This window comes from Pseudomonas sp. PB120 (genome assembly GCF_009761815.1).
In the GTDB taxonomy this organism is placed as follows: domain Bacteria; phylum Pseudomonadota; class Gammaproteobacteria; order Pseudomonadales; family Pseudomonadaceae; genus Aquipseudomonas.
In genome coordinates, this window is the sequence record NZ_RWIN01000029.1 from 1 (window position 1) to 44,426 (window position 44,426).

A 44,426-nucleotide genomic window follows, 5' to 3' on the forward strand; every position below is an offset into this window, starting at 1 on the left:
TGCTCCCGCTGGACTGCGCAGCAGACCTGTTTTGGGGCCGCTACGCGACCCAGCGGGAGCAAGCTCCCTCGCCACAATCTTATGCCTGGTGACTGATCCGCCCATCCACCAGGGTGTAACGCACCACACCCGGCAAACTATGCCCAATGAACGGGCAGTTCTCACCCTTGGACAGCCAGGTCTCACCGGCCACGGTCGAGGCCGCCGGATCAAACAACACGATGTCCGCCGGCCCGCCAACGGCCAGCTTGCCAGCCGGCAGGCGCAATGCCTCGGCAGGCCCGGTGCTCAAGCGAGCCAGCAACGTCGGCAAATCCAGCAAGCCATCCTCCACCAACGTCATCGCCAGCGGCAGCAGCAACTCAACGCTGCTGATACCCGGTTCAGTCGCGCCAAACGGCGCCAGTTTGGCGTCGCGCTCGTGTGGCTGGTGATGGCTGGAGATCGCTGAAATCACCCCCGACTTCACCGCTGCGCGCAGGCCATCGCGGTCGGCGCGGGTGCGCAGCGGCGGCTGGACGTGGTACAGGCTGCTGAAGTCGATCAGCGCTTCATCGGTCAGGATCAGCTGATACAGCGCCACATCGGCGGTCACCGGCAATCCACGGGCCTGGGCCTGAGCGATCAGGGCCACGCCGCGAGCACTGGTGAGCTGGCTGAAATGCGCACGCACGCCGCTTTGCTCGACCAGCAGCAGGTCTCGGGCCAGGGCCACGGTTTCAGCGGTTTCCGGAATGCCTGGCAAACCGAGGAAACTGGCGGTCGGGCCTTCATGAGCCAGGCCGCCCTCGGCCAGGTCGTGGTCCTGAGAGTTGAACACCACCGTCAGATCGAACGTGGCCGCGTATTCCAGCGCCCGGCACAGGGTGCGCGTGTTGCGGAAACTGTCGAGCCCGTTGCCGAACGCCACGCAACCGGCGTCGCGCAAGGCGACCAGTTCCGCCAGCTGTTCGCCGTCCAGGCCTTTGCTCAGGGCGCCAATCGGGAAGACTTTGGTATTGCCGGCCTCGCGGGCGCGGTCAAGGATCAGTTCGGCCACGGCCGAGGTGTCCAGCACCGGTTTGGTTTTTGGCGGGCAGCACAGGCTGGTCACGCCACCGGCCGCCGCAGCGCGGGTTTCACTGACGATCGAGCCTTTGCGGCTGTAGCCCGGCTCGCGCAGGGCGACGTTCAGGTCAACCAGGCCAGGGGCGGCGACAAGGCCGTTGGCATCGATCGTGTCGACGGGTACGAAACCGGCTGGCGCGGCGCCGAGGGCGACGATCTTGCAGGCTTCAACGTGGATATCAGTCACTTGATCCAGGCCGCTGGCCGGATCGATAACGCGGGCACCGAGAATGCTGAGCTTCACTGGGCGTTCTCCTGCTCGAATTGGCGTTGCGCCGTTTGACCGCTCATGGCCATGGACAGCACGGCCATACGAATGGCGATGCCGTAGGTCACCTGGTTGAGAATCACCGAATGCGGACCGTCGGCCACCGCCGACTCGATTTCCACCCCACGGTTGATCGGCCCCGGGTGCATGACGATGCAGTCCGGCTTGGCCCCGGCCAAACGTGCGGTGGTCAGGCCGAACAGGCGGTAGAACTCGCCTTCGCTCGGCAGCAGGCCGCCGGTCATGCGCTCGCGCTGCAGGCGCAGCATGATCACCACGTCGACGTCTTTCAGGCCTTCGGCCATGTCGGTGTAGACCTTCACGCCGTATTGCTCGATGCCGATCGGTAGCAGGGTTTTCGGTGCGATGACCCGGATGTCCGGGCAGCCGAGGGTTTTCAGCGCCAGCATGTTCGAACGTGCCACCCGCGAGTGCAGGATGTCGCCGACGATGGCTACAGAGAGATTTTCGAAGCCGCCCTTGTGCCGACGGATCGTCAGCATGTCGAGCATGCCCTGGGTCGGGTGCGCGTGACGGCCGTCGCCGCCGTTGATGATCGCCACTTGCGGGCACACATGTTCGGCGATGAAGTGCGCGGCGCCGGAATCACCGTGGCGCACGACGAACATGTCGGCGGCCATGGCTTCCAGGTTGCGCAGGGTGTCGAGCAGGGTTTCGCCCTTGCTCGCCGACGACGTGGACACGTTGAGGGTGATCACGTCCGCCGACAGCCGCTGGGCCGCCAATTCGAAGGTGGTGCGGGTGCGGGTCGAGTTTTCGAAGAACACGTTGCACACGGTCTTGCCGCGCAGCAACGGGACTTTCTTCACCGCCCGGGCGCCGACTTCGAGGAACGAGTCGGCGGTGTCGAGGATTTCCGTCAGCAACTCGCGGCGCAAACCGTCGAGCGAGAGGAAGTGGCGCAGCTGGCCCTGATCATTGAGCTGCAGCGGGCGCTTGGTTTCTAGAGGCGTCATCGCGAGGGGGACTCTCAATAGGGCGAATTAAAGGGCGAGGTCTTGCAGTTCGAGCTTGAGTTCCGGGCCGGACAGCTTCACGCGCTCGTTCGCGGCGAGGGTGAGCGTTGCGCCGACCACGTTCGGGCGGATCGGCAGCTCGCCGGCGTCCAGGTCCAGCAGGCAGACCAGCGTCACACTGGCCGGGCGGCCGTAGTCGAACAGCTCATTCATCGCGGCACGGATGGTGCGGCCGCTCATCAGCACGTCGTCGATCAGGATCAGGTGCTGGCCTTCGATCTCGAACGGCAGCGCTGACGGACGCACTTGCGGGTGCAGGCCGTTCTGGCTGAAGTCGTCGCGGTAGAAGGAGACGTCCAGGGTGCCGAGCGACGAGTCGCTGCCCAGTTCATCGAGCAACGCCTGGGCCACCCAGACGCCACCGGTACGAATGCCGATGTAGCGCGGTTCGCTGATGCCACGGTGTTCCAGGTATGCCTTGAGACGAATCGCCATCTGGCTAATCAGTTCGGCGGGATTGGGCAGGCTCATGGTTGCTCCTTCTTGGGCCCGAGCCGGGGTGGTGCTGGAGGTGGCTCGGGTTGTAGCTAAGTGAGGCGTAATGACGACTCTTCAGGATTCGAACAATGCAGTGTTTTCGTCGAGCCAGCCTTGCAGCAGCAGGGCGGCGGCGATGGCGTCGACCGGATTGTCGCGGTAACTGCCCTTTTGCCCGCCGCGATCACGTCGTTCGCCCTTGGCTTCAAACGTGGTCAGGCGTTCATCGTGGGTATAGAAGGGCAGGTTGTAGCGGCCATTGAGGCGGCGGGCGAATTTTTCGGCGCGCAGGCACATGTCACTAGGCGTGCCGTCCATGTTCAAGGGCAGGCCGACCACCACGGCGTCGGGTTTCCACTCCTTGATCAGGGCTTCGACCTGATTCCAGTCGGGAACACCGTTTTGCGCTTTCAAGGTGCAGAGCTCGCGGGCCTGGCCAGTAATCACCTGGCCGACCGCCACGCCGATCTGTTTAGTGCCGTAGTCGAACCCGAGGATCAGGCGCAGGGCCATCAGGCGTGCCCCGCCTGGCTGGTCAGCAGGCTGAGGTTGATGCCCAGGTGTTTGGCCGCCGCTTCAAGGCGCAGTTCGCTGCTGGTGTTGAAGAGGATGTCGGCGTCGAACGGGCAGGTCAGCCAGGCGTTCTGCGCCAGTTCGGCTTCCAGCTGACCCGCTTCCCAGCCGGCGTAACCGAGGGCGATCACGCTTTTTGCCGGGCCAACGCCGTCAGCGATGGCGAACAGCACGTCCTGGGAGGTGGACAAGGACAGGTCGCCCTCCAGATCAACGGTCGCCTGAAATGTCTTGCCCGACGGGTGCAGGACGAACCCGCGATCAGTCTGCACGGGCCCGCCGATGAAAATCGGCACATGCCGGCACAGCGCTGACGACTCTACGTCCGGGCGCAATTGCTCGAGAATATCGGCCAGATTGAGGTCTTGCGGGCGGTTGACCACCAGCCCCATCGCACCATTGGCCGTGTGCTCGACGATGTAGGTCAAGGTGTGGGCAAAGTTCGGGTCGGCCATGTGTGGCATGGCGATCAGGAAGTGATGCTTGAGGTAGCTGGGGCTAACGTTTTTCATGAGCGCTAGTGTGGCGTTGGAGGGGCAAACTGACAAGCCGGGGATGCACAGGAAATACCGCAAATCTCCAGCGTGGGCTCTTGTGGCGAGGGAGCTTGCTCCCGCTGGGCTGCGAAGCAGCCCCAAAAAACAGGACTGCTGCGCCGTCCAGCGGGAGCAAGCTCCCTCGCCACAGGGGATTCATTGGTGCTGGAAATCTGTGGGGATCAATTACTGGAAAGCTTGTCACCGCGCGCAAACTTCCAGGTCCGGATGATTTCCAGGCGGTCGACGTCCGACAGGTCCCCGGTAAACGGGGCAAACGGCGCGGCCAGGCGCACGATGCGCTGGGCGGCCTGATCGAGCAGCGGCTGGCCGGAAGATTCCAGCACCAGCACTTCATACAGCGAGCCATCGCTGTTGATAGAGACCATCAGGCGCAAATTGCCGTAAATCTGCTGGCGCCGCGCTTCGTCGGGGTAATTGAGGTTGCCGATGCGCTCGACCTTCTTGCGCCATTCGTCCTTATACCAGGCGCCCTTGTCGCGCATGGTCGATGCGGCGCTCAAGCGATGGATACGCGGGCGTTTGGCGTACAGCTGTTGTTCGTTGGCCAGTTCCGCTTCGAGGCTGGCGATGTCGCTGGACAGCTGCGAGCTGTCGAACGTCGGCGCGGCCACGGCGGGCCTGGTTTCGGTCTTGGGTTCTTCGTTTTTGGCCGGGGCTTTCTTTGGCTTTGGCGCGACGGTCGTCACGGCAGCCTTGGGTGGCGCTTCCTGCACTTCAGGCTTGGCGGCCGGCGGTGGGGTGACTTTCTGCACCTTGTTGTCCTGGAACGGCGCGACCTCGGTGGTCTTGGGAATTGCCTTTTTATCCAGGGTGCCGCTGCCTTCCTGGTTTTCCTGCGCCAGAAAGTCAGCCTTGGCGGGCTTCTTTTCGCTTTTGAAGGTGGCGAGGGTGATTTCCAGGGTTCGGCTGATCTGCTTGGGTTCGACCATCGTAAAGCCGACGCCCAGCAGCAACGCCAGATGAACCAGCGCCGCGAGAAACAGGGTAAATCCGAGGCGATCGGCCGGGCGCACACCACGGTGGGCGAGTTCAGCGGGCAGATCGGACGGGAGTGTCATGACAAGAAAACCAACATCGCGTTTTTCACAGGCCGCGCATGATAACGCAATGTTGGTCGCACCTTGGCTGTTCTATATCAACGAGCCTTGAGCTTCTGATCGATGGCATCCATCAGCAGGCCGCCGATGTCGGTGCCGAACGCATTATCAATCTCGCGAATGCAGGTCGGGCTGGTGACGTTGATTTCCGTCAGGTGCTCGCCGATCACGTCCAGGCCCACGAACAGCAAGCCTTTCTCGCGCAGGGTCGGGCCGACTTGTGCAGCAATCCAGCGGTCTTTGTCGGTCAACGGACGCGCTTCACCACGGCCGCCGGCCGCCAGGTTGCCGCGGGTTTCACCGGCCGCCGGGATGCGCGCCAGGCAGTAATCCACCGGTTCGCCGTCGATCATCAGGATGCGTTTGTCGCCGTCCTTGATCGCCGGCAGGTACGCCTGGCCCATGATCTGCTGGGCACCCAGCGCAGTCAGGGTTTCGAGGATCACCGACAGGTTCGGGTCGCCCGCGCGGTGACGGAAGATCGAGGTGCCGCCCATGCCGTCCAGCGGCTTGAGGATCACGTCGCCGTGTTTGGCCGCGAATTCGCGCAGCACGTCGGCGCGGCGGCTGACCACGGTCGGCGGCGTGCACTGCGGGAAAAGCGTGGCGAACAGCTTTTCGTTGCAGTCACGCAGGCTCTGCGGCTTGTTGACCACCAGCACGCCAGCGCGCTCGGCTTGTTCGAGCAGGTAAGTGGAGTAGACGAACTCCATGTCGAACGGCGGGTCCTTGCGCATCAGGATCACGTCCAGATCGCTCAGCAGCGCGTCGGTCTCGGCTTCCAGTTCGAACCATTTTTCCGGGTTGGCGAAGACCTTCAACGGCCGCATCCGCGCCCGGGCTTCACCTTCGCCCTGGTACAAATCGCGCTGTTCCATATAGAACAGTTCCCAACCGCGCTTCTGCGCGGCCAGCAGCATGGCCAGCGAGCTATCCTTTTTATAGGAAATGCTGGCGATAGGGTCCATGACAATCCCGACGCGAACGCTCATGGGTTTTTCCTCTGAAGTGGGTGAGGCCTATGTAAGTCCCCTGTAGGAGCGAGCCTGCTCGCGATGGACTTCAGGACACCGCGCTTATCCTGCTGGCACGCGTCATCGTTGACGACCATCGCGAGCAGGCTCGCTCCCACAAAAGATCAATCCAAAGGACCGTATAAAAGTGGCGTCAGAGTGGCGCCGAGTGTGTTCCCGGTCAAGGAAAAACCACCGCGCCAGTCCCCCGATAGATTGGAGTTGGAGACTGTGCTAAAAAGACTGCCATGTCGTGCTGGCCCTTGAACGACAAGGGTTTCGAGCCTCCGAAGATCCATAAACGGACAAATTGATTCGCAAAGGCGACGGTAGAGCATTTATGGACCAGCATTCCAGCGCCTTGAAGGTCATGGTGATCGATGATTCGAAAACGATTCGTCGCACCGCCGAAACGCTGTTGAAGAACGTGGGTTGTGAAGTTATTACGGCCATCGATGGTTTCGATGCGCTGGCCAAGATTGCCGATCATCATCCCGGCATCATCTTTGTCGACATCATGATGCCGCGCCTGGATGGCTATCAGACCTGCGCCTTGATCAAGAACAACAGTGCGTTCAAGTCCACGCCAGTGATTATGCTGTCGTCCAAGGACGGGCTGTTCGACAAGGCCAAGGGGCGCATCGTCGGCTCCGACCAGTTTTTGACCAAGCCTTTCAGCAAGGAAGAACTGCTGAACGCGATCCAGGCCCATGTACCGGGCTTCGCCGCCGTTCTACCGCAGTAGGACACGCACAGTGACGCTCGGCCAGTGGGCCCGGTGTCGACAAGAATGGGGAAGACCATGGCACGTATTCTGATCGTCGATGACTCGCCGACCGAAATGTACAAACTGACCGGCATGCTGGAAAAGCACGGTCATGAAGTGTTGAAAGCCGAAAACGGCGCCGACGGCGTGGCCCTGGCCCGTCAGGAAAAACCTGACGCCGTGCTGATGGACATCGTGATGCCTGGCCTCAACGGTTTCCAGGCGACCCGTCAGCTGACCAAAGACCCGGACACCGGGCACATCCCGGTGATCATCATCACCACCAAGGATCAGGAAACCGACAAGGTCTGGGGGACGCGCCAGGGCGCCAGGGATTACCTGACCAAACCGGTCGATGAAGAGACCCTGATCAAAACCCTGAACAACGTGCTGGCCGGTTGATCGTCCAGCCATGACCGAGTCGCTGACGGCTTTCGAACTGCTGCTGCAGATCGACCAGCGCTGTCGCCTGCTGGCGGCGGATTTGCCGTCGCAGCCGACACGGCAGGACAGCTGGAGCGGCATCGGTTTCCGTCTGGGCGAACATTGGTACGTCGCGCCGATGGGCGAAGTCAGCGAAGTCCTGCATGAACCGCGTTTTACCCAGCTGCCGGGCGTCAAACCCTGGGTCAAGGGGGTGGCCAACCTGCGTGGGCGGTTGTTGCCGATCATGGATCTGTGCGGCTTCTTTGGCCATGAGCTGTCGGTCGCGCGCAAGCAGCGCCGGGTGTTGGTGGTGGAGCATCACGACGTGTTTGCCGGGTTGATGGTCGACGAAGTCTTCGGCCTCCAGCACTTTGCCCAGGACAGCCTTGAGCCCGTCGATACCTTGATCGACCCGATCGCACCTTTCATCAAAGGCCGGTTCGAGCGCGAGCAAAACTGGCAGGTGTTCAGCCCGTTTGCGCTGGTGCGGTCACAAGGATTCATGAGCGTGGCGGTGTAGCCCAGCGGGATCGAGATTTTGTGGCGAGGGAGCTTGCTCCCGCTGGACTGCGCAGCAGTCCTGTTTTTAGGGCCGCTTCGCAGCCCAGCGGGAGCAAGCTCCCTCGCCACAGGTTCTTCGGTGGGTTCTAAAGGTTGGTTAACAGGCGAGGATCGATGATAAAAGCAAAAACAGGCAAGCCAGAAGGATCGCGCAGCCGCTCGCAGATCATCGTGCTGTTCATCGCGCTGATCGTCTTCATCATGCTGCTGTTCGCCAACTTCGCTTACCTCAACACCCAGGCCACGTACGATAAACAGTACATCGGTCACGCCGGTGAGCTGCGCGTGCTGTCTCAGCGCATTGCCAAAAACGCCACCGAAGCGGCCGCCGGCAAGTCGGCGGCGTTCAAGCTGCTGAGCGATGCGCGCAACGACTTTGCCCAGCGTTGGGGTTACCTGAAAAAGGGCGACCCGGCCACCGGCCTGCCGCCAGCACCGTCCACCGTGCGCCCGGAAATGCGGGCCGTGCAGCTGGACTGGGAACGCCTGCTGAAAAACACCGATGCCATTCTCTCCAGCGAGCAGACCGTTCTGTCGCTGCATCAAGTCGCCGCGACGCTGGCCGAAACCGTGCCGCAATTGCAGGTCGAATACGAAAAAGTCGTCGAAATCCTTCTTCAGCGCGGCGCCCCTGCGGCTCAGGTCGCGATGGCCCAGCGTCAGTCGCTGTTGGCCGAGCGCATTCTGGGGGCGGTGAATACCGTGTTGTCGGGCGATGAAAGTTCGCAACAGGCGGCCGACGCGTTCGGTCGCGACGCCGCGCGCTTTGGCCAGGTGCTCACGGGCATGCTTCAGGGCAATCCAGCGCTGAAAGTCAGCCAGGTCGAAGACCGCGATGCGCGGGCCCGTCTGACCGAGATTTCCGAACTGTTCGAATTCGTTTCGGGCTCGGTGGATGAAATCCTCGAAACGTCGCCTGAATTGTTCAAAGTCCGCGAGTCGGCTGGCAACATCTTCACGTTGTCGCAAACCCTGCTCGACGAAGCCTCGCACCTGGCCACCGGTTTCGAAAACCTCGCCGGCGGGCGTGACACCGACACCATCGGTGGCTATGTGCTGGGCTTGCTGGCGCTGACGTCGATCATCCTGATCGGTCTGGTCATGGTGCGCGAAACCAATCGCCAGTTGCGCGAAACGGCCGAGAAGAACGAGCGTAACCAGAACGCGATCATGCGCCTGCTCGACGAGATCGAAGACCTGGCGGACGGCGACCTGACGGTAACGGCCTCGGTAACCGAAGACTTCACCGGCACCATCGCCGATTCGATCAACTATTCCGTGGACCAGTTGCGCGACCTGGTGGCGACCATCAACCTCACGGCCGGCCAGGTGGCCGCTGCCGTCCAGGAAACCCAGGCCACCGCCATGCACCTGGCGCAGGCCTCGGAACATCAGGCGCAACAGATCAGCGAAGCGTCCACTGCGATCAACGACATGGCCCAGTCCATCGACCAGGTTTCGGCCAACGCCGCCGAATCCTCCGCCGTGGCCGAGCGCTCGGTGGAAATTGCCAACAAGGGCAACGAGGTGGTGCACAACACCATCCACGGCATGGACAACATCCGCGAACAGATCCAGGACACCGCCAAGCGCATCAAGCGCCTGGGCGAGTCTTCCCAGGAAATCGGCGACATTGTCAGCCTGATCGATGACATTGCCGATCAGACCAACATCCTCGCGCTCAACGCGGCCATCCAGGCGTCCATGGCCGGTGATGCCGGGCGCGGTTTTGCCGTCGTGGCCGACGAAGTCCAGCGCCTGGCCGAGCGCTCATCCGCCGCCACCCGGCAGATTGAAACCCTGGTCAGGGCGATCCAGACTGATACCAATGAAGCGGTGATCTCCATGGAGCAGACCACCACCGAAGTGGTGCGCGGTGCACGTCTGGCGCAAGATGCCGGGGTGGCCCTGGAAGAAATCGAAGGCGTATCGAAAACCCTGGCGGCATTGATCCAGAGCATTTCCAACGCCGCCCAGCAGCAGACGTCTTCGGCCGGTCAGATTTCCCTGACGATGAACGTGATCCAGCAGATCACGTCGCAGACCTCATCCGGCTCCACCGCCACGGCCGAGAGCATCGGCAACCTGGCGAAAATGGCCAGTCAGCTGCGGCGCTCGGTGTCCGGCTTCACCTTGCCGCCGGCCAAGTCGCAGGCTGTGGATAACGCGTGAACCGCCTGCGGGCGCAAGGTTCTTGATTGCTGTGGGGATTTGGAGTGGTTATGGGTGATCGGCACGACTATGTGGCCCTCGAATGGGTCAAGGGCGAGATTGCCGAAACGCTGAAGCAGGCTCATCACGCCATCGAAGGTCTGCTGGATGACCCGCAGGCGACGCACGCGTTGAGCGATTGCCTGGCGTGCATCCATCAGGTTCATGGCAGTTTGCAGATGGTCGAGTTCTACGGCGCGGCCCTGCTCGCCGAAGAGATGGAACAGCTGGTCGCCGCCTTGCAACAGAACCGCGTGAGTCATCGCGACGAGGCGCTTCATCTATTGTTGCAAGCCCTTGGGCAACTGCCGATCTACCTGGACCGGGTGCAAGGCGCACGCCGGGATTTACCGCTGGTGGTGCTGCCGCTGATCAACGATTTGCGCAGCGCCCGTGGTGAAACCCTGTTATCGGAAACCAGCCTGTTCAGCCCGCAACTGCCGGAACTTCCACCGTTGGACGATGAGGCGCTGGCGCTGCTGGAGCCGGCGGATTTACCCGGTGTACTGCGCAAGTTGCGGCAGATGTTGCAAATGGCCCTGGTCGGTTTTCTGCGCGAACAGGCCAACGTCACCAATCTCGATTACCTGGCCAAGGTTTTCTCGCGCCTTGAAGGGCTTTGCGGTGCCGCGCCCCTGAGCCTGCTGTGGCAAGTCGCTTCGGCGCTGGTCGAAGGCATGCGCAATGGCTCAATTGCCAACAGTCCGGCACTACGCAGCCTGTTCAAGGACGCGGACAAAGAACTCAAACGCCTGCTCGAGCAAGGTATCGCCGGCATCAATCAGTCGGCGCCGCCCGAACTACTGAAAAGTTTGCTGTTTTACATTGCCAAGGCCGAACATCCCACCGGGCAGATGCTGACCATGAAAGATCGCTACGGACTGGACGACGCGTTGCCTGACAGCGCAATGGTCGACGAAGAACGCGCACGGCTGGCAGGCCCGGACCGTGATGCCATGCGCTCGGTACTGGCCGCGCTGTGCGAAGAACTGGTGCGGGTCAAAGAGCGCCTGGACCTGTTCGTGCGCAGCGACCGCCAGCACACCTCGGACCTCGACAGCCTGCTGGCGCCCTTGCGGCAAATCGCCGACACCCTGGCGGTGCTGGGTTTCGGCCAGCCGCGCAAAGTCATCATCGATCAATTGGCGGTGGTCCTGAGCCTTGCCCAAGGCCAACGCGAGCCCAACGATGCGATCCTGATGGACGTCGCCGGTGCCTTGCTCTATGTCGAGGCGACGCTGGCCGGCATGGTTGGCACGGTGGAGCCGGAGAGCCAGGAAGACAGCCGCCTGCCCACCACCGACCTGACCCAGATTCATCAAATCGTGATTCGCGAGGCGCGGATCTGCCTGCAACAGGCCAAGGACATGATCGTCGACTACATCGACGCCGATTGGGACCGCCAGCATTTGCTGCCATTGCCGGCACTGCTGACCCAGGTCCGTGGCGCGCTGGCGATGATTCCGCTGAGCCGTGCGGCGAGCCTGATCGAGACCTGCAACCACTTCATTCGCGAGCATCTGCTGCTGGACACTGACCAGCCCGGCTGGCAGGAACTGGACAGTCTGGCCGACGTGATTACCAGCATCGAGTATTACCTGGAGCGCCTTAGCGACGACCCCGAAGCGCCTGGCGAAACGCTGCTTGATGTGGCCGAGAAGAGCCTGGCCTCGCTCGGGTTTTTCCCGAACGAAAAGCATGTGCCGATGCTTGAAGATGTACTCAGCCCGAGCGAAGCGCAGGTCATGCACGACCTTCAGGAACTGGACGATCCGGAAATCGTCCAGACCCTGGCTGATGTGTTGGCCAGCCCCGTGTCCGCACTCAACCCGCCGGCATTGAACACGCCGGGCAGCCTGTTGCCGCCGCCGTTGGGCGAGGAGCCGGTGGACGATGAGCTGCGGGAAGTCTTCCTCGAAGAAACCGACGAAGTCCTGGATATCCTGCGCGAATACCTGCCGCGCTGGTCGTCGAATCCCTCTGACAAATCCGCCCTGAGTGAATTGCGCCGGGCCTTCCATACGCTCAAGGGCAGCGGCCGCATGGTGCGTGCGCTGGTGCTCGGAGAGTTGGCCTGGGCCGTGGAAAACCTGCTCAATCGGGTCCTTGAACACAGCATTGCCCCCGGGCCTGCGGTGCAGCAACTGTTGGCTGATACGCTTGATCTGTTGCCGGTGCTGGTGGCCGAATTCGCCGGCAATGCCCAGCGCCAGAGCAACGAAGTCGATCACTTGGCGGCCCGTGCGCATGCCCTCGCCAAGGGCGACACGCCGGCCAGCGATGAAGATACCCAGGACGTGGCGGCGCTCGACCCGCTACTGCTGGAGATCTTCCGCAAGGAAGCCGAGACCCATCTCGCCAGCCTCAACCGCTTCCTCGACCAGGCCGCCGAGCACGTTCCGCTGCAGGCCAGCGACGAGTTGCAGCGGGCATTGCACACGCTCAAGGGCAGCGCCTCGATGGCCGGCGTGTTGCCGATCGCCGAAATGGCGACGCCGCTGGATCAGCTCGCCCGTGAGTACAAGGCGCACCTGCTGGCGCTGGACCTCGACGAAGTGGAGTTGCTGCTCGAAGCCGAAGGCTTGTTTCGCCTCGGCCTGCGACAGCTCAAGACTGATCCGTTGGCGGAGATTCCCGGTGCCCGTGCGTTGATCGAGCGCACCAAGGCGTTGCTGGCCGAGCGACTGGAAACGCTCTTGAGCGCGCCGAACACCGGGCTGCGCATCAAGCGTGACCCGCAATTGATCAATAACTTCCTCGCCCAGGGTATGGACATTCTGCTGGACGCGGAAAGCCTGCTGCAGCGTTGGCAACAGCATCCCGGCGAGCGTCAGGAACTCAGCGCGCTGCTCGACGAATTGACCACCTTGGGCGAAGGCGCGCACCTGGCCGATTTGCACCCGGTGGACGAACTCTGCGAAGCCTTGCTCGACCTGTATGGCGCTGTGGAAGAAAGCAGCCTGGCGGTCAGCGAGGGCTTCTTTCATGAAGCGCAAAGTGCCCACGAAGCGCTGATCAACATGCTCGACGAACTGGCCGCCGGCCAGGAAGTCAGCCCGCAACCGGAACGAGTCCGGGCCTTGCGCAGCTTGCTCGACGCCAGCCTCGACCCGTCCGCGATGGGCCTGATTCGCAGCGACGGCAGCCGCACGCTGAGCATCCGCGATCTGGCCGATGCCACCGCCGAACTTGAACGCACGCTCCCCCCTGTAGGAGCGAGCTTGCTCGCGATGGACGTCAACGATGACGCGCGCCCATTGGATAAACGCGGTGCCGGTGAGTCCATCGCCGGCAGGCCAGCTCCCACAAAAGAGCATGCCGTCGGGCTGGACGACGAAATCGTTTCAATCTTCCTCGAAGAAGCCGTGGATATCCTCGAAAGCGCCGGCCAGGCCTTGCACCGCTGGCTAACCGACCCGGAAAACGCCGCGCCATTGTCATCCCTGCAACGAGACCTGCACACCCTCAAGGGCGGCGCGCGGATGGCCGAGGTCGAACCGGTCGGTGATCTGGCCCATGAGCTGGAAAGCCTTTATGAAGGACTGGTCGACCGCCGTTACTGCCACAGCGTAGCGCTCGCGCAACTGCTGCAACGCAGCCATGACCAGCTGGCGCTGTTCCTTGAACAGTTGCAAAACCACCAGCCTCTGGGGGATCCAGCCGAATTGATCGAGGCCATTCGCGCGTTTCGCCAAGGTAACGTCTGCTGTGTAGAAGTGGCCGAACCGGCGACCACCAACGACTCGCCAGGCCATGATCCAGAGTTGCTGGAGATCTTCCTCGAAGAAGGTTTCGACATCATCGAAAACTCGGGCGCGGCGTTGGTGCGCTGGCAGGACGAGCCTTCGAATCGTCAGGAAATGGAAACCCTGCTGCGCGACCTGCACACCCTCAAGGGCGGCGCGCGGATGGTCGAAATTGCGCCCATCGGCGACCTCGCCCATGAGCTGGAATTTCTCTACGAAGGCCTGTCGGCCGGGGTGTTGCAACCGACCCCCGCACTGTTCGCCTTGCTGCAAAGCAGCCACGACCGACTGGCACAGATGCTGGACGCGACCCGTGCCGGTCAGCCATTGCCACCGGCCGACCGCTTGATCGACACGATAAGGGATTTCAGCCATCCGGCAGCGCTTCAAGCACCTGCACCCGCAGTTCTGCCGACGACTCCGAAGGCCGAAATCGCCGCGCCGCTGATCGACACCAGCGCCGACATGGTCAAGGTCTCGGCCGAACTGCTCGATGAACTGGTCAACCTGGCGGGCGAAACCTCGATCTTCCGTGGCCGGATCGAACAGCAAGTCAACGATGCGCACGTAGCGCTGAGCGAGATGGAGACCACCATCGAGCGGATGCGCGACCAGTTGCGACGCCTCGATACCGAAACCCAGGGGCGCATTCTCAGCCGTCAGCAGGTCGACGCCGAACGCTCGGGCTACGAAGAATTCGATCCGCTGGAAATGGACCGTCACTCGCAGTTGCAGCAACTGTCGCGGGCATTGTTCGAGTCCGCCTCTGACTTGCTCGACCTCAAGGAAACCCTCGACCGCCGCAATCAGGACGCCGAAAACCTGCTGCAACAGCAGGGCCGCATCAACACCGAATTGCAGGAAGGCCTGATGCGCACGCGCATGGTGCCGTTCGAGCGCATGCTGCCGCGCTTGAAGCGCATCGTGCGCCAGGTCTCCAGTGAGCTGGGCAAAGACGTCGAGTTTGTCGTCGACAACGCCGAAGGCGAGATGGACCGCAACGTCCTCGAACGCATGGCCGCGCCGCTGGAGCACATGCTGCGCAACGCCGTCGACCATGGCCTGGAATCGGCCGCCGTGCGAATCGCGGCCGGCAAACCGGCTCAAGGCCGGATCTCGCTCGACCTGTCCCGTGAGGGCGGCGACATCATCTTCGACATCCGCGACGACGGTGCCGGCGTGCCGTTGGAGGCCGTGCGGCGCAAGGCGATCAAGCGGGGCTTGCTCGACCCGCACAGCGATATCAGCGACCACGACGTGCTGCAATTCATCCTGCGTCCGGGCTTCTCCACGGCCGAAAAAATCACCCAGATTTCCGGGCGTGGCGTGGGCATGGACGTGGTGCATGAAGAGGTTCGGCAACTGGGCGGCACGATGAGCATCGACTCGGTGCCAGGGCAGGGCGTGCACTTCCGGATTCGCCTGCCATTCACCGTGTCGGTCAACCGGGCGCTGATGGTGCAGTGCGGCGAGGATCAGTATGCGATTCCGCTGAACACCATCGACGGCATCGTTCGCGTATTGCCGAACGAGCTCGAAGGGCATTACCGGCTCGATCCGCCAACTTACAAATACGCCGGGCAACATTACGAACTGTGCTACCTCGGCGAACTGCTGAAAACCGGCCCTCGCCCGAAACTGCTGGGCCAGAGCCTGCCGCTGCCGGTTTTGTTGGTGCAATGCAACGAGCGGCACATCGCGGTGCAGGTCGACTCCATGGCCGGCACGCGGGAGATCGTGGTCAAAAGCCTCGGGCCGCAATTCGCTTCGGTGCAGGGCTTGTCCGGGGCGACGATCCTGGGGGACGGGCGAGTGGTGCTGATTCTCGATCTGCTCGCGCCGATTCGCGCGATGCAGGCCCGCTTGCCGCAGCGCAGTGCGACGCCGGAGGTGGACGTTGAACCGCACAAGCCGTTGCTGGTGATGGTGGTCGACGACTCGGTGACGGTACGCAAGGTCACCAGCCGGTTGCTCGAACGCCACGGCATGAGCGTGCTGACCGCGAAGGATGGCGTCGACGCCATGTTGCTGCTCGAAGAACATAGGCCGGACGTGATGCTGCTGGACATCGAAATGCCGCGCATGGACGGCTTCGAAGTCGCCACCCAAGTGCGCAACGACGAACGTTTGCAGCACCTGCCGATCATCATGATCACCTCGCGCACCGGCCAGAAACACCGCGACCGCGCCATGGCCATCGGCGTCAACGACTACCTCGGCAAGCCGTACCAGGAATCGGTGCTGCTCGAAAGCATCGCCTTGTGGAGCAAAACCCATGCTTGAACACCGCACCAGCAACCTCACCGGCCTGCTGCTGCCCTTGGCTGACCGCCATTTGATCCTGCCCAACGTCGCGGTCGCGGAGCTGATCGACTACCAGCCTGCGGCATTCGATCTTGATACGCCGCCGTGGTACCTGGGCCGGGTGAGCTGGCGGGAGCGGCAGATTCCGTTGCTCAGTTTCGAGTCGGCGTGTGGCGACAAAATCGTCATCGGCGAGCGGGCACGGATTGTGATTCTCAACGCCCTGGGCGGGCGGCCTGAGCTGAAGTTTATTGCGTTGCTGGTGCAGGGGATTCCGAGGTCTTACAAGCTCGACAGCCAGTTGAGCTATGTGGACGTGCCGTTGTGTGCGCTGGAACAGGCGGCGGTGCAGGTGGGGGATCAGGTGGCCAAGGTGCCGGACTTGTTGGCGCTGGAAGAACTGCTTGTGGATGCTGGGTTGTTCTGACTGCTTACATTGCATCGAGGTGCACACAACCCCCTGTGGGAGCGAGCCTGCTCCGGGCGGCGTTCCGACGATGGCGTCGGCACTGTTGCCGGGGTTTTCCAGCCATCTGGCACTGCTACTGTGTCCACCTATCAGTTCTGATAGTAGACAACCATCGCAAAAACTCCGAATGTGAATCCCCTTGAACATAGGGCTCTCAGGAGTTAAAACAATGTCTTCTATACCTGCAACGGCATTCTGCAAATATCACTATGATCCCCTGGATCGTCTGATCGGCTTGAAAACGCCCGAGCAGGTTCAATCCCAGCGTTTTTACTGCAAAAATCGGTTAGCCACGGAAACTCAGGGGCTATTGCAGTGCTCGATCATGCAGAACGGCGATCAGTTGTTGGCGCAACAAAAACAACAGTTGGGCACTGCTGTGGAAACCGAGTTGTTGGCTACTGATGTGCAGCGGTCGGTGTTGCAAAGCGTAGGCCAGCGACCTGAAGCTCCGATGGGTTATTCACCTTATGGCCATCGTCCCGCAGAAAGCGGACTCACAAGTTTGCTGGGTTTTAACGGCGAACGGCGGGATGCAGTGACAGGGCATTATTTGTTGGGAAATGGGTATCGGGCGTTTAATCCGATGTTAATGCGTTTTAATAGTCCAGACAGTTTGAGTCCATTTGGCAAAGGTGGGATCAATACTTATGTGTATTGCTTGGGAGACCCGGTTAACAGGCTTGATAAAACGGGAGGTTTCTCGAGTCCATGGATTAAAATGGCAACGCCGGCATATATACGTATGAGATATTCACGCCTTGAACATACTCCTTGGTACGAATGGAATACCAGAGATATTGAGCTGACCAAACACTTTGGCAAAGTCCCGTTTGGTGAGTTACTACTTCGAAGGAAGACTGATACTCTTCGTTCGATCAGGTTTCCAAGGGGGTTGTCGTCGAATGTGCAGTTAGGGAAAGCCATTCCAAAAGCCGGTGAATCCTTACAAGCAATGGCTTGGAATAAATTTGAAGTGGGTTCTTTGGCGGATGTAGACCTTAACGTAAATGTGCATCCGGATTATAGCCATTTAAAAGTTAAGAGCCTTGCTCCGATTTACAAGGAAGGAAGTATGTTGGTTGGCGATACAATCAAACATCGTAATGTTATGGAGGATTTAAGGCAATCTTTCGCAGTTGCGTCAAGGAATGGGAGTTTTCGCCCGAGACCTTCGACTGTCGGAGTGTTTTCAAGTTCGCGCATTCGAAATCCTGAAGTTTTTCAATCCTGGGCTGAGCAGGACTGAGAGTGTCGTGGCGAGGGAGCGTGCTCCCGCTGGGTCGCGAAGCGGCCCCAAAACCTGCAACCGCCGAATATCAGTTACACCGGGTGCGATGGTTTTACGGCTGCTGCGCAGCCGAGCGGGAGCAAGCTCCCTCGCCACAAAGGGTTCTGCGTTAGGCCTTGGCCTGAGCCAGCGCCTCATGGTTATCCAGTGCCCGCTCCACCAATAACTGCACACCATCGGCCATTCGGCTAAGCGCCAGGGCTACCGAGCGGCGTGAGCCTTCCACGCCATCTGCCAGATCCGCCGCAATCGCGCTGATGGACAGCAAGTCTTCAGACGCATTGGCCAGCAGCGCTTCGGTGTCGATATTGGGGGAGACGATGAATATCTGGAATTTGCGGGGGGTGGCTGGTTTTTCGTCAGCCGGGGGGAAGTAGTGCGCGAAGACGCGGTCAGCGGCTTCCTTGAGTTTTTTGGTTTCGAGGGCTTCTAGGGAGTCAGTGTCAGTGTTATCTGCTGGGTTTGGCGTTTCCTTGGACATATGAGTTTCCGCTTACAGATTGGAGTTGGCCCATTCGTTATGAATGGCGCATTTGCTCCCGTTTTTTTCGGGGTTCCAGGCCCGGTCGCTGAATTGGCAGCGACACCCAAACGATAATGATCAGAACAAAACCGCACCAGTCAGCGGCTTCCGGCATTGCCGTAGGCAGCGACGCCAGACTTTGTAGCCTCCCACCGCTCCTGCGGACAAATGTTTAAACACAAAAGAGCCAATCGGCTGGGAAAGGGAGTCAAGGATTGAAGAGTCCCAAACTGGGACCGATCGGTCCTTTTTTGGGACTTGTCGATCGACATTGAACATTGCAGCGAATGTTCCGGCCCCATCGCGAGCAGGCTCGCTCCCACAGGGGTTTTGTGTACGCCTCGGTCCAATGTGGGAGCGAGCCTGCTCGCGATGGCGTCGGCACAAGCAACCATTACCCTAACCGTAACAATCCGCCACTCTGCTTGATTGATGCCCCCACCCAACCCTCCTAAGGTGACCCCCACGACAGCGAACCCGTGGAGTGGTCATGACAACAACAATATCCCCCGACTCGCGATGGACGCGGCGGCGCAGCGAGAAGCAGCGGCGTCTGGCGTTGGTCAAGGGCCTGGCTGACGGTGTGGTGTTGCCCACCGACAACATCGTGGCGGCGCTGGAGGCGTTGATCCTGCCGGGCGACCGCGTGGTGCTGGAGGGCAACAACCAGAAGCAGGCGGACTTTCTTTCCCGTTCGCTGGCCAAGGCTGATCCCGCCAAGCTCCACGACCTGCACATGATCATGCCCAGCGTCGGTCGCGCCGAGCACCTGGACTTGTTCGAACGCGGCATCGCCCGCAAGCTCGACTTCTCGTTTGCCGGTACGCAAAGCCTGCGCATCAGCCAGTTGCTCGAAGACGGCCTGCTGGAAATCGGTGCGATCCACACCTACATCGAGCTCTACGCGCGGCTGGTGGTCGACCTGATCCCCAATGTCGTGCTCTCGGCCGGTTTCATGGCCGACCGCGCCGGCAACATCTACACCGGCCCCAGCACCGAAGACACGCCGGCATTGATTGAACCGGCTGCTTTCAGCGACGGCATCGTCATCGTTCAGGTCAACCAGTTGGTGGACGACGTCAGCGATCTGCCCCGCGTCGACATCCCGGCATCCTGGGTCGATTTCGTGGTGGTGGCCGACAAGCCGTTCTACATCGAGCCGCTGTTCACTCGCGACCCACGGCACATCAAGCCCGTGCACGTGCTGATGGCGATGATGGCGATTCGCGGGATCTACGAAAAACACAACGTGCAGTCCCTGAACCACGGCATCGGTTTCAACACCGCCGCCATCGAATTGATCCTGCCGACCTACGGCGAATCCCTCGGCCTCAAAGGTAAAATCTGCCGCAACTGGACGCTCAACCCACACCCGACCCTGATTCCGGCCATCGAAAGCGGTTGGGTCGAAAGCGTGCATTGCTTCGGCACCGAACTGGGCATGGAACACTACATCGCGGCGCGGCCTGACGTGTTCTTCACCGGGCGCGACGGGTCGCTGCGCTCCAACCGCATGTACAGCCAACTCGCCGGGCAATACGCGGTGGACCTGTTCATCGGCGCCACCCTGCAAGTCGATGGCGACGGCCATTCTTCCACCGTGACTCGCGGTCGCCTGGCCGGTTTTGGCGGGGCGCCGAACATGGGCCATGACCCGCGCGGCCGCCGTCACGGCACGCCGGCCTGGCTCGACATGCGCCACACCGACGCGGCCGAGCCGATGCTCGAACGCGGCAAAAAACTCGTGGTGCAAATGGTCGAGACCTTTCAGGAGGGCGGCAAACCAACCTTCGTCGACACCCTCGACGCGATTGAAGTGGCGAAGAAAAGCGGTATGCCGCTGGCACCAATCATGGTCTATGGCGACGACGTCACGCACCTGTTGACCGAAGAAGGCATCGCGTATTTGTACAAGGCGCGTTCGCTGGAAGAACGTCAGGCGATGATCGCCGCCGTCGCCGGCGTGACCGTCATCGGCCTGCGCCACAACCCGAAAGACACCGCGCGCATGCGCCGCGAAGGCCTGATCGCCTTGCCCGAAGACCTCGGTATTCGTCGCACCGATGCGACCCGCGAACTGCTCGCCGCCAAAAGCGTGGCCGATCTGGTCGAGTGGTCCGGTGGCCTCTACAACCCGCCCGCCAAGTTCAGGAGCTGGTAATGCACGCATTCAACCTGCAACCCAAACCGCTGTCGCTGGCCGAACGGCTGGCGGACCTGGCCGTGGACGCGCTGATCGACGAGGCGGACCTGTCACCGAAACCGGCGCTGGTCGACCGACGCGGCAACGGCGCTCACACCGATTTGCACCTCGGGCTGATGCAGGCATCGGCGTTGTCGCTGTGGCCGGCGTTCAAGGAAATGGCAGAAGCGGCCATCGAGTTCGGCGACGTCGGTTTGCCGCTGCGTGAAGCGGTCGGGCGGATCGGGCGGGAAGGGGAGCGCGACATGCTCGCCACCACTGGCGGCGTGAACACGCACCGTGGCGCCATCTGGGCCTTGGGCCTGTTGGTGGCCGCTGTTGCGCTGGAACCTGAAGCCACGGCCGCCAGCGCTGTCACGTTGCGCGCCGCACGCCTGGCCCTGCTCGATGATCGTTATGCGCCACGTCCGCTCAGCCACGGCGCCCAAGTGGCCCAACGCTACGGCGCTCGCGGTGCCCGTGAGGAAGCACAGCTCGGTTTCCCGGCCGTGACTCAACGGGCACTGCCGCAACTCAAACGCAGCCGCGCTGCCGGACACGGCGAGCAGAACGCCCGTCTCGATGCGCTGCTGGCGATCATGACGAACCTGGCTGACACCTGCGTGCTTTATCGCGCCGGCGAACAAGGCTTGCAAACAATGCAACTCGGCGCCCAAGCCGTGCTCGACGCCGGCGGCAGTGCCAGCCTTGTCGGCCGCCGCCGTTTGCATGAGCTGGACCAAGAACTTATCGCCTTGAATGCCTCGCCCGGCGGTGCTGCGGATTTGCTCGCTGCCTGCCTGTTCATCGACCGTATCGAGTCCGGAGCTTTCTGATGGAAACCTTATCCTTTGAATTCCCCGCCGGGCAGCCGCCACGCGGCCGCACGCTGGTGGGATGTGTCGGTTCGGGCGATCTGGAAGTGCTGATCGAACCGGGCCAGGCCGGCAAGCTGACCATCACTGTGCAGACCTCGGTCAACGGCAGCGAACAGCGCTGGCAGCACCTGTTTGCGCGGATGTTCGACGGCCAGACACCGCCGGCGATGAGCATTGATATCCATGACTTCGGCGCGACGCCGGGCGTGGTGCGTCTGCGCCTGGAGCAAGGCTTTGAGGAGATCGGCCATGACTGACAGTGCGCAACTCCTCTTCAAGCACAGCTTCGTCGAACTCGGTGCGCGGCAACGGGCGAAAGCACTGCTCGACGCGGGCACTTTTCGCGAACTGCTCGACCCGTTCCAGCGGGTCATGTCGCCCTGGCTGTCGCGCCAGGGTGTCGTGCCGCAAGCCGACGACGGCGTGGTCATCGCCAAGGGCAGCCTCGACGGGTTGCCGGTGGTGATCGCCGCCATCGAAGGTGCGTTTCAGGGCGGCAGCCTCGGTGAAGTCGGCGGCGCGAAGATTGCCGGCGCGCTGGAACTGGCCGCTGAAGATAACCGCAACGGCATTCCAACCCGCGCGGTGTTACTGCTCGAAACCGGCGGCGTGCGTTTGCAGGAAGCCAACCTCGGGCTGGCGGCGATTGCCGATATTCATGCGGCGATAGTTGATTTGCGCCAATACCAGCCCGTGGTGGGCGTGGTGGCCGGCAGCGTCGGCTGCTTTGGCGGGATGTCGATTGCTGCCGGGCTGTGCAGCTATTTGCTGGTCACTCAGGAAGCACGGCTTGGCCTGAACGGCCCGCAAGTGATCGAACAGGAAGCCGGGATCGAGGAATACGACTCCCGTGATCGGCCATTCATCTGGAGCCTGACCGGCGGCGAGCAGCGGTTCGCCAGTGGCTTGGCGGACCGCTACGTCGGCGACGATGTGGCGCAGGTCCGGCAGCAGGTCAGCGAATTGCTCCACCTGGGTTTGCCTACGCAGCAACGCAGCCGTCAGGCCGAACTGTTTTTGCAGCGGCTGGCCGAACTGGACGCCGAGCCGCAAATCGAACCGGCGACGGTTCGCGATCTGTATCAAGGAGAGCGCTCATGAGTTCGTATTCCCTGAGAGGTTTGAACTGGTTCAACGCCCTGAGCGCGGGCGCGAAACCGGTCGATGGCTTGCCGGCGTCGTTGAAAGTCGCTGATGGCGTGTTGGGCGAGCAGCCTGTGCGGTTTATCGCGGTGGTGGCTGACCCCGACAACCGATTCGTTCGCGCTCGTAATGGCGAGGTCGGCTTGCTGGAAGGCTGGGGTCTGGCCAAGGCCGTGGATGAAGTCATCGCGGCGGATAACGATCAACCGCACAAACGCGCCTTGATCGCCATCGTCGATGTGCCGAGCCAGGCTTACGGTCGGCGTGAAGAAGCACTCGGCATTCATCAGGCGCTGGCCGCTGCGGCGGACAGTTATGCCCGCGCCCGTTTGGCCGGTCATGCGGTGATCGGTTTGCTGGTGGGCAAGGCGATGTCCGGGGCATTCCTGGCTCACGGGTATCAGGCCAACCGGCTGATCGCCCTGCGCGATCCGGGCGTGATGGTGCACGCGATGGGCAAGGCGTCGGCGGCGCGGGTGACCTTGCGCAGTGTTGAGGAGCTGGAGGCACTGGCCGCCAGCGTGCCGCCGATGGCGTACGACATCGACAGCTATGCGAGCCTCGGCCTGCTCTGGGAAACCTTGTCGGTGGAACAAATTGAGCAGCCAACGGCGGGCGATCTGGCGCGGGTAACTGAATGCCTGGGCCAGGCGATTGGCGACGTGGCCGCAAGCGGTCGCGACCTCGGCAGCCGCCTGGGGGCGAGCAATCGCGCCGCCTCCAGCCAGGTGCGCCAACTGCTGAGGGCGCAGTGGTGAACACGCTTCTGGCCCACGACCTGCTTTGGGGGATGTCCCCTGAGCAGTTGCCTGCGGACGCGCCGACCTGGGTGGTCGATTCGGTCAGCGCGGGTCAGCCGGTTGTGGTTCGGCGCGCATTGAGTGCGCCGGATGTTATCGCGGTCGGGGTGCGCGGCCGTTCGCGCGAGCAGCGTTATGCGACGGTGATGGCGGTTGATGCCGTTCAGCGTCGGGTAAAACCGGAAGACCTTTGTCAGGCCTCGATTGACCGGGATTTGCCGGCCGTACACGCCCTCCAGCAACTGCGGCCGATGCTCAATCGCTGCGGTTGGGTGTGGGGCGTCAGTGGCAGTGCCGGGTTTGAATTGGCCAGTGGCATTGTTGCCTTGCACGAGGGTAGCGACCTGGATTTGATCCTGCGCACGCCGCAGGTGCTGGAGCGGTTAAAGGCGCAGGAACTGCTGAAGATTCTGGACCGCGCCCAGTGCCAGGTGGACATGCAATTGCAGACCCCTTTCGGCGCCGTCGCCCTGCGTGAATGGGCCGGCCCGGCACGTCGGGTGTTGCTGAAAAACGCCCGCGAAGCCTGCCTGGTGATTGATCCGTGGAACCCGCAGGAGCAAGCGGCGTGAGCAGTTTGCTGGTGTTCCCCGGCCAAGGCGCGCAGCAGCCGGGCATGCTCCATCGCATGCCGCGCGAGACGCTGATCGAGGCGAGTGACGTCCTCGGGGAAGACGCGTTGCTGCTGGATTCTGCCGAGGCGCTGAAGTCGACACGGGCGGTTCAGCTTTGTCTGTTGATCGCCGGTGTCGCGGCTTCACGTCAGTTATCCATGGCCCCGGATTATGTAGCGGGATTGTCCATCGGTGCCTATCCGGCAGCGGTGGTTGCAGGGGCCTTGAGCTTCAGCGATGCGTTGCATCTGGTCAGTCTGCGCGGTGAACTGATGCAACAGGCGTATCCACAAGGCTACGGCATGACCGCGATCATCGGCCTGGACCTGGTCACGGTTGAGGCGCTGTTGGCGCAGGTGCACAGCGCCGATACACCGGTTTATCTGGCCAACATCAATGCCGATAACCAAGTGGTCATTGCCGGCAGCGATGATGCGATGAATGCGGTAGCGGGGTTGGCGAGAGGTCGCGGCGCCGGTCTGGCCAAACGCCTCGCGGTGAGCGTGCCATCTCATTGCCCGCTGCTGGAAACGCCGGCAAAAACCTTGGCCGAAGCGTTCGCCAACGTGCCGCTGAAAACACCGACGCTGGGCTACCTCAGCGGCAGCCGCGCCCGGCCCGTGACCAGCTCTCAAGCCTTGCGCGACGACCTGGCGTTCAACATGCGCCGCGTCGTCGACTGGCGCGGCACGGTACAAAGCGCTTACGAGCGCGGCGTACGTCTGCACATCGAACTGCCGCCCGGTGCGGTGCTGACCGGGCTGGCGCGCCGGGTGTTCGAGCAGGGCACCGTGATGGCTTTCGACGGTGCGCGACTCGACACCTTGCAGGCGCTGATGCGTGAGGAGGGAAGCCGCCAACTCTAGACCACCGACTCAAGCCTTCGAACAACAAAAACAACATTCGACGATGCACTTTGAGGACAACAACAATGATTATTTACGGTGTGGCGCTGTTGGCGATCTGTACGCTGGCAGGGGTGATCATGGGTGACGCGCTCGGCGTTTTGCTGGGGGTGAAATCCAACGTCGGCGGTGTCGGGATCGCGATGATCCTGTTGATCTGCGCGCGGTTGTGGATGCAAAAGCGTGGCGGCATGACCAAGGATTGCGAGATGGGCGTCGGCTTCTGGGGCGCCATGTACATCCCGGTCGTGGTCGCGATGGCCGCGCAACAGAACGTGGTGACGGCTTTGCACGGCGGGCCGGTCGCGGTGCTGGCAGCCATCGGTTCGGTGGTGATTTGCGGTTGCACCATTGCCTTGATCAGCCGGACTCACAAGGGCGAACCGTTGCCCGACGAACCGGCGGAAGTGACCCCGGTCGGCACGCCAGTAGGAGGTCGCTGAAATGTGGGAACTCATTGAGAAAGGCCTGGCCAATAACAGCCTGGTGACGGCGTTCGCGTTCGTGGGCGTGATCATGTGGGTGTCGGTGGTGTTGTCCAAACGGCTGACGTTCGGGCGCATTCATGGCTCGGCGATTGCCATTGTGATCGGCCTGGTGCTGGCCTGGGTTGGCGGTACCCTGACCGGTGGGCAAAAAGGCCTGGCGGACCTGACGTTGTTCTCGGGCATCGGCTTGATGGGCGGCGCCATGCTGCGTGACTTTGCCATTGTGGCCACGGCGTTTGAGGTGCAGGCCACCGAGGCGAAAAAGGCCGGGTTGATTGGCGTGATCGCGCTGCTGCTGGGCACGATCCTGCCGTTCATTGTCGGCGCGAGTATGGCCTGGGCGTTTGGTTATCGCGATGCGATCAGCATGACCACCATCGGCGCTGGCGCTGTGACGTACATCGTCGGGCCGGTGACGGGTGCCGCGATTGGTGCGAGTTCGGATGTGGTGGCGTTGTCGATTGCCACCGGGTTGATCAAGGCGATATTCGTGATGGTCGGCACGCCGATGGCCGCCCGCTGGATGGGCCTGGATAACCCGCGCTCGGCGATGGTGTTCGGCGGTCTGGCCGGGACGGTGAGTGGTGTGACGGCAGGGCTGGCGGCGACGGATCGGCGGTTGGTGCCTTATGGGGCGTTGACGGCGACGTTCCACACCGGGCTTGGGTGCTTGCTGGGGCCTTCGTTGTTGTACTTCATTGTTCGCGGGATTGTGGGCTGATTTCAGGTTTTGAGTTGTCAGGGCTGACGCCAATCGCCAGCAGGCTGGCTCCCACAGGTTTTGTGCTGAACACACTACCTGTTCCAACAGATTACCCTGTGGGAGACAGCCTGCTGGCGATTGGCGGCGACTCGGTCTCAAGCCTGGCGATTGGCATACATCCGGCACTCCGCCAGCAACGCCAGCAGGTTCGGGTCCCGCTCCTTGGCCTTCAAGAACACCACGCCAATGTGCTGCTGCAACCGGTACCGTTCCTGCAACGGAATCAGCTTTACCCGGTTCTCGTACACCGCCGCAATCCTCCCCGGCAGCAACGCATAACCCACGCCCGAGCTGACCATGCTCAGCAGCGTGAAGATGTCGTTGACCTGCATCGCCACCTTCGGCTCGAACCCCGCCTGCTTGAACACCCGATTACCGTCCTGGTGCGTGGCGAAGCCTTGCGTCAGGGTGATGAAGGTCTCGTCGCGCACTTCGGCCAGATCGACTTCGGTGCGCTGGGCAAATGTCGAATCCGCCGGCGTGGCCAAAAAGATGTCATCGGAAAACAACGGGATCTGCTCGCAATCCGGGTCGTTGACGCTCTCGTCCAGCGACACCAGGATCGCGTCGACTTCCATGTTCTTGAGCTTGTACAACAGGTCGAAATTCGAGCCCAGGATCAGGTCGATATTGAGTTCGCTGCGACGGATTTTCAGGCCCATGATCAACTGCGGTACGGTCTTCACCGTCAGTGAATAGAGGGAACCGAGCTTGAAACGTTCTGCCGAGAAACCAGCGGCTTCGCGGGTCAGGCGCACGGTTTCGACCACGTCCTGAATCAGTTTCTGCGCCCGTTCTTCCAACACATAGGCGCTCTCCAGCGGCGTCAGGTTGCGGCCTTCGTGTTTGAACAGCGGGCAGCGCAGGGCGCTTTCCAGCGAGTGAATGGCGCGGTGCACGCTGACGTTGCTGGTCTGCAGCTCGGCGGCGGCCCGGGCCAGATTGCCGGTGCGCATGAAGGCCAGGAACACCTCAAGCTTTTTCAGGGTCAACTCTTCGTCGATCAACATGGGCGTGACTCTTATTCGAATGGCTCGATTGTGCCCAATTCCCGGCAGTCTCGCTCGCTCGCTCGCTTCTTTGTGGGAGCTGGCTTGCCAGCGATAGCAATCTTGAGATCAGCGCAGAACTCAGAGGCCCCATCGCCAGCAGGCTGGCTCCCACAGAGTGTTTGTGTTTTGAAACATTGCGCTTTTACGCTTGAGGCCTGAGCCTTGCGCAATGTTGTCTTGGATTGTGAGGGAAGCACCACATGTATCACGGGGAAAGATTAAACGCCTGGACGCACTTGGTCGGGGCCGTGGCGGCAACGGTCGGGGTGGTGTGGATGCTGGTGATCGCCAGCCTGGATGGCAGCCCGTGGAAAATCGTCAGCGTGGCGATTTACGGGTTTACCTTGCTGACGCTCTACAGCGCCTCGACCGTCTACCACAGCGTGCGCGGGCGCAAGAAAGCGATCATGCAGAAGGTTGATCACTTTTCGATCTACCTGTTGATTGCCGGCAGCTACACACCGTTTTGCCTGGTGACCCTGCGCGGGCCTTGGGGCTGGACGTTGTTCGGGATCGTCTGGGGGCTGGCGCTGATCGGCATCCTCCAAGAGATCAAACCGCGTTCGGAAGCGCGGATTTTGTCGATCGTGATTTATGCGGTGATGGGCTGGATCGTGCTGGTGGCGGTCAAGCCGTTGCTCGCGGCACTGGGGACGGCCGGGTTTGTGTGGCTGGCGTCGGGCGGGGTTTTGTACACCGTGGGGATTATCTTTTTTGCCCTGGATGATCGGTTGCGGCATGCGCACGGGATCTGGCATTTGTTCGTGATAGCGGGGAGTTTGCTGCACTTTGTGGCGATTATGTTTTATGTCCTCTAGACCGCGTCGCGGCCATCGCCAGCAGGCTGGCTCCCACAAGGGATGTGTGGGGACTCACACATCTCCAGCCATGCCATCCAATGCAGGAGCAGGCTGGCTCCCACAAGAGATGTGTGGGGACTCACACATCTCCAGCCATGCCATCCAATGCAGGAGCAGGCTGGCTCCCACAAGGGATGTGTGGGGACACACAAATCTTCAGTCACATGCCATCCAATGTAGGAGCAGGCTGACTCCCACAAGGGATGTGTGGGGACTCACAAATCTTCAGTCACATGCCATCCAATGTAGGAGCAGGCTGGCTCCCACAAGGGATGTGTGAAGACTTACAAGTCATCAGCCACATGCCAGTCCAATGTGGGAGCCAGCCTGCTGGCGATTGGGCCCTAGAAGTCGCCCCACAACTGTTGGGCCACCGCCAGCGCCACCACCGGCGCGGTCTCGGTGCGTAACACCCGAGGACCGAGGCGAGCCGCATGGAAACCGGCAACCTTGGCCTGATCAACCTCAGCCTCCGACAACCCACCCTCAGGCCCAATCAGGAACGCCAGCGTTTGCGGCTTGGCATGACTCACCAACGGCTCCGCCACCGGGTGCAGCACCAATTTCAACTCGGCCTCGGTCTGCTTCAACCAATCCGCCAACAGCAGCGGCGGATGAATCACCGGCACCCGTGAACGCCCGCATTGCTCGCACGCGCTGATCGCCACCTGGCGCCAGTGCATCAGGCGTTTGTCGGCGCGTTCGTCCTTCAGCCGCACCTCACAGCGGTCGCTGAAGATCGGGGTGATTTCAGTCACGCCCAGCTCGGTGGCTTTCTGAATGGCCCAGTCCATCCGCTCGCCACGGGACAACCCCTGGCCGAGATGGATTGCCAGCGGTGACTCCACCTGCCCGGCGAAGCTTTCGTCGATCTGCACCACGACGCGCTTTTTGCCGACGTCCAGCAGCGTGGCGCGAAACTCATGGCCCGAGCCGTCGAACAACTGCAACGCATCACCCTCGGCCATGCGCAGCACGCGGCTGATGTAATGGGCCTGGGCCTCGGGCAACTCGTGTTCGCCGAGGCTTAAGGGGGTGTCGATAAAGAAGCGGGACAGTCTCATGCTGAGTCTCTACTGAATCTGTAAGTTGGAACAAGGCGTTTGTGTGGCTGGCTTTTGTGGACAGCTTTGTAGCCTGCTTTTGTGGCGAGGGAGCTCGCTCCCGCTGGACTGCGAAGCAGTCCTTCTTTTTGGGGCCGCTTCGCGACCCAGCGGGAGCAAGCTCCCTCGCCACAGGGGGGCTTGGTGATTCCTTTGCCACAGGGTTCCTTGGTGACTGTCAGCCCGGATCGCGGAAGCCCGGGTGGAAGTCCTTCGGCACCGCCACGCTGATGCTGTCACGGGTCGCGAGGTCGATGCCTTCACTGGCCACTTCAGCCAGGAAGTCGATCTGCTCGGGCGTGATCACGTACGGCGGCAGGAAGTACACCACGCTGCCCAACGGGCGAAGTAAAGCACCTCGTTCCAATGCATGCTGGAACACCTTCAGGCCGCGACGTTCCTGCCACGGGTACGCTTCCTTGGTAGCCTTGTCCTTGACCATCTCGATGGCCAGCACCATGCCCGTCTGGCGAACTTCCGAAACGTTCGGATGATCCGCCAGGTGCGCGGTGGAGGCGGCCATGCGTTGGGCCAGGGCTTTGTTGTTCTCGATGACGTTGTCTTCTTCGAAGATATCCAGCGTCGCCAGGGCCGCCGCGCACGCCAGCGGATTGCCGGTGTAGCTGTGCGAGTGGAGGAAGGCGCGCAGGGTCGGGTAGTCGTCGTAGAACGCGCTGTAGACATCCTCGGTCGTCACGCAGGCCGCCAACGGCAGGTAGCCGCCCGTCAGGGCCTTGGACAGGCAGAGGAAGTCCGGGCGGATGCCGGCCTGTTCGCAGGCGAACATCGTACCGGTGCGACCGAAGCCGACGGCGATTTCGTCATGAATCAGGTGCACGCCATAGCGGTCGCACGCTTCGCGCAGCAATTTGAGGTACACCGGGTGGTACATGCGCATGCCGCCTGCGCCCTGGATCAGCGGCTCGACGATCACCGCCGCGACCGTGTCGTGGTTTTCGGCGAGGGTCTGTTCCATCGCGGCGAACATGTTGCGCGAGTGTTCTTCCCAGCTCATGCCGTCGGGGCGCAGGTAACAATCGGGGCTCGGCACCTTGATGGTGTCCAGCAGCAACGCCTTGTAGGTTTCGGTGAACAGCGGCACGTCGCCCACCGACATCGCCGCCATGGTTTCGCCGTGGTAGCTGTTGGTCAGGGTGACGAAGCGCTTCTTGTTCGGCTGGCCGCGGTTGAGCCAGTAGTGGAAGCTCATTTTCAGCGCGACTTCGATGCAGGACGAACCGTTATCGGCGTAGAAGCACCGGGTCAGGCCTTCCGGCGTCATCTTCACCAGACGCTCCGAAAGCTCGATCACCGGCTGATGGCTGAAGCCGGCGAGGATCACGTGCTCCAGTTGATCGACCTGGTCCTTGATGCGCTGGTTGATGCGCGGGTTGGCGTGGCCAAACACGTTGACCCACCAGGAGCTGACGGCGTCGAGGTAGCGTTTGCCTTCGAAGTCTTCCAGCCAGACGCCTTCACCGCGCTTGATCGGGATCAGCGGCAGCTGTTCGTGGTCTTTCATCTGGGTGCAGGGATGCCACAACACCGCGAGATCGCGTTCCATCCACTGTTTATTCAGGCCCATTTTCTGTCTCCTCGAGGCTACCCGCGATGCAGTCGGGTAAACAATCGCGCAAGCCTATGCAATGCATCGCGCGGGGACAACCCATTGTGTCGATTGAGCTACTTTGTATAGGCCGATAGACGTTGCTGGCGGGCGTCTGAAGCCTGACGTATCCTTCGCGGTTCTTTGAGTCGTCTGACTCGCAAAACTGCTATTTCCTCGTGTATTTCCGGAGTTCGCTGAATGTCTGCTGGTTGGCTGCGCGCCTGTGCGCTGGTGATGTTGGGGCTGTTCAGCGTGTCTGCGCTGGCCAAGGATAAAACCGCGATCGTGATCGGCGGCGGGCTGTCTGGCCTGACCGCCGCTTATGAACTGCAGAACAAGGGCTGGCAGGTCACCTTGCTGGAAGCCAAGCCGAGCCCGGGCGGCCGTTCCGGCATGGCCACCAGTGAGTGGATCGGCAACGACAAGAGCCAGCCCGTCCTGAACAAGTACGTATCGACCTTCAAGCTGAGCACCACGCCGGCCCCCGAGTTCGTGCGTACACCGAGCTACCTGATCGATGGCGAGTATTTCACCGCCGCCGATCTGGCGACTAAACAGCCAGCGACTGCCGATGCGCTCAAACGCTACGAAAAAACCCTGGATGACCTGGCGCGCTCGATTGACGATCCGCAGAACCCGGCGGCCAACAGCACGCTGTTCGCCCTGGACCAGGTCAACGTTGCCAACTGGCTGGATCGTCTGAATCTGCCTGCGACGGCCCGCCAGCTGGTGAATCAGCAGATTCGTACCCGTTATGACGAACCTTCGCGCCTGTCGTTGCTGTATTTCGCACAGCAGAGCCGGGTTTATCGCGGTGTGTCCGACCGTGACCTGCGCGCTTCGCGCCTGCTCGGTGGCAGCCCGGTGCTGGCCCAGGCCTTCGTCAAACAACTGAAAACCATCAAGACCAGCTCTCCGGTCTCGTCCATTGTGCAGGACAAGGACGGCGTGACCGTCAAAGTCGGCGCCGTTGGCTATAAAGCTGACTACGTCGTGGTCGCCGTGCCGTTGCGCGCACTGAACAAGATCGAGATGACCCCGGCACTGGATGCCCAGCACCTGGGCGCCATCAAAGGCACCAACTACGGTTGGCGCGACCAGATCATGCTGAAGTTCAAGACGCCAGTGTGGGAAAGCAAGGCGCGGATGTCCGGCGAGATCTACAGCAACACCGGCCTTGGCATGTTGTGGGTTGAACCCGCCTTGAAAGGTGGCGCCAACGTGGTGATCAACCTGTCCGGCGACAACGCCCGTGTCATGCAGGCCTTCGGCGACAAGCAGATGGTCGACCAGGTGTTGATCCGCCTGCACGCGTTTTATCCACAGGCTCGCGGTGCGTTCACCGGTTATGAGATCCGTCGCTACAGCACCGACCCGTCGATGGGTGGCGCTTACCTGGCCTTCGGTCCAGGGCAGATCAGCAAATACTGGCGCCTGTGGGAGCGTCCGCTGCAACGTGTAGCCTTTGCTGGCGAACACACCGACACCTTGTACCCAGGCACTCTGGAAGGCGCATTGCGCACCGGCCAGCGTGCAGCCAGCCAGCTCGAAGACCTGGCAGCGGGCAAGTCGTTTGAACCGGCGAAAGTCGTTCCGGCAGCGACCGCTGTTGCCGCCGGCGCGGTTGCGGCGAAGAAGGGCAACTTCTTCAGCAACCTGTTTGGTAGCTCGGATGACGAGAAGAAACCGGAACCGGTGAAAGCGCCAGAGCCAGTTGCCCCGGTTGCTCCGGCACCCGCTCCAGCCCCAACGCCTGCACCGGCGCCGGTTGAAGCACCGAAGCCAGCGGCACCGGTGAAAGCCGAGCCGGCCAAGAAGACACCGGCCAAAGCCCCGGCGAAGAAGCCAGCCGCCAAGACCGAGGCAAAAAAAGCCCCGGCCAAGGCACCGGTGAAAAAAGCCGAACCGGCGAAGAAGCCAGCGGCGACCCCAACAACTGAAGCCAAGGCGCAGTAAGTTTCGGGATAAAAGAAACGCGGCAGAAATGCCGCGTTTTTTTATGCCTGGAGAAAACCGGAACCCGGTATCGAATAAATCCGATGGCCACGGTGTTTGTGAGATGGACTACATTTTTTCACACACATTGGGTCTTTAATCTTTCCTTAACCCACCCCTTTCAGGCTCTAGATCGTATTTCTCGATATTTCAAAGCGAAATTTTCGGCTTTAATTCGATAGATAACTCGATAGTCTTGGGCCAGCACTTACAGGGACTTGGCAATGCAACTACGAAACTCTACTGCTCGCTACGGCTTGGTCAGCATTTTCCTGCACTGGGGCGTCGCGCTGGCAGTGTTCGGTTTGTTCGCCCTTGGCCTGTGGATGGTCGGTCTTGGCTACTACGATCCATGGCGCAAGGCCGGCCCGGATCTGCACAAGAGCATCGGTTTGCTGCTGCTGGGGTTCATGGTGCTGCGCGTGGTGTGGCGTTTTATCAGCCCACCGCCGCCGACCCTGGCCAGTTACAGCCGCTTGACGCGAATCGGCGCCAAGCTAGGGCATGGCTTTCTGTATCTCTGTTTGTTCGCTGTGATGATTGCCGGTTACCTGATTTCCACCGCAGAGGGTGTCGGGATTCCGGTGTTTGACTGGTTTGAAGTGCCTGCCCTGGTTTCCGGACTTCCGGACCAGGCAGATAACGCGGGTGCGATTCATCTCTACCTGGCGTGGTTGCTGGTCATTTTTTCCGGTCTCCATGCGTTGGCAGCATTGAAGCACCACTTTATCGACCGTGATGTGACCCTCAAGCGCATGCTGGGTCGCAAAGCCTGACGTTCAACTTAGCCCCCCAAGGAATATAAACATGTTGAAAAAGACTCTCGCCGCTCTGGCAATCGGTTCTGCCCTGTTGTCCGCCAACGTAATGGCCGCTGACTACGTCGTCGACAAAACTGGCCAACACGCCTTCGTCGACTTCAAGATCAGCCACCTGGGTTACAGCTACATCACTGGTACGTTCAAGGACATCGACGGCAAGTTCAGCTTTGACGCCGCCAAGCCGGAAGACAGCAAGATCGAGTTCAACGTCAACACTGCCAGCGTTTTCACCAACAACGCTGAACGTGACAAGCACATCTCCAGCAAAGACTTCCTGAACGGCACCAAAGCTACGTTCGTGTCCACCAGCGTCAAATCCACCGGCAAAAACGCCGCTGGCAAAGACACTGCCGACGTGACCGGCGACCTGACTATCCTGGGCGTGACCAAGCCAGTTGTGGTCAAGGCCACTTTCCTGGGTGAAGGCAAGGATCCATGGGGCGGCTACCGTGCCGGTTTTGAAGGCACCACCAGCATCAAGCGTTCTGATTTCGGCAAGATGATGGACCTGGGTCCACAGTCTGATGCTGTTGAACTGTACGTTACGTTTGAAGGTGTGAAAGCGAAGTAATTTTCGCCGCAAACCTAAAAACGCCCCCGGTCTTACGATCGGGGGCGTTTTTTATTGTCGGCCAAAAAAAATGCCCCGGATCTTGCGATCAGGGGCATTTTTCATGGCTGGAAAAACTTAGCGATTGCGAGTCAGCAATGCTGGTTTTTCGCCGCGAGGACGGCCTGGCAGTTGATCAAGTTGCTCAGGAGTCGGGAAACGATCGGTTTTCGACTCCTTGTGAATGATCTTCGGAGCCGGGCCGCGCGGGTTTTGCACCGCAGGTTCCGAACGCGACTGCTCGTCACGTGCCGGACGACGATTGCGGCCTTCTTCGCGACGGGCCTGACCGTCACGTGGAGCGCCGTTGCGTGGACCGCTGCGTTTGGCCGGCGGGGTGCCGGTCGTGGCGCCATCGCTGCTGCGTGGGCCACTTTGACGACCCTGAGGCTTACCGCCGGTACGTGGAGCACCTGTGCCCGCTGCCGCGCCTTGTGCCGGGGCACCCGGACGGCGGCCACGACCCTGTGCAGGCTTGGCTTGAGGCACGTAGTCGACGCGGTTACCGAAGTTATCGATATCGTCATCCAGGAACTCGTCCGGAGCACGATCAGCGGCAGCGCGTGGCGCCGGACGCTGTTGTTCGCGGGCCGGTGTCCCTTCGCGCGGTTTCTGCTCACGTGCAGGACGCTCGCCACGGCCGCTGGCCGCCGGTTTTTCCTTGCCGCCCTTGTCCTTGCCTTTGTCCTTGCGACCGCCGCCACCGCCGGTGCCGTTCGGACCGTCGCCGCGCGGGCCACGTGGGTTGCGCGGGTTACGCACATCCGGACGCTCGCGAACTTCCGGTTTCTCGGCTTCTACGGCGCTCGAGTCGAAGCCCATCAGATTGCCGTCGGCAATCTTCTGCTTGGTCATGCGCTCGATGCTTTTCAGCAGTTTTTCTTCGTCCGGAGCCACCAGCGAGATCGCCTCGCCTGAACGACCGGCACGGCCAGTACGGCCGATGCGGTGAACATAATCTTCGTCGACGTTCGGCAGTTCGAAGTTGACCACGTGTGGCAACTGATCGATGTCCAGGCCGCGCGCCGCGATATCGGTGGCGACCAGGATGCGTACGTCACCGGCCTTGAAATCGGCCAGGGCTTTGGTGCGGGCGTTCTGGCTCTTGTTGCCGTGGATGGCGACGGCGCTCAGGCCGTGCTTGTCCAGGTACTCGGCCAGGCGGTTGGCGCCGTGCTTGGTGCGGGTGAACACCAGCACCTGTTCCCAGGCGCCCGCGGTGATCAAGTGCGCCAGCAGCGAACGCTTGTGGTTGGCTGGCAGGCGGAATACACGCTGTTCAATGCGCTCGACCGTGGTGTTCGGCGGCGTGACTTCGATGCGTTCCGGGTTGTGCAGCAGCTTGCCGGCGAGGTCGGTGATGTCTTTGGAGAACGTCGCCGAGAACAGCAGGTTCTGCCGTTTGGCCGGCAGGCGCGCCAGGACTTTCTTCACGTCATGGACAAAGCCCATGTCGAGCATGCGGTCGGCTTCGTCCAGCACGAGGATTTCCACGTGGGACAGGTCGACACTGCCTTGCCCGGCGAGGTCGAGCAGGCGGCCAGGGCAGGCCACCAGCACATCAACACCACGGGACATGGCCTGAACCTGTGGGTTCATGCCGACGCCGCCGAAGATGCAGGCGCTGACGAACTTCAGGTCACGGGCATAGACCTTGAAGCTTTCATGCACTTGAGCCGCGAGTTCGCGAGTAGGGGTCAGGACCAGTACGCGCGGTTGGCGCGGGCCGTGACGCTGGGATTTGTCCGGGTGACCGTTAGGGAACAACCGCTCCAGGATCGGAAGGGCGAAGCCGCCGGTTTTACCAGTACCTGTCTGAGCCGCGACCATCAGGTCGCGACCTTGCAACACGGCGGGAATGGCCCGCTGTTGCACCGGAGTAGGCTCGGTATAGCCCGCTGCCTCGATGGCGCGGACTAAAGCCTCGGAGAGACCGAGGGAAGCAAAGGACATGAGTAATCCTGTTTTAGTTAGGGCTTGGCCCAATGGGAGTCTTGCCTGGCGCGAATGGCGTTTATGAGGAACGCAATCCCGTCCGGTCCTGCTGGGGCTCGAAGGCTCGTCTGGAGCGCTCGCGCGGGCTGAAAAGCTGCGCCGTAGCGGGGTCGAGATGCCTTGAACAAGTCCGAGCGTCCGGGCGTGAGCCTGGCGGGAAGGCCGGAGTATAACAGAGCAATCACTGCGCGCTGCTTTCCTGCTGCTCAACGGTTTTTATCGTCGTGCTGGACGCCGTGGCGGACTTTGGCTGGGACGCTGGGTCGGCGCCATAACGAGCACTCAGTTCGGCGTAGGCGGGCTCGCGCTTGAAGCGTTTGAGTTCGGCGCCGAAGCGCTGCACCAACAAGTCCATGCCGGCGTTGCGCCGAACCGCCAGATATTGGCTCTGGTGGCTAATTACCGTGGGGTTCTCGGTGATCTTGTCGCGGATGTTCAATTCATCCAGCAGGTGCTGACCGACCCGGCGATCCGTAATCAGCAGGTCTATGCGGCCGCGCACCAGTTTGCCGAAGTTGGCTTCGTGGGTCGGCGCCGGTTCGTGGGTGAACAGCTTCGATTCACTGAAGTCCTTGCTGTACTGGTAGCCGGGCGAGGTGCCGATGGTCAGGCCGCGAAGATCATCGAGGGTGCGGAACGGATGGGGGCGCTCGTTGGCGTAGAACATCACGAACTCGACTTCTGACAGCGGCTCGATGGGGTAGAGCAGGGTCGCGTCGCGCTCATCGGTGTGGAAAATATCCAGCGCGCCATCGGCCTGGCCTTGCTCAAGCATCGACAGGCAGCGTTTCCATGGCAGGAACTGCCACTCCACCTCGATCCCCAGACGCTTGAAGACAATCGCTGTGGTTTCGTAGTCCAGGCCCAAGGGTTTGCCGTTTTCTTCATACACGTACGGCGCCCAGGGTTCGGTGACAATGCGCAACTTCTCGCCCCAAGCGGCAAAGCTCAGGCAAGTGAAAAGAAACAGGGTCAGTAACTGCGCGATCAAAGGCATGCCTTGAGATTACGTCGAGAAACCGGAAAGAGCCAGAAACCGGCTGCAGATGCTCTGGCCCGAGGCCTTTTCCATAAAAAAGGCCCTGGATTTCGCCAGAGCCTTAGTGAATTACTGCACTGTTTCAGCGCGGCAACTTCAGATTGTTCCACACCGCCAGGCTCGCTTCAGCCTGATTGAGTGTGTAGAAGTGCAGCCCCGGGGCGCCACCTTCCAGCAGGCGTTCGCACATCTGGGTGATGACTTGCTCGCCAAAGCCTTGAATGCTTTGCGCGTCATCGCCGTAGGCTTCCAGCTGCTTGCGGATCCAGCGCGGAATTTCCGCACCGCAGGCATCGGAGAAGCGCGCGAGCTTGCTGTAGTTGGTGATCGGCATGATGCCCGGCACGATCGGGATGTTCACGCCCATCGCCCGTACACGCTCGACGAAGTAGAAGTAGCTGTCGGCGTTGAAGAAGTACTGGGTGATCGCACTGTCGGCGCCGGCCTTGGCCTTGCGCACGAAGTTGGCGATATCGTCTTCGAAATCGCGCGCTTGCGGATGCATCTCCGGGTAAGCGGCCACTTCGATGTGGAAATGATCGCCGGTCTCTGTACGAATGAATTCGACCAGATCGTTGGCGTGACGCATTTCGCCGCTCGCCATGCCCATGCCGGAAGGCAGGTCACCGCGCAGGGCTACGATACGTTTGATGCCCGCGGCCTTGTATTGGCTCAGCAGGTCGCGCAAGTCGGCCTTGCTGTCGCCCACGCAAGACAGATGCGGTGCGGCAGGGACTTTGACTTCGCTTTCGAGCTGCAACACGGTGTTGAGGGTGCGATCACGTGTCGAACCGCCAGCGCCATAGGTGCAGGAGAAGAAATCGGGGTTATACGTGGCCAGCTGACGAGCAGTGGCGAGCAGCTTTTCATGCCCAGCGTCGGTCTTCGTAGGGAAGAACTCAAAGCTGTAGCGACGGTCTTGGGACATGGTCATATCCTTGGAAACGCGTAAGGCGAACGCTGGTCCCCTGTAGGAGCGAGCTTGCTCGCGAAAAACGTAAAGGCCGCGCGTTTATCCAGACAGAACGCGTTATCGTTAACGTCCATCGCGAGCTCGCTCCTACAGGAGAGCAGGCAACGCGGTGTATCGGAACACCGCGCAGCCCGTCAGCAGATCAGTAGCGGTAAGCGTGCGGCTTGAACGGACCTTCGACGGTCACGCCGATGTAGTCGGCCTGGGTCTTGGTCAGTTGAGTCACAACGCCGCCGAAACCGCGGACCATTTCCAGGGCCACTTCTTCGTCGAGTTTCTTCGGCAGTACTTCAACGGTTAGGCGCTCGGCTTTCTGGGCTGGCGACAGGTCGGCGTACTTCTGGCCGAACAGGAAGATCTGAGCCAGAACCTGGTTGGCGAACGAACCGTCCATGATGCGGCTTGGGTGACCGGTGGCGTTACCCAGGTTAACCAGACGGCCTTCGGCCAGCAGGATCAGGTAGTCGTCGTTCTGGGCGTCGAACGCGCCTGGACCGGTACGGTGGATTTTGTGAACCTGTGGCTTCACTTCTTCCCATGCCCAGTTCTTGCGCATGAAAGCGGTGTCGATTTCGTTGTCGAAGTGACCGATGTTGCAGACGACAGCGCGTTTTTTCAGGGCTTTGAGCATGTTTGCGTCGCAAACATTGACGTTACCGGTGGTGGTCACGATCAGGTCGATCTTGCCCAGCAGTGCTTTGTCGATGCTGGCTTCGGTGCCGTCGTTGATGCCGTCGATGAACGGGGACACCAGTTCGAAACCGTCCATGCAGGCTTGCATGGCGCAGATCGGGTCGACTTCGGAGACTTTAACGATCATGCCTTCCTGACGCAGGGACTGAGCGGAGCCCTTGCCCACGTCGCCGTAACCGATGACCAGCGCTTGCTTGCCGGACAGCAGGTGGTCGGTGCCGCGCTTGATGGCATCGTTCAGGCTATGACGGCAGCCGTACTTGTTGTCGTTCTTGGACTTGGTCACCGAGTCGTTGACGTTGATGGCCGGGATTTTCAGCTCGCCCTTGGCCAGCATGTCCAGCAGACGGTGTACGCCGGTGGTGGTTTCTTCGGTCACGCCGTGAACGCGATCCAGAACCTGTGGGTACTTGTCGTGCAGCAGCTGGGTCAGGTCGCCGCCGTCGTCGAGGATCATGTTGGCATCCCAAGGCGCGCCATCTTTCAGGATGGTTTGCTCCAGGCACCACTCGTATTCTTCTTCAGTTTCGCCTTTCCAGGCGAAAACCGGGATGCCGGCAGCGGCGATAGCAGCAGCGGCCTGATCCTGAGTCGAGAAAATGTTGCAGGACGACCAGCGTACTTCGGCACCCAGGGCAACCAGGGTTTCGATCAGCACGGCAGTCTGAATGGTCATGTGGATGCAGCCGAGAATCTTGGCGCCTTTGAGTGGCTGCTCACCGACGTACTTGCGGCGCAGACCCATCAGGGCTGGCATTTCGGATTCGGCGATGATGGTTTCACGACGGCCCCAGGCAGCCAGGGACATGTCGGCGACTTTGTAATCGTTAAAATCTGCAGGCGTGATAACAGCGCTCATGAAGAGCCTCCATTCGTAATGTATGCGAATGGGCGCCGTTGTGCGTTTAGTGTCTGGTCGATAACGACCAAGCAACGCCCCATCCGAGCCTGACAGGAATACCTGCTGCAGCGCCCCTCGGACAGGTGGCGGGAAAACGGTATCAAGTAGACGTTACCGTTTTGAAACGGTGGCGATTATAGCGGGCTATGCTGATCTTCCAAAGCCTTTCTGCAGGTCAATGCCTGAACGGTAATCGAGACCATAGTCGATGCCTGATAGAGCTCAAGGCCGGGCTCTGCCATGATGGCCCGCATCAATCGGCAAGACGGTCAGGAGTGAGTATGAATTTCCACACCCGCAAATGGGTAAAACCCGAAGACCTCAACCCCAACGGGACGCTGTTCGGCGGCAGCCTGTTGCGCTGGATCGACGAAGAAGCGGCGATCTACGCCATCGTTCAGCTGGGTAACCAGCGCGTGGTCACCAAGTACATTTCCGAGATCAACTTCGTCAGCGCCTCGCGCCAGGGCGACATCATCGAACTGGGCATCACCGCCACCGAGTTCGGGCGTACTTCCATCACGTTGACCTGCGAAGTGCGCAACAAGATCACGCGCAAAAGCATTCTGACGGTGGAGAAAATGGTCTTCGTCAATCTCGGCGAAGACGGCTTGCCGGCGCCTCACGGCCGGACTGAAATCAAGTACGTCAAAGACCAGTTCCAGGATGACGGCATTCAGGAGTAACACCCACCCTGTGGGAGCTGGCCTGCCGGCGATGGCGTCTTGAGCGTCACCGCAGAAACCGAGTTGATCCCATCGCCGGCAAGCCAGCTCCCACAGGTATCGGTTTCATTTGGGTGAGTACTGAACAAGCGCCGAACCGCGCGTGTCGTACCTACATGAAACGCCACCGGTTCAGGAGCTTTATGGACACTCCAAAAGACGGCAAGACCCCGAACCTCTCGGCTGAAGAAGAGCACGAGGTCGAGAAGAACCAGCCTCCACGCGCGGCCGTTCTGCATGAAATCATCCGCACCCAGGGCGATCAGGAACTTGAACGCAGCGTTGCCGCGCTGTGGTGGTCGGCTTTGGCCGCGGGCCTGACCATGGGCCTGTCGCTGATGGCGATGGGGCTGCTCAACTCTCGCCTGCCGGACGGCGAAGCCTTCAAGGTCATCGCCAGTTTCGGCTACTGCGCCGGTTTTCTCGCGGTCATTCTGGCTCGTCAGCAACTGTTCACCGAAAACACCCTGACGGCGGTGCTGCCGATCATGACCAAGCCGACACTGGGTAATTTCGGTCGGCTGATCCGGCTGTGGACGGTGGTGCTGGTGGGCAATCTCTGTGGCACGTTGCTGGTGGCGTACGTGATGTTGCACCTGCCGATTTTCGACAGCAAAACCGATCTGGCCTTTCTCGATATCGGTCGCAAGATCATGGAAAACCACGCCAGCCAAATGTTTGCCAAAGGCATCGTCTCCGGCTGGATGATCGCGACCATGGTCTGGATGATTCCGTCCATGGAGAGCGCCAAGATGTGGATCATCATCCTCATCACCTACCTCATGGCGCTGGGGGATTTCACTCACATCGTGGTCGGCTCGGCCGAAGTCTCCTATCTGGTGTTTGCCGGCGAGTTGCCCTGGAAGGACTTCTGGCTGGTGTTTGCCGGGCCGACGCTGGCAGGGAATATCATCGGCGGCAGCTTCATCTTTGCGCTGATCAGCCATGCGCAGATCCGAAGCGAGAGCGGGCCGCCGAAAGGCCAGAAGGGCAAGGCTAGAAGGCCGGCATCTGATGACGACGACCAATAGCGCGCCTCTGTCTGTTTAGCCAGGCATGTTGGCCAACAAGGTGGCGCGGCGCTGCCGATAGATGAAGTACAGCGCCGTCAGCACGGTCAAGCCGCTGACCAAAGCACCGGTCCACGGAAGGTCCGCCAGGTCCGCACCGCTGGCGACCACCAACCCGCCAATCCACGCCCCCGCGGCATTGCCGAGGTTGAATGCGCTTTGATTCAAGGTCGAGCCCAGGTTGGGCGCCTCATGGGCCTGGTCGATGATCAACAACTGCAGGATCGGGCACAGCGCGAAGGCGAAAATCCCCCACAGCACCAGCGTGATAGCGGCCGGGATGACTGAGTGACTGGTTTGCGTGAACGCGGCCAATACCAGCACCACGGCCAACGCCATGCCTACCAGCGAAGGCAGCAAACGGCTGTCCGCCAGCCGCCCGCCGAGCATGCTCCCCGCTGTCAAACCTACGCCGAACAACAGCAGCATGATCGTCACGCCATGGGGGCTGACGCCGGTAATGTCCTGCAGGATCGGTGCGATGTAGGTAAACACGCTGAACAGGCTGGTGGACGCCAGCACGCTCATGCCCAGCGCCATCAAAACGTTGACCTTGCCCAGCACCTTGAACTCGCTGGCCAGGTTGGCCTTTTCCATGGCGATGTCCTTCGGCAGCCATAGCCACTGCGCGATCGCGGCAATCACGCCAATCACCGACACCGCCCAGAACGTCGAGCGCCAACCGGCGTATTGCCCAAGCGCAGTGCCCAATGGCACACCGAGCACATTCGCCAGCGTCAGGCCGGTGAACATCATGGCAATCGCCTGGGCTCGTTTGTTCGGTGCCACCAAGCCGGCGGCGACCACCGAGCCGATGCCGAAGAACGCGCCGTGACACAACGCGGTGACCACGCGAGCCGCCATCAGCGTGGCGTAGTTCGGCGCCAGGGCGCAGAGGATGTTGCCGAGGATGAACATCAGCGTCATTCCCAGCAACGTGGCCTTGCGCGGCATGTTGGCGGTGCCGACCGCGAGGATCGGTGCGCCGAATACCACGCCCAGGGCGTAGCCGGTGATCAACAGGCCGGCGTGAGGAATGCTCACGGCAAGGTCGTGGGCGACATCGGGCAGCAAGCCCATGATGACGAATTCAGTGGTGCCGATGCCGAACGCGGCAACAGCGAGGGCAAGCAAGGCGAGTGGCATGCGCAAGGTCTCTGTCGGTAGTCTTGACGCTCTGATCAGGCATACGCAGGCCGATGACCGATCTCGATGGAGAACGGGCATGGACATAAATTATTGGAATTAGTCTGTGCGCAACTGAGTGCGGCGTGGTCGCTTGCAGTATAAACAGCTGCTGACATATCGCGAATCAATTCTCTGCGCAGAACTTGCAGGAGCGAGCTTGCTCGCGATGGTCGTCAACGATAACGCGTGCTTTCTGGTTACACGTGCTGCCTTGGCGTTCATCGCGAGCGAGCTCGCTCCTACAGGAATTTGCGGGAGCACAAAAAGGAGTGTGCCGTGCTTGCAACGGCTTTGGTGTTAGTCGCGGCGCTGTTGCACGCGGCGTGGAATACCCTGATCAAATTCAGCGCCGAACGGCTGCTGGTGGTGGCGTGCATGGACACGGTGGCGATGCTTTTTGTGGCTGTGATGCTGCCGTTCGTGACGGCGCCACCGATTGAAATCTGGCCGTGGATTCTTGCGTCGGCGGCGTTCGAGTTGCTCTATCGTTATTTGCTGATCCAGGCGTACCGGGTCGGCGACCTCGGGTTGGTTTATCCGTTGATGCGCGGCTTGTCGCCCTTGGTGGTGTTGGCGCTGACGCTGATCTTTTCCGGGGAAGTGCTGACGAACCAGCAAGTCTTCGGGATCCTGCTGATTCCGTTCGGCATGCTGTGCCTGCTTTGGCAGGGCGGGGGCGGTGCGCGCTTGCCGTGGTCGATGCTGCCGGTGGTGGCGCTAATTGGCTTGTGCATCGGCTGCTACACCTACATTGATGGCCAGGCGTTGCGGCGTTGGTCACACCCTTTGGACTATCTGGTCTGGGTCACGCTGTTGAGTGCCTGGCCGTTCCCGTTGCTGGCCTGGGTGCGCAAGCGACCGGCGTTCATGTTGTTCTGGCGGGAGCAGTGGCGACTGGGGTTGGCGGTCGGGTTTTGCGTACTGTTCAGCTACGCTCTGGTGCTGTGGGCCATGCAGCTGGGGTCAATAGCGGAGGCGGCGGCCTTGCGCGAGATCAGCGTGATTCTGGTGGTGCTGTTCGGCATGCGCTACCTGAAAGAACCTTTCGGCCGGCCACGGCTCTTAGCCTGTGGGTTGGTACTGGTCGGCATGCTGGTGATGAAGTTTTGACTGAAGCCCGAATTTCTAACACTTGAAGAAGGGACTGCTTTTATGACGGTTGCTCTGTGGTGCATTTTGATCGCGATTTTCCTGCCCTACCTCTGCACGGGCATCGCCAAGGCCAGTGGTGGGTACGGGCTGAAAGACAACCATGATCCCCGGGATTTTCTCGAGTCTCTGAATGGTTTCGCCAGGCGCGCGCATGCGGCGCAATTGAACAGTTTTGAAGTGACCCCGGCCTTCGCGGCGGCGGTGATCGTGGCACACCAGGCCGGTAATGCCGAGCTGGTGACGATCAATGTGCTGGCGGTGTTGTTCATCACCAGCCGGTTGCTCTACATCATTTGCTACCTGGCGGACTGGGCGATGTTGCGGTCGTTGGTGTGGTTTGTGGGGATGGGGTTGATTGCCAGTTTCTTTGTGGTTTCGGTCTGAGTTTGTCGGCGATTGTTCCGGCCCAATCGCCAGCAGGCTGGCTCCCACAAAATC

40 protein-coding genes and 1 riboswitch are annotated in these 44,426 nt (G+C 61.1%); of the genes, 24 read left to right on the forward strand and 16 right to left on the reverse strand.

Features of this window, described 5'->3' with window-relative positions; translation table 11 throughout:
• Positions 1–79: 79 nt before the first annotated feature.
• From EJA72_RS04605 to gshB, 7 genes are all read right to left on the reverse strand, one after another.
• Positions 80–1,351 carry a dihydroorotase gene (locus tag EJA72_RS04605; RefSeq protein WP_178129051.1) on the reverse strand — a complete coding sequence of 424 codons (1,272 nt, stop codon included), beginning with the start codon at positions 1,349–1,351 and terminating at the stop codon, positions 80–82.
• Positions 1,348–2,352 (reverse strand): aspartate carbamoyltransferase catalytic subunit, encoded by a 1,005-nt coding sequence (locus EJA72_RS04610; RefSeq protein WP_053163287.1) that lies wholly within the window; start codon positions 2,350–2,352, stop codon positions 1,348–1,350. Before EJA72_RS04610 ends, EJA72_RS04605 begins: the two co-directional genes overlap by 4 nt.
• Positions 2,353–2,379: 27 nt before the next feature.
• A complete protein-coding gene (gene pyrR / locus EJA72_RS04615) occupies positions 2,380–2,883 on the reverse strand; it encodes a bifunctional pyr operon transcriptional regulator/uracil phosphoribosyltransferase PyrR (protein WP_157710349.1) in 504 nt (167 codons plus the stop codon).
• An 81-nt stretch (positions 2,884–2,964) separates the two neighbouring features.
• On the reverse strand, positions 2,965–3,402 hold the full coding sequence (gene ruvX / locus EJA72_RS04620) for a Holliday junction resolvase RuvX (RefSeq protein WP_003195067.1): 438 nt from the start codon (positions 3,400–3,402) through the stop codon (positions 2,965–2,967).
• On the reverse strand, positions 3,402–3,974 hold the full coding sequence (locus EJA72_RS04625; protein ID WP_157710350.1) for a YqgE/AlgH family protein: 573 nt from the start codon (positions 3,972–3,974) through the stop codon (positions 3,402–3,404). The genes ruvX and EJA72_RS04625 overlap by 1 nt, the downstream gene beginning before the upstream one ends.
• Before the next feature lie 206 nt (positions 3,975–4,180).
• Positions 4,181–5,080 (reverse strand): energy transducer TonB, encoded by a 900-nt coding sequence (locus EJA72_RS04630; protein WP_157710351.1) that lies wholly within the window; start codon positions 5,078–5,080, stop codon positions 4,181–4,183.
• A 77-nt stretch (positions 5,081–5,157) separates the two neighbouring features.
• Complete coding sequence (gene gshB, locus EJA72_RS04635) at positions 5,158–6,111, reverse strand: glutathione synthase (RefSeq protein ID WP_059402575.1); 954 nt, start codon at positions 6,109–6,111, stop codon at positions 5,158–5,160.
• Between the two features lie 361 nt (positions 6,112–6,472).
• On the opposite strand from gshB, the gene pilG reads away from it, so the two are divergent.
• From pilG to EJA72_RS04670, 7 genes are all read left to right on the forward strand, one after another.
• Complete coding sequence (gene pilG / locus EJA72_RS04640) at positions 6,473–6,877, forward strand: twitching motility response regulator PilG (protein WP_157710352.1); 405 nt, start codon at positions 6,473–6,475, stop codon at positions 6,875–6,877.
• Positions 6,878–6,934: 57 nt separating this feature from the next.
• On the forward strand, positions 6,935–7,300 hold the full coding sequence (gene pilH, locus EJA72_RS04645; RefSeq protein WP_060542929.1) for a twitching motility response regulator PilH: 366 nt from the start codon (positions 6,935–6,937) through the stop codon (positions 7,298–7,300).
• 10 nt (positions 7,301–7,310) lie between these two features.
• Positions 7,311–7,844, forward strand: a complete 534-nt coding sequence (locus EJA72_RS04650) for a chemotaxis protein CheW (protein WP_157710353.1) — start codon at positions 7,311–7,313, stop codon at positions 7,842–7,844.
• Between the two features lie 155 nt (positions 7,845–7,999).
• Entirely contained in the window at positions 8,000–10,057 is a 2,058-nt protein-coding gene (locus EJA72_RS04655; RefSeq protein ID WP_157710354.1) for a methyl-accepting chemotaxis protein, read from the forward strand.
• 50 nt (positions 10,058–10,107) lie between these two features.
• Complete coding sequence (locus EJA72_RS04660) at positions 10,108–16,125, forward strand: Hpt domain-containing protein (protein ID WP_157710355.1); 6,018 nt, start codon at positions 10,108–10,110, stop codon at positions 16,123–16,125.
• Complete coding sequence (locus tag EJA72_RS04665) at positions 16,118–16,573, forward strand: chemotaxis protein CheW (RefSeq protein WP_157710356.1); 456 nt, start codon at positions 16,118–16,120, stop codon at positions 16,571–16,573. Before EJA72_RS04660 ends, EJA72_RS04665 begins: the two co-directional genes overlap by 8 nt.
• A gap of 211 nt (positions 16,574–16,784) precedes the next feature.
• The gene (locus EJA72_RS04670; RefSeq protein ID WP_157710357.1) at positions 16,785–17,864 is read left to right on the forward strand and encodes an RHS repeat-associated core domain-containing protein; all 1,080 of its coding nucleotides are present in this window, start codon (positions 16,785–16,787) and stop codon (positions 17,862–17,864) included.
• A gap of 151 nt (positions 17,865–18,015) precedes the next feature.
• Here the strand turns inward: EJA72_RS04670 and EJA72_RS04675 are convergent, their stop codons facing one another.
• Positions 18,016–18,387: a DUF6124 family protein gene (locus EJA72_RS04675; protein ID WP_157710358.1), complete on the reverse strand. Its 372-nt coding sequence runs from the start codon at positions 18,385–18,387 to the stop codon at positions 18,016–18,018.
• 532 nt (positions 18,388–18,919) lie between these two features.
• Here EJA72_RS04675 and mdcA point away from each other — a divergent pair.
• From mdcA to madM, 9 genes are all read left to right on the forward strand, one after another.
• Positions 18,920–20,590, forward strand: coding sequence for a malonate decarboxylase subunit alpha (gene mdcA, locus EJA72_RS04680; protein ID WP_157710359.1), 1,671 nt, complete (start codon positions 18,920–18,922; stop codon positions 20,588–20,590).
• Positions 20,590–21,447 (forward strand): triphosphoribosyl-dephospho-CoA synthase, encoded by an 858-nt coding sequence (locus EJA72_RS04685; RefSeq protein ID WP_157710360.1) that lies wholly within the window; start codon positions 20,590–20,592, stop codon positions 21,445–21,447. The genes mdcA and EJA72_RS04685 overlap by 1 nt, the downstream gene beginning before the upstream one ends.
• Positions 21,447–21,746, forward strand: a complete 300-nt coding sequence (locus EJA72_RS04690; RefSeq protein ID WP_157710361.1) for a malonate decarboxylase subunit delta — start codon at positions 21,447–21,449, stop codon at positions 21,744–21,746. Before EJA72_RS04685 ends, EJA72_RS04690 begins: the two co-directional genes overlap by 1 nt.
• Positions 21,739–22,590 (forward strand): biotin-independent malonate decarboxylase subunit beta, encoded by an 852-nt coding sequence (locus tag EJA72_RS04695; protein WP_157710362.1) that lies wholly within the window; start codon positions 21,739–21,741, stop codon positions 22,588–22,590. Before EJA72_RS04690 ends, EJA72_RS04695 begins: the two co-directional genes overlap by 8 nt.
• Positions 22,587–23,390, forward strand: coding sequence for a biotin-independent malonate decarboxylase subunit gamma (mdcE, locus tag EJA72_RS29115; protein ID WP_157710363.1), 804 nt, complete (start codon positions 22,587–22,589; stop codon positions 23,388–23,390). Before EJA72_RS04695 ends, mdcE begins: the two co-directional genes overlap by 4 nt.
• Positions 23,384–24,004, forward strand: coding sequence for a malonate decarboxylase holo-ACP synthase (locus EJA72_RS04705; RefSeq protein ID WP_178129053.1), 621 nt, complete (start codon positions 23,384–23,386; stop codon positions 24,002–24,004). The genes mdcE and EJA72_RS04705 overlap by 7 nt, the downstream gene beginning before the upstream one ends.
• Positions 24,001–24,912, forward strand: coding sequence for a malonate decarboxylase subunit epsilon (gene mdcH, locus EJA72_RS04710; protein ID WP_178129055.1), 912 nt, complete (start codon positions 24,001–24,003; stop codon positions 24,910–24,912). Before EJA72_RS04705 ends, mdcH begins: the two co-directional genes overlap by 4 nt.
• Before the next feature lie 65 nt (positions 24,913–24,977).
• A complete protein-coding gene (madL, locus tag EJA72_RS04715; protein ID WP_046029780.1) occupies positions 24,978–25,394 on the forward strand; it encodes a malonate transporter subunit MadL in 417 nt (138 codons plus the stop codon).
• A 1-nt stretch (position 25,395) separates the two neighbouring features.
• Positions 25,396–26,160, forward strand: coding sequence for a malonate transporter subunit MadM (madM, locus tag EJA72_RS04720; RefSeq protein WP_157710365.1), 765 nt, complete (start codon positions 25,396–25,398; stop codon positions 26,158–26,160).
• A gap of 137 nt (positions 26,161–26,297) precedes the next feature.
• On the opposite strand, the gene EJA72_RS04725 is transcribed toward madM, so the two are convergent.
• Entirely contained in the window at positions 26,298–27,212 is a 915-nt protein-coding gene (locus tag EJA72_RS04725; RefSeq protein WP_157710366.1) for a LysR substrate-binding domain-containing protein, read from the reverse strand.
• Between the two features lie 242 nt (positions 27,213–27,454).
• On the opposite strand from EJA72_RS04725, the gene EJA72_RS04730 reads away from it, so the two are divergent.
• A complete protein-coding gene (locus tag EJA72_RS04730; RefSeq protein WP_157710367.1) occupies positions 27,455–28,072 on the forward strand; it encodes a hemolysin III family protein in 618 nt (205 codons plus the stop codon).
• Positions 28,073–28,458: 386 nt separating this feature from the next.
• Here EJA72_RS04730 and EJA72_RS04735 read toward each other — a convergent pair whose 3' ends face one another.
• Entirely contained in the window at positions 28,459–29,178 is a 720-nt protein-coding gene (locus tag EJA72_RS04735) for a 16S rRNA (uracil(1498)-N(3))-methyltransferase (RefSeq protein WP_157710368.1), read from the reverse strand.
• Positions 29,179–29,395: 217 nt separating this feature from the next.
• The gene (locus EJA72_RS04740; RefSeq protein ID WP_157710369.1) at positions 29,396–30,802 is read right to left on the reverse strand and encodes an adenosylmethionine--8-amino-7-oxononanoate transaminase; all 1,407 of its coding nucleotides are present in this window, start codon (positions 30,800–30,802) and stop codon (positions 29,396–29,398) included.
• Positions 30,803–31,024: 222 nt separating this feature from the next.
• On the opposite strand from EJA72_RS04740, the gene EJA72_RS04745 reads away from it, so the two are divergent.
• The 3 genes from EJA72_RS04745 to EJA72_RS04755 all read left to right on the forward strand — a co-directional run bounded on the left by EJA72_RS04745 (position 31,025) and on the right by EJA72_RS04755 (position 34,213).
• Entirely contained in the window at positions 31,025–32,782 is a 1,758-nt protein-coding gene (locus EJA72_RS04745) for a flavin monoamine oxidase family protein (protein WP_157710370.1), read from the forward strand.
• 263 nt (positions 32,783–33,045) lie between these two features.
• Complete coding sequence (locus tag EJA72_RS04750) at positions 33,046–33,597, forward strand: cytochrome b (protein WP_157710371.1); 552 nt, start codon at positions 33,046–33,048, stop codon at positions 33,595–33,597.
• Between the two features lie 31 nt (positions 33,598–33,628).
• Entirely contained in the window at positions 33,629–34,213 is a 585-nt protein-coding gene (locus EJA72_RS04755; protein ID WP_157710372.1) for a YceI family protein, read from the forward strand.
• Positions 34,214–34,330: 117 nt separating this feature from the next.
• Here the strand turns inward: EJA72_RS04755 and EJA72_RS04760 are convergent, their stop codons facing one another.
• The 4 genes from EJA72_RS04760 to ahcY form a co-directional block, all read right to left on the reverse strand.
• Entirely contained in the window at positions 34,331–36,205 is a 1,875-nt protein-coding gene (locus EJA72_RS04760) for a DEAD/DEAH box helicase (RefSeq protein WP_157710373.1), read from the reverse strand.
• 223 nt (positions 36,206–36,428) lie between these two features.
• Positions 36,429–37,244 carry an ABC transporter substrate-binding protein gene (locus EJA72_RS04765; protein WP_157710374.1) on the reverse strand — a complete coding sequence of 272 codons (816 nt, stop codon included), beginning with the start codon at positions 37,242–37,244 and terminating at the stop codon, positions 36,429–36,431.
• A 124-nt stretch (positions 37,245–37,368) separates the two neighbouring features.
• Positions 37,369–38,214 (reverse strand): methylenetetrahydrofolate reductase [NAD(P)H], encoded by an 846-nt coding sequence (gene metF, locus EJA72_RS04770; protein WP_157710375.1) that lies wholly within the window; start codon positions 38,212–38,214, stop codon positions 37,369–37,371.
• A 187-nt stretch (positions 38,215–38,401) separates the two neighbouring features.
• Complete coding sequence (gene ahcY / locus EJA72_RS04775) at positions 38,402–39,811, reverse strand: adenosylhomocysteinase (protein WP_157710376.1); 1,410 nt, start codon at positions 39,809–39,811, stop codon at positions 38,402–38,404.
• Positions 39,812–39,834: 23 nt separating this feature from the next.
• Positions 39,835–39,936: riboswitch (S-adenosyl-L-homocysteine riboswitch) on the reverse strand.
• A 198-nt stretch (positions 39,937–40,134) separates the two neighbouring features.
• On the opposite strand from ahcY, the gene EJA72_RS04780 reads away from it, so the two are divergent.
• Both EJA72_RS04780 and EJA72_RS04785 read left to right on the forward strand, forming a co-directional pair.
• Positions 40,135–40,539 carry a hotdog domain-containing protein gene (locus tag EJA72_RS04780; RefSeq protein WP_157710377.1) on the forward strand — a complete coding sequence of 135 codons (405 nt, stop codon included), beginning with the start codon at positions 40,135–40,137 and terminating at the stop codon, positions 40,537–40,539.
• 182 nt (positions 40,540–40,721) lie between these two features.
• Complete coding sequence (locus EJA72_RS04785; protein WP_157710378.1) at positions 40,722–41,609, forward strand: formate/nitrite transporter family protein; 888 nt, start codon at positions 40,722–40,724, stop codon at positions 41,607–41,609.
• 15 nt (positions 41,610–41,624) lie between these two features.
• On the opposite strand, the gene EJA72_RS04790 is transcribed toward EJA72_RS04785, so the two are convergent.
• A complete protein-coding gene (locus EJA72_RS04790) occupies positions 41,625–42,794 on the reverse strand; it encodes an MFS transporter (RefSeq protein WP_157710379.1) in 1,170 nt (389 codons plus the stop codon).
• Between the two features lie 318 nt (positions 42,795–43,112).
• Here EJA72_RS04790 and EJA72_RS04795 point away from each other — a divergent pair, with 318 nt between their 5' ends.
• Both EJA72_RS04795 and EJA72_RS04800 read left to right on the forward strand, forming a co-directional pair.
• On the forward strand, positions 43,113–43,946 hold the full coding sequence (locus EJA72_RS04795; protein WP_178129058.1) for an EamA family transporter: 834 nt from the start codon (positions 43,113–43,115) through the stop codon (positions 43,944–43,946).
• Between the two features lie 42 nt (positions 43,947–43,988).
• Positions 43,989–44,372, forward strand: a complete 384-nt coding sequence (locus EJA72_RS04800; RefSeq protein ID WP_157710381.1) for an MAPEG family protein — start codon at positions 43,989–43,991, stop codon at positions 44,370–44,372.
• The last annotated feature ends 54 nt before the right edge of the window (positions 44,373–44,426 follow it).

Excerpts from the sequence above, each read along its gene's own strand:
- gshB (WP_059402575.1), bottom strand. The coding sequence starts at position 6,111 with ATGAGCGTTCGCGTCGGGATTGTCATGGACCCTATCGCCAGCATTTCC.
- EJA72_RS04780 (WP_157710377.1), top strand. The coding sequence starts at position 40,135 with ATGAATTTCCACACCCGCAAATGGGTAAAACCCGAAGACCTCAACCCC.
- EJA72_RS04730 (WP_157710367.1), top strand. The coding sequence starts at position 27,455 with ATGTATCACGGGGAAAGATTAAACGCCTGGACGCACTTGGTCGGGGCC.
- EJA72_RS04755 (WP_157710372.1), top strand. The coding sequence starts at position 33,629 with ATGTTGAAAAAGACTCTCGCCGCTCTGGCAATCGGTTCTGCCCTGTTG.
- ruvX (WP_003195067.1), bottom strand. The coding sequence starts at position 3,402 with ATGGCCCTGCGCCTGATCCTCGGGTTCGACTACGGCACTAAACAGATC.
- pyrR (WP_157710349.1), bottom strand. The coding sequence starts at position 2,883 with ATGAGCCTGCCCAATCCCGCCGAACTGATTAGCCAGATGGCGATTCGT.
- madM (WP_157710365.1), top strand. The coding sequence starts at position 25,396 with ATGTGGGAACTCATTGAGAAAGGCCTGGCCAATAACAGCCTGGTGACG.
- EJA72_RS04765 (WP_157710374.1), bottom strand. The coding sequence starts at position 37,244 with ATGCCTTTGATCGCGCAGTTACTGACCCTGTTTCTTTTCACTTGCCTG.
- EJA72_RS04740 (WP_157710369.1), bottom strand. The coding sequence starts at position 30,802 with ATGGGCCTGAATAAACAGTGGATGGAACGCGATCTCGCGGTGTTGTGG.
- EJA72_RS04670 (WP_157710357.1), top strand. The coding sequence starts at position 16,785 with ATGTCTTCTATACCTGCAACGGCATTCTGCAAATATCACTATGATCCC.
- EJA72_RS04660 (WP_157710355.1), top strand. The coding sequence starts at position 10,108 with ATGGGTGATCGGCACGACTATGTGGCCCTCGAATGGGTCAAGGGCGAG.
- EJA72_RS04650 (WP_157710353.1), top strand. The coding sequence starts at position 7,311 with ATGACCGAGTCGCTGACGGCTTTCGAACTGCTGCTGCAGATCGACCAG.
- metF (WP_157710375.1), bottom strand. The coding sequence starts at position 38,214 with ATGTCCCAAGACCGTCGCTACAGCTTTGAGTTCTTCCCTACGAAGACC.
- EJA72_RS04665 (WP_157710356.1), top strand. The coding sequence starts at position 16,118 with ATGCTTGAACACCGCACCAGCAACCTCACCGGCCTGCTGCTGCCCTTG.
- EJA72_RS04625 (WP_157710350.1), bottom strand. The coding sequence starts at position 3,974 with ATGAAAAACGTTAGCCCCAGCTACCTCAAGCATCACTTCCTGATCGCC.
- EJA72_RS04630 (WP_157710351.1), bottom strand. The coding sequence starts at position 5,080 with ATGACACTCCCGTCCGATCTGCCCGCTGAACTCGCCCACCGTGGTGTG.
- EJA72_RS04695 (WP_157710362.1), top strand. The coding sequence starts at position 21,739 with ATGACTGACAGTGCGCAACTCCTCTTCAAGCACAGCTTCGTCGAACTC.
- EJA72_RS04745 (WP_157710370.1), top strand. The coding sequence starts at position 31,025 with ATGTCTGCTGGTTGGCTGCGCGCCTGTGCGCTGGTGATGTTGGGGCTG.
- EJA72_RS04610 (WP_053163287.1), bottom strand. The coding sequence starts at position 2,352 with ATGACGCCTCTAGAAACCAAGCGCCCGCTGCAGCTCAATGATCAGGGC.
- EJA72_RS04750 (WP_157710371.1), top strand. The coding sequence starts at position 33,046 with ATGCAACTACGAAACTCTACTGCTCGCTACGGCTTGGTCAGCATTTTC.
- madL (WP_046029780.1), top strand. The coding sequence starts at position 24,978 with ATGATTATTTACGGTGTGGCGCTGTTGGCGATCTGTACGCTGGCAGGG.
- EJA72_RS04685 (WP_157710360.1), top strand. The coding sequence starts at position 20,590 with ATGCACGCATTCAACCTGCAACCCAAACCGCTGTCGCTGGCCGAACGG.
- EJA72_RS04735 (WP_157710368.1), bottom strand. The coding sequence starts at position 29,178 with ATGAGACTGTCCCGCTTCTTTATCGACACCCCCTTAAGCCTCGGCGAA.
- mdcE (WP_157710363.1), top strand. The coding sequence starts at position 22,587 with ATGAGTTCGTATTCCCTGAGAGGTTTGAACTGGTTCAACGCCCTGAGC.
- mdcA (WP_157710359.1), top strand. The coding sequence starts at position 18,920 with ATGACAACAACAATATCCCCCGACTCGCGATGGACGCGGCGGCGCAGC.
- EJA72_RS04790 (WP_157710379.1), bottom strand. The coding sequence starts at position 42,794 with ATGCCACTCGCCTTGCTTGCCCTCGCTGTTGCCGCGTTCGGCATCGGC.
- EJA72_RS04690 (WP_157710361.1), top strand. The coding sequence starts at position 21,447 with ATGGAAACCTTATCCTTTGAATTCCCCGCCGGGCAGCCGCCACGCGGC.
- pilG (WP_157710352.1), top strand. The coding sequence starts at position 6,473 with ATGGACCAGCATTCCAGCGCCTTGAAGGTCATGGTGATCGATGATTCG.
- EJA72_RS04655 (WP_157710354.1), top strand. The coding sequence starts at position 8,000 with ATGATAAAAGCAAAAACAGGCAAGCCAGAAGGATCGCGCAGCCGCTCG.
- EJA72_RS04760 (WP_157710373.1), bottom strand. The coding sequence starts at position 36,205 with ATGTCCTTTGCTTCCCTCGGTCTCTCCGAGGCTTTAGTCCGCGCCATC.
- EJA72_RS04675 (WP_157710358.1), bottom strand. The coding sequence starts at position 18,387 with ATGTCCAAGGAAACGCCAAACCCAGCAGATAACACTGACACTGACTCC.
- EJA72_RS04785 (WP_157710378.1), top strand. The coding sequence starts at position 40,722 with ATGGACACTCCAAAAGACGGCAAGACCCCGAACCTCTCGGCTGAAGAA.
- pilH (WP_060542929.1), top strand. The coding sequence starts at position 6,935 with ATGGCACGTATTCTGATCGTCGATGACTCGCCGACCGAAATGTACAAA.
- EJA72_RS04800 (WP_157710381.1), top strand. The coding sequence starts at position 43,989 with ATGACGGTTGCTCTGTGGTGCATTTTGATCGCGATTTTCCTGCCCTAC.
- ahcY (WP_157710376.1), bottom strand. The coding sequence starts at position 39,811 with ATGAGCGCTGTTATCACGCCTGCAGATTTTAACGATTACAAAGTCGCC.
- EJA72_RS04725 (WP_157710366.1), bottom strand. The coding sequence starts at position 27,212 with ATGTTGATCGACGAAGAGTTGACCCTGAAAAAGCTTGAGGTGTTCCTG.